Origin of the sequence: Pseudoalteromonas sp. APC 3358 (genome assembly GCF_030408075.1) — a bacterium.
GTDB classification, from domain to species: Bacteria; Pseudomonadota; Gammaproteobacteria; order Enterobacterales; family Alteromonadaceae; genus Pseudoalteromonas; species Pseudoalteromonas arctica.
Map to the genome: position 1 here is coordinate 1 of NZ_JASDCE010000008.1, position 57,671 is coordinate 57,671.

Sequence of the window (57,671 nt, forward strand, 5' to 3'; positions counted from 1 at the left end):
TTGAGTTTATGGCGCAAAGTGGGTTCGATACCTACATTGCGGATAACCAATTTAGAAAACGAAATCCGCTGTTTAAAGCCAGCGAAACATACGAAACTGAGCAAGAAAAGCGCCGACTAAAACGCAGCAAAGGCAAGCCTCGGTTATTTACCTCAGACGATTTTCATCATGATGAGGCAACGCAAACATGCCGCTGCCCTGCAGGCAATGCCATGTGGCGAAGCGGGGTCAATGTAAACAGCCATAACCAACAATACACGCGATTCTGTGGTTATTTAAGAGACTGTAAAACCTGCCCACTACAACAATGCATGCGAAAGCCACCCATTAAAACGGGGCGACAAGTACAGTTTATAAATAATAAATCACGCAAAAAGCTAAGCTATATCGACAAAATGAAAGTTAAAATAGACAGCCCAATCGGACGACGGTAGCTGTTTATTAAAGAATGGCAAACGACTCGGCTGTATCGAACCGGCTTTTCTTTAAATAAAAAGCGGAACATTACAGTGAACAAAGACATGAATAAACTGACTTTACGGAGTAAAACGAAAGTGAATACCTTTGGTTTACGGTGGGGCAACTGTATTACCTTGTTCATAATATAGAAAAGCTGCAAAACACGATGCATTAAGAAGGGTAAGCCCTCTTACTCTAAATAAAAGCCACTCAAACACCCGTAATCCCTTCCAAAACGCCAATTAAAACAATATCAAACACGTCTTTATATGCTGCGTAAAAATACAGTAATCGATTGAACCAAAATAGGAACTCAGCTATGGTTTGTTTATCAATAAAAAATTTAAAAACGAGTTAATCTACAGGCTCGTTAGGTTACTTGGAGGTGTATGAAAACTTGTAGACTTTGTCAAAATAGTAGTGACCTTAGAAAGTCACATATTTTCCCTAGATCGATCTATAAGGGTCTTAAAAAAGACAGTGGGCAACTGTTAAATTTAAGTGTTGATAAGCCGCTTGAAGCTAAATTATCCAATAGCAACCCGACAGAAATGTTGCTGTGTGGTGAGTGCGAACAATTTCTCAATCGTAACTACGAGGGTTATGGTACTCGCTTATTGAAAGACCATCAGAAATTTAAGAAAACTCCTGAAGGGTTGATTATTAAGAACTTCAAATTCAATAAATTCTACTTGTATTTGATTTCCATATTGTGGAGAGCATCTGAGTCGACATTGCATGTTTTCTCAAATGTTGAATTAGGTTCAAAGTTCAATGAGTATTTTCGTTGTTGTATTCTTAACCGTTCTACAAGACTGAATACTTCTTTAAAGTTGGAACATTTTTGTCGAATATCTATGGTGAAACTGGTAGATCCTAGCGGTGATATTCCTCCTGAAGTAATGAGGAAATTGCTTATGTATATCACAAAAGAATTAGGAACATCAGCTCAAGATCCTGTCTTATTTTACTTTGTTGTGGATGGTTTTTTGATTATATATTATCTTCGTATATTTGATGATATTCATGAGCAAAGAACTGAAATAATCGCGGCTCAATTGACCAACAACCATAGAGTATTTGTACCAAAAGTAGATTATCGTACATTCAAGTTTCTCAACCAGGCATTCGAAGCAATAAATGTATATCACGAGAAAAAGTAACTTAACAAGAGTTTTCAAGCCGGAAAACTTACCGCTGGCCATCGCTTCGCGATTATAGCCAACGTTAATTTTCCGCTTAAAACAGCGTTATATGCCTAGAGGTAGTTGGAGAGTAGTATGTTCATATATACAAGGAAGCAGCTTGATGATTCTAAAGTTACCATAGTGTTTAGCCCAAACTTTAAGTGGCTTTCTTTATTTTTTGCTTCCTCAGCGATATTTTTTTCATACTTTAATTATTATAGTATCGCAGTATTATTTTTTTGTTGCTTTAGTCTCTGGATATTTTTATTTTTGATGAAAACAAAGAGTGTTCGAAGAGAAATTAAAGAGTTTACAGTTTTAGATAAAGTTGAAACTTCGGGTTCCAATTGGAATTATAAAAATCCAATTACTTATACTATAAAGTGTTAGGGGATTGGCATATAACAAGCCCATCAAGCTGATTCGCAACGCTGTTGCAAAGAACAAAGGCGCAACAAATTGTGCCAGCACAGCTCACGGCTTATGGGAGCGTTAGCTATATTGTCGTACTGTTGTGATTATATAATGTTACAGATTTTCCGTTGCTCAAAAAATGTTCTTCACATATATTTAATTGATACTTAATTGTTTTAATAAGAGGGATTTATGAAAATATTACACAAATGGATAATTTTGGCGGGTTTATTATTAGCCGCTCTTATTTCGTATGGCTACGGATTTTCTCAAGGCATAGTTATCTTTGTTGTTTTAGGTGTGGCTTTGGAGCTTACATTTTGGTTTGGTGTTTTTGGTAAAAAGCAGCAATGTAACGAACACCCCCGCAACTAATCTACAGCTAACAACACGCCCTGAGGTGGACATCAAGCGCTAAAGCTCACTTTCCACCGCAAATTTTAACAGCGGTGATCCTTTACTTTTCAATGCAGTTAAGTAAGTTGATTCATCGTAGGGCGTATGCGTTTTCCAGCACCTAAATAGTATTCGTGTCCACTTAAACGTCAATGATTTGATGATGGTATTATGGGGCTTTCCTTTGGCTTCTTGCTGCCGATAATATGCTTTTGCCCAAAATGAATAGCGCACAGATAATCCTGCCCATTCCACAAACGTTTGCCTTAACAACTTAGTGCATGATTACCGCCAGTGTATCCATTCCTTTTTGCCACTGCGTTCGGTTACTGGAGCAATGCCTGCGTATTGTTGTATGTCAGCGACGGAAAATTAATTAGACACCCATCCTAACGGAAAATTAATTAGACACCCATCCTAAAATTACTGTCAATAAAGACATGAATAAACTGACCTTATGGGGTCAAACGAAAGTGAATACCTTTAGTTTACGCTGGGGCAACTGTATTGTCTTGTTCATAATATAGAAAAACTGCAAAACACGATGCATTAAGAAGGGGAAGCCCTTTTAACCTAAAATAAAGCATCTCAAACATCCGTAATCACTTCCAAAACGCCAGTTAAAACAATATCAAACACGTATTTATATGCTGCGTAAAAATACAGTAATCGATTGAACCAAAATAGGAACTCAGCTATGGTTTGTTTATCAATAAAAACAAATAAAAAACGAGTTAATCTACAGGCTCGTTATAAGGCATAATCGAGGTTATAGTGAATCCAGATGTTGCAAAAAAACTATCATTAATTTTAGAAAAAACAACTAAAGAAAGTAATGATTTTCATCTTGTAAATTCGATCGAACAGGGCGTTATCGAAGGTTTTCATACTTTTTCGAATGGTATGAATTCATTTGGTGGTTTTTTAATAAGTAATGGAAGTGAAACGCTCTGGGTTCTAATTATTGATTGGAAGGGTGATAATAATTATTACCTTGTTTTATATCCAGAAAATAATAATCTACCTCCCCTAGCTGAGCTTCATAAAGAAACCACATCACAAGATGGTACTGATTTGACTTGGAGTTATATTCCAAGGAAAAAAGACAAGAAGAATGAAATACGTAAAGAGTTATTTCAAAATGTTTTTGGGGCGCTTAAAGCCGTAGTATCACTTCCAAATGATGACGTGACGTTAGATGATACTCTCAACGACCTATTTCATATTGCTGCTTGTAGAGTTCTTGCTGATAATTTAGAAGAGAACTTGAATTCATTAACACCAGTGTCATTTTCTGAAGGTAAAAGGCTAGAAAAGAAGCATTATTCCAGAGAGCGTTCTCAGGCATTGGTAAATCGGGCTAAAAAAATTCACGCAAAGAAGCACAAGGGTGAATTACCCTGTGAAGTTTGTGAGTTTGATTTTAAGAAAAAATATGGTGAAAAAGGAGCTTTGTATATTGAAGCTCACCACAAGGTACCTTTGAATGAGCTGGATGAAAATGAATCTAGAGAAACTCTAGTTGAAGATCTTGCCATGGTGTGTGCTAATTGCCATAGAATGTTACATCGTAGCCCTTATCAAACTATCAAAGAGTTGAAACACTGCTTAAATGCCTTTTAACAGCAAGCGCTGAAGCTCACTTTCCACCACAAATTTTAATAGCGATGATCCCTTACTTTTCAATACAGTTAAGTAAGTTGGTTGATCGTAAGGCATATGTGTTTTCCAGCACCTAAATAGTATTCGTATCCACTTAAATGCGAGCTTTGATATCACGCGTAAACATTCAACAATCGATTGTACCCAGGTAGAAACCCGGCTATGGTTTGTTATCAAGATAAATAAACCAGCTAATTTACAGGTTCGTTATGTCTCACGGAGGTTTTATCGCTCTATGAATGTTTTTCTAATAATTGCAGGTACATTAAGTGCTGTTGTAGCAACTTTGCATTTGGGTTGTATCTATTTTGGAGGTTCTTGGTATCGGTTCTTCGGTGCAGGAGAGCAAATGGCATTACTTTCTGAGCAAGGAAGTATTAAACCAACTCTTATTACTAGTGTAATTGTTCTGATTCTATCAACTTGGTCATTGTATGCATTTTCAGCCGCAGGTGTTATTTTTAAACTTCCATTCATCCGCCTAGCTCTTGTATTAATAACTTTTATTTATTTAGCCCGAGGTGTTGCAGGGTTCTTTCTAATAAATAACCCTATGGGGCGTTCGCCTGAGTTTTGGGTTTGGAGTTCTATTATTTGTTTATCTTTTGGTATTGTTCATCTTATTGGTTTAAAACAACAATGGGCAAGCTTGTGAGTAAAGTGTAATCTAATAAAGAATCAAACAAGGGCTATTACAATTGGCTTTTGGTAAAGCATTATATTTATAGTTAACTACTGGCCGCCAATAATTGACGGAACAAGGAATATTAAAATGGATAAAATGTCAGTTCACATAACCTCTAAACCTTTAGAGACTTACCCGCAAAAACAAACTTTAAAGGTGGTAGCTGGTGAAGTAACCGAAAAAGCGACTATGCACAAAGCAGCGGTTCAAAGTGACCAAGTGGATATATCTGAAGAAGGAAAAGAAAAAAGTCTGGAAGATCAAAACCGAGAGGCGTTACGTAAATTATCCGGCAATGAAGATGCAAGTCAGGCATCACAATCAGAAGGTGACCCTATTGATGAACAGATTGCTGAAATACAAGAAAAGATAGAAAAACTACTACAGGAAACTGCATTATTACGCAGCAAAGAAGATGAAGAGTCGCAGGCTAAAGTGAAGGTACTAGAAGCCGAAATTACAGGGCTTAACACTCAACTTATTGAATTATTGAGACAGCAATTAGAATCGGGTAAATAACAAGCACAGTAAGTATATGCAAAGGTAATTGGAGACAAGAACGTTATTAATAACATAATGAAGACGCTCACCTTAATCTTAAAACTAAAGGGGTTAACCCCTGATCTTACTGATAAAATTACTTAATTAACCAAAGTGGCTTATTGAAAGCCGCTACTTACTTTTAAAGCGCAGCGGCTTTTATTTGCTTTATGAATTAGTTTGCTGTCATCAACATTAGCTTTGCCTCTTTACCGTCTGTTAATACCGCGACGTTACCTTTATCAGTTATAAACACATCTCTTAACCTGCCTGCCGCCTTGGGAAATACGTGAGACTGCGTAAATTCACCACTTACCAGGTTAACGCTGTAGAGCTTCTTATCGACTAGCGTTGTGATTAGCACATGTTGTTGTAATGAAGGAAAAGCTGCATGTTTAGAGCCGTAATACGCCATGCCTGATGGCGCTATTGATGGCGTCCAATTAACACTTGGCTTTTGCATGCCTTTATATTCGGTAAATGGTGAAATACGCGCTTGCGAGTAATCTTTGCCATAGGTGATTACGGGCCAGCCGTAATTAGTCCCAGCGGTTAAGTAGTTTAGCTCGTCACCGCCTGCAGGGCCGTGCTCGTGGCTAACAATTTGCTGCGTATCGTAATCATAAACTAAGCCTTGAGGGTTACGATGACCAAGTGAGTAAACAGCATGTGTATTTAGGTTTTTGTGATTAATAAATGGGTTATCTGTTGGAATGGTACCATCTAGGTTTATACGTAATATTTTACCAAGTTGGCTGGTGATAACTTGTGCTTGCTCTCTAAAGTCAAAACCATCGCCCGTTGAAATTAATAACGTATTGTCGGGTAGGGCAAGGGCGCGTCCTGCGTAATGTTGCGGTGTGTTTTTATCAGTCGCTACTTTATAAATAACGTTAGGCTTTGAAAAGTCAGTGCCATTAAACGTGGCTTTGGCAACAACCAGCCTGTTTGCGTTTGCATCACCTTGGGCATAAGTAAAAATAATTTCTTTGGAGTTGTTATAATCTGGTGATAATACAATGTCGAGTAAACCACCTTGGCCTGCTACGTATAAACCTGTTAGGTTTAATTTTACTCTTGATTGCACGTTGTTTTTAACTATAACTACGTGGCCATCACGTTCTGTAATTAACCATGTGCCGTTTGGTAGTTCAACCATGCTCCACGGAGACTGTAATTGCGTAGCCAGTGTTTTTGTACTGTATTGCTCCTTTGGTAACGTAGCATCTGCATTAACAGAAAACGAAAGAAGCGAAAGCAGAGTAAAAAAAGAGATACATTGTTTACGGGGCAAGCCTTTGCTAGCATGACTAGTATAAGAGAAAAGCTTTATTTTAAGTTGAGATAACCATGTCGTTTTTAACACGTATATTGCCTTCATTTTTAGTTTCTTGGTTACTTACATTCACACTTGCTAGCTTGTTTCATAGCCAATACGTTGTCAATCAATTAGTTAATGTAGGTGTAGTGGTGGGCTTTAGTGATCGTGCTAGTTTAACGCTTGATGATTGGTTAGGCCTATTACCTACCTACGGCGCTATTATTGCCGTAGCACTTGCCATCGCTTTTTTTGTTACCGCAAAGCTTAATAAAAAGGTTCAAAAATACAGTACTCAGCTATTTGTTATTGCTGGCATTGTGGCATTTGCTATTGTGTTAATTGCCATTGAATCAATTATGAATATTCATATTATAGCGGGCGCAAGAGGCTGGGGTTTTTATGCTCAACTGCTTGCAGGCGCGTTAGGTGGTTTGGCGTTTTCGCAATTAGTTAAGGCAACTAAAAACCAAAAATCGTGTTAGATGTGTGAACATAAATACGGCTTATACGTTATTTAGTGATTAATAAATAAAGGCCGCTGTTTATTGTAAACAGGGGCCTTTAAATATGACCTTTAGAATTTAATTAAAAAATTAAACTAATTAGTTTGTAGCTACTTAGCCCAAAAATTAGGATTAAAACGGGTAGGGTTACCAGGTTTAACACCAAAGAGTTAGTGTAGTTTCCCATAACCCCTTTTTGATTAACCAGCCATACAAGGTAGGTGCTAACAATAGGGAGTAATAACCCGTTAGCCGCTTGCGCGAATATAATTACCGCGACAGGGTCTAAACCGAGTGACGCCACCGCAGCACCAAACAATAAAATAACAATAGCGACGCCTTTAAAGCGCGTGTTACCCATATCGTTTGACCACCCTAACATGCCACACACAGCATAAGCACCCGCAAGTGGCGCTGTAATAGCACTTGTTAAACCTGCAGCAAATAAACCAATAGCAAAAAAGTAATGAGCGGCGTCACCAAGCAATGGCTCTAGCTGCACGGCCATGTTAGCCGCACTAATTTGCCCCGCATCGGTGCCATAAAATGCAACTGAAGCTGTAGATAAAATAGCTAAAGTGATCACACCGCCTAAAGTGATTGATAGACCTGTATCAACATTTGTTTGTTTAATCACTTTTTGCATGTCGCTGTTACTGTCGTGTCTAGCAGCGAGTACGCCGGAGTGCAAAAATAAGTTATACGGCACAATGGTAGTACCAACTAAAGCTAGTATGGTTGTAATCGAACCCTCAGGCATACTAGGAATAAAACCTGCAAATACATCACCCAGTGAAGGGGCTGCCATTACAAGTGTTGAGATAAACACTAAGCTCATTAAAATAACGAGTAAAATTAGCGCGTTTTCAACCACTTTATGTTTACCACTATACAGTAAAGCTGCACTTAAAAAAGCAATAAGTGGTGTCCATAGTTGGGAGTTAACTTGTGGGAATATTTCAATTAACCCCATGCTAGCGCCACTTAAGTTACCCGCTTCATAAGCTGCACTGCCCACACCAATGGCGCTAATGACTAAAAATATAGCTAAAGATTTAAATAAGGGCGTTTGAATATGTGCTCTGAGCGCTTGAGCTAAATCTTGCCCGGTAGCAACGCCAAGGCGCGCCGCCATAGATTGTAATAATATAGTGGCAACTACTGAAAACAGTAATGTCCATATAAGTGCAAAACCAAAGTTTGCACCTGCCACGCTGGCGGTAGTAATGGTCCCTGGTCCAATGAAGGCAGCGGTGACAAGTAGTCCTGGTCCTAATCGCATAATTGACCTTAATAGTGTTATTGCATGTTGCTATTTAAAGTTACATCTAACGTTTAAAACCAATATTTATACGCGATGCCTGTAGTGTTATTGCTGCCACTTTAATTAAGTGCCCTGCAGCGATAATCGCCCCTTGGCTGGTTCTTTTTTAATAAGTATAAGTTATACCAATCCGCAATAATACTTAATCAATTTGAGGGGTTAAATATGACGCTAACTGCGTTAAAAATTTCTGATATACGACTGCATGGATGCAGGAGGTAGAGCAATGCAGGAGCAATTAGTGATAACAACTAAATAACGAAATTTTGCCTGGTTATCGACACGATTTCCCCACCTCAGAATAGATCACTTAATTAAGCGAATTTCTATTAAAAAAGGTCGAGTAGGATACCAACTTGTATATAAATTTAAAGGGGATACAGTGCGTTTGCATAAATTTAAACGAATATATAAGCGAGTTAAATGAGTGATGCCAATATTAATATCGGCATCAGTATATTTACTTTATTAGGTTTTTAATCGCTTCTAAGCCTTTTTTTAGGGTATCTGCATCGGTAGCATAGTTAATACGAATACACTCGTGCTTGTGCGCCCAGCTGTCGTCAATGCCGATAAAAAAGTTGTGACCTGGGATCACATACACGTCTTGCTTTTTAAGCTTTTGATACAATGCCTCGCTTGTCATTTTTGCATCTTTAAACCACAGCCACATAAAAAATGCGCCTTCAACTTTGTGCAAATAAACAGGCAATTCGGCAAATACTTCATCAAACAACTCAATCGCTATGTGTGCTTTATTACGATAAAAGGGCAGTACAACGTTGCGGCACAGTGGGAGTAGTTCGTTGTCGTTAATTAAGCGTGTCACTAAGCTTGGACCAATACTATTTGGCGATAACACCATGCTGCCATTTACGCGGCCAATTGCTTTAATAATCTCATTGTTTGCAACCACAATACCGCTGCGTAAACCCGGTAGGCCAAGTTTTGAAAGTGACATACATAAAATAATGTTTGAGTTCCACGTTAGGTTTGCGTCTGTGTAAATACAACCTGGAAACGGATCGCCATATGCGTTATCAATAATGAGTGGAATACCATATTGCTTAGCGAGCAAATCAAGGTGTTTTACTTCATCATCAGTAATTACATTACCTGTTGGATTGGTAGGGCGTGATACGCACAGCGCGCTTATGCTGCTGTCGTTTGCTAGTACTTTTTCAACTGCTTTAAAATCAATGACGTATTTAAACTGTTTTGATGCGCTACCTGTATTTAAAATTTCGATATCAGGCTTTATGGCAACAAACATATCAGCCGATAAACCTTGATCGGCATAACCTATGTACTCTGGCGCAAGGGGAAATAAAATCTTTTTATGGCTGCCATCCGGCATCTCACCTGCCAACATATTAAACAGCACAAAAAAGTTAGCTTGGCTGCCATTACCAAGTGCTATGTTATCGGCGCTAATATCCCATGCATACTCTTTACTTAGCTGGCCTGCTAATGCCGCTCTAAACTCGTCGTTACCGGTTGGGCCGTCGTAAAGGCCAAATACCTGCGATACCTTGTTACTGGCAACGAGTTTTTGTAATTCACTTAAAAAAACCTCATTTACTTGTGGTACTAGTGCGGGATTACCGCCACCGAGCATAACAATATTAGGATTGTTGCTGTTTTTAGCACCACCTAAATCTTCCATTAACTGAGTAATGCCGTTGGGTTGTGTGAATTTAGTGCCAAAGTTTGAGTAGTTCATAATGCATAGCGTTTGTTAGTAATGGGGAGGGCAGTATAGCGTAAATAAAGGGCTTAAATTCGATGATGAGAATAATTCAATGCTTAGCTTTGTAGCTAGCTATAGTAATGTAATTTCTTATAAAAAAAGGCTAAGTTAAGGTTTTTTAACGCCGTATAAAAACTCTTCGCCGCAGTCCATATACAAATCAAATTTGGTCATAACTTTGGTAAACATGGGGGCGTGCAAAAACTCGTTTAACCATGCGCGTACATGCGTGTATTCACTTTGTAAGTACCAGTGTTTATCTACGCGGGCAAACTGCCTAATAAACGGAAGTAGTGCATAATCGGCTAGGCTTTTTTCATTGCCCATTAGGTACTTATGTGTGGTTAGTTTTGCTTCAAATTGCTTAATAAACTCTTCGCAGGCTTTTTGGTAATAAATTTGTGCCATGTCTTTTGTGCGAGCATAAAACTTATACTTTTCAAGCACTGGTTTAAATTTCGTGTCGTTTAGCTTAATTAATTCAAGCATGCGCTCAAGTGCTAATGGGTCTTGAGTATGCAGTAAATTATACGGATCGTTTTGCTTTAAAGCCCAGAGCATAATATCTAGGCTTTCATCTATAACTTGATTATTCGGCAATAATAAAACAGGCACTGTACCTTTTGGCGATATTTGCAAAAGATGCGGTGGCTTATTTTTAGTTTTTATAGCGCGTAGTAGCACGTGTTGCTCTGCCATTAAAATACCCATTCGTGCACGCATTGCGTATGGGCAGTGTTGTAATGAATATAATAATGGCAATGTCATTTTAATACTTACCTTAGCTGTTTAAGCCTTCAACATATTGCTGACGTGTTTTTACCTTTACCATGTGATTTAACTGATCAGCAGCGTGTGTTTGCCCGCTAATTAAATCCTGAAAATGCGCAAGTAACACGGCTTTATCGAGTTTTTCTTTATCGCCTGAGCCAATGTCGGTTAAATCAATCATAAACTCGTCAAACTTGTCGGCGTAATCGGTCACAATATCCATATTTAAAAATTGCTCGTGGTTATAAATGCTCGGGTAGCCGCCTTTTTGTTTATCAATAGCAAAGCTAATGCCTTTTACATTGGTAACGGTTGTTTCTTTTTTACAGCTCAACATACAGCTTGCGTCAATACGTGGTTTCTTACAGCCAACGGTTTGCTGGAAAAAACACTGACGGCTGGTCATCATTAGTATTGGATGATAAATGCTGTACATCATTTTAAAGTTGTTAGGGCGTTTAATACTACGCATTTGTGGTTTGTTTATTTCGTTTGAAATAAACGCGCCTTTTGCGTTTAAATCTTCTTGTAGTGTTAGTAACGCATAAGAGTTTGTAGTGTTTAATAATGGACCGGCAATCCAGTCAAGACCCATTTGCACTGCTTTAAATGCAACACCTGTGTTGTTACTAATAATAAGCTTAGGTTTTACAACCTCGAGTAAACGCACTGCTTCTTCAAAATCTTTACCAATTAACACCGCCGGAAACCACGGAATTAACTGCGGGTGCTCTAAAAATACGTTGATGTATTTATCGTTATCGGTTCTAAAGCTCTCAGGTAATTTAAAGTAAACATCGCCATTTGTTAAATCACATAGGTGAACGTCTTTTATGTCCGATATTAAAATGGAGAGTGTTGTTTTGTTTTTATCTGCTTTTTCGTGGTTTACTAGTTTTGGTAATTCAACAGGGGCGAGTACGTCTTTGCCTTCGTTTAATAAAAACGCGACTTGCTTTTTAATACGGGCGAGCTCTTTAAACGGAATGCTTAAGTTGTTGCCTAAGTTTGAGTAATCCATATTTTTAATTTCAAAATTGGCATTACTAAAGCTTTTAAAGCGTTTATCAATAGCAGCAATATCAACAACCGATTTATCGGCGGTTTGCATAGGCATTTGCGATTGAACTTCAAAGCGTAGAGGCTCTTTTTCGTTTTTATTCGAAAGCGTAATATCGTTTTTATCTTCAATAATTATGTTTACAGTGAATGGCTGATTTAATTGCCCTGAAAATTCTAATGTAAGCTCGCGCTTTGAAATATCTAAAAATTCAATTTTCTTTTTAACTAACGAATCAATTTCACTTTTTTGAGTGGAAAGCTCTTGCTGTGCATCGTAAATTTGCACGACCGAAATTGCGTTGTTTTTTTCGTTAGCGTGATCAAAACTATGGTCGCGCGGGTTATCGGTAAACATGTTTTTGGTCATGTCGCCGGTTAAAAACTTATTAGTAAAGTTACGGTTAAATACTTTGTATAAGCTTGAATCGTCTTCAATTAGGTTACCGGTTTGCACAAACGTGTCTATTTGTTTGCGCCAGCTATCAATCACTGTATGTACGTAGTTAGCGCCTTTAATGCGGCCTTCTACTTTTAACGAGTCAACACCTGCAGCTACAAGCTCTGGTAAATCAAAATAAGCTGAATTATCTTTTAAGTTTAACGGATGCTTGTTACCCATGGCCGTTGGCTCGTATTCGTCACGACATGCTTGCGAGCAACGACCACGGTTACCCGAGTTACCCACACTTACCGAGCTTGAGTAACATTGCCCTGAAAACGCAATACATAATGCGCCGTGCACAAATACTTCGGTTAATACGTCGCATTTATGCGCTACGTCGGTCAATATTTTAATTTCAGTTAAGTTAAGCTCGCGCGATAAATTTACACGCGTAGCGCCAATGCGCGCTAAAAATTCAACCTGTGATTCGTTATGCGTAGTTAACTGAGTTGATGCGTGAATATGCAAAGTAGGAAAGTGCTTTTTAACTATATTGAATAACCCTAAATCTTGCACAATAATACCGTCGAGCGTGGTATTTACTAGCTGATTTAATAGCTTAAATAGCGCACCCATTTCGTGCTCTAATATAACTACATTTAGCGTTAAAAAAATCTCACAGCCGTATTCATGGGCTAGGCGAAGTGCGCCGTTAAGCTCATCAAACGAAAGATTAGACGCTCGGTTACGTGCATTAAAGGTATCTAACCCACAATAAACCGCATTAGCACCGGCTACAATGGCGGCTTTTACCGCGTTTACATCACCGCCTGGGGCTAATAGTTCAATCTTTCTACTCATTACAATGTCGCTTCGCTCATATTTAATTGCCGCGAATTTTATATGGTTAAGCACGTTAATGCTATTTATTGAGAGATATAATAAGTAGTAAAATAAAAGAGTGTATAAAATTACAATTAAGCTGGCTGATTTATTACGTAAACATGTAATAAAATGATAGTTTATAAGCAAGCAACACTTTCAACTTTACTTAGGCGATACCCATCAGTAATCAAGATCTTAAACAGTTAGATACAGATTTAAACCGTGAAGAATCTGTAATTATTAACACCCAACTAAAAATAGCCACATTTAACCTGTTTAACTATCTTGAGCCACCCAATGCATACTATGAATTTGAGAAGATTTATACCGCGCAGCAGTGGGCTAAAAAGCAGCGTTGGATTGTTGATTACTTAACAGAGCATGCCCCTGATGTGATTGGTTTTCAGGAAGTGTTTAGTATTAACTCGTTAAAAGAGTTAGTGGGCGGGCAAGGCTATAATTACTTTGCGGTGGTAGATACACCAGAGGTGATTGATGATTTTATTTATAAGCGCCCCGTGGTAGCAATTGCCTCTAAATATCCCATAGTTGAGGTAGCAGCGGTTGAACACGATAGTGAGCTTGCAAGTACGCTTGGCCTTAATAGTGAGTTTACTTTTAGTCGTAGGGTATTGAGAGCGACCGTTACTTTACCGCATATAGGCAATACTGATTGTTATGTGGTGCATTTTAAATCTAAGCGCCCGATGATTAATGTTGATGAACACAATAAAGAGCTAGCGCCCGAGCAAAACATAATTGAGATTTTAAAAGCGAATGTAGCAGGAGGGTGGGGATCAACTATTCAGCGTGGCAGTGAAGCTACATTGCTAATGATACAAATGATTACTCGCCGCGAAGCTACGCAACAACCCATGCTATTAATGGGGGACTTCAATAATGAACTTGCGGATGGCGTATTAAGCCATTTACTGACGAGTACGCTACGCTTTGCACCTGCGTTTGATGCTAAAACCTACCTCGCTAAATATTGTCTAAATGATTCATGGGATTTGTTTGTTAAGTCGCAGCGAAGTAATGATGAGGTTTCTAGCGATGAAGCAATAACAAACGATGTACAAAGTGATTGTGATAGCAGTAACAGCGAGATTGTTGATTCAGCGGATAAAAGCCAAGTAAAAAATATAAATATAACAAAGACAGCACCGTTAAGGCCGCCAACACATTATTATGGCGCGAGCAGCTCTGTGCTTGATTACATTTTATTGTCGTGCGAGTTTGACGCTAGTTACGATGACAGCTTTTTTGAAGTAAGCGCTTATAACACTTACGACAGGCACTTAATAAACCCCGAGTATGAGCGTGATGATTTAACTACCGACCACGGTGTTGTATTGGTTACCCTTAAACTAAGAAGCTAGGTTTTCTCATTTAATAACTTACAGCGTACGATTAAGCTAAAAAAGAATTAAGCTGCAATATGCATAATTATGCTAAAATCATAAATTAACAATTACCCATATTGCAGCGAAACTTGACCTGCAGTCTTTATGTGTATATTTTATCGCCAGAATTTTTGCATTAAATCAATAACAAATCACTAAAATGGTAAATATGGAATTTTACACTTACTCGTATCACACGCGAAAGATGGACTTAAATTCGCAAGTACACACTTTCTTCGTAAATCGAATTTATAATTCTAAATTGTTAGTGAAAGCTTTGCTTTTTGCTTTGTTTATTAGTTTAAGTAGCGCTTACGCGCAAGAAACTACCTCATACAGTTTAATCAATGAATCTAATACAGGGCTGCTAAAAAGAGCCGAATTACTTATGGATACTGACGTTATAACAAGTATCGAACTAAGTAAGGCGTTGTTGTTACAAGCGCAAAGTGCTGATGACACGTTACTCAGCGCAAAATTACATAACTTATTAGGTAAAGCGAATAAAAAAAATAACAATATTAATGAATCGCTTCATCACTTTTCACAATCCTCGGCTTATTACAGTAAATTAAATGATCCACGCAACCAAATAAAGGCGTCTATTAATTATATAAAAATATTATCAGATGAAAAACGTTATGACGAACTTGCTAACCGCATTGAAACTTTATTACCAACAACGCTTGTGTATGGCGATGAGTTCTTTATAGCACAAGTACTCCTAACAAAGGGGGATTCGTTTTATGAACAAAAGAAATACAATGACGCGATCACGCAATATTCATCTGCTTTAAAATACCTTGTAAATAAAGACGAAAAAATACAAAAACAGTTAGGTGAAACGTATAAAAAATTAGCTCAGTCGTATAAGCGTCTTGAAAATAGAGAGCAAACGGCTCATTTTTATACCAAAGCTTTAGAGATATATACTAATTTAGATGATTTAAAGTTGATGGCGCGTACATTAAACACACTAGCAGAAGCGCAGCGCTATTTAGACAACTTAGTTTTAGCCCTTGATTACTCGACTCGTGCATTAGAAATACAGAAAGACATTGACGATCCTGTGGGCTTAGCTAAAGCATTATTAGGTGCTGGTATTATTTATCGCCATATCAACCTTTATGAAAAATCACTTAAGCATATAAATGAGGCATATTTATATTATAAAAAAGTAAATAACGTGCTTGGGATTGCTAAAACATCCAATCAAATGGGGCTGCTATACACTCGATTAAAGCAGTTTGATCAGGCCGAGATTTTCTATCAAATAACCATTGATTTACCAAAAGGTGTGGTCGAGGAAAAAACGCTCGCGTCGGCCTTAAGAGAAATGGCTGTTATTAACTATGAGTCTGGCGACTTAGAATCAGCGATGAAATTTGCTCAGAAAGCTTACGTAACTTATAAAACCAAAAATCTTACATCCTACATTTCTATAACGGCGCGTATTATTGCTAATATTTATCGTGCCCAAGGGAATAAAAACAAGGCTATAGAGTATTACAAAGAGTCGTTGTCGTTCGCCAGAGAAACAGGCAGTAAGCTTTATGAGATAAAGTCGCTAACAGCGCTTGCGGCGATTTTAATTGGTATTGATACAAATGAGGCGATTTCTTTACTAAAAAGGTCACTCGCTTTATCAACCGAAATAGATGATAAGTTACATATGCTATACGCTTATCGTGAAATTCGAATAGCAGAAAAACAGCGTGGACGAATAAATGAATCACTACGTTACGCGGAAGAAGAAATAGCCCTGACCGGAATCATTCAATACGAAAGAGACGAAAGTAAGCTTGCTCTTGAAAAAGCACATTTGCATTCTCACAAAATGGAAATAGAGCTGGAGACGTTAAGAGAAAAAGAAAAACTCCATCAACTTGAGCTTGAAAAGAAAAACAATGAAATTGAAATATCTGGCCAAGCTAGGGTTATATCAGAGCTAGAGCTTGCAAAAAACAAATACGCGAGTATTGCGCTCGCATTTTTATTAGCCGCTTGCTTAGCTATTGTTTTATTGGTTTATCGAAGCTTTATTGCCTCTAAAAAACGAAATGAAGAGTTAGACTATTTGGCCGCGCGAGACCCTTTAACAAATTGTTATAACCGCCGCATTTTATTTGAGATTATGAATCGCGACTTTTTGGATTTACCTCAAATTGAAGAATATTGTATTTTAATGGTCGATATTGACCATTTTAAAAGTGTTAACGATACTTATGGGCACAGTATTGGCGACACCGTACTTTGTGGTGTTGCCAGTCTTTTACAAGCCAATATACGTACGAGCGATAGCGTTGCCCGTTTTGGTGGCGAAGAATTTTGTATTATTTTACCCAATACGACTCAAGAGCAAGCAATACGTATTGCTGAGGCTATTCGTATTAAAGTAGAAAAAGCGATATTTGATGATATTCCTGTTACGTGTAGTTTTGGGGTTACGTCTATTAAATTTAAAGCCAGAACGCCTTCTGAGTTAATTGAACAGGCCGATTTAGCACTTTATGAGGCTAAGTCTTTGGGTCGTAATCAAGTTGTGTTGTGGGATTGTGCGTTTGAAGAGTTTAAGCTTTTTAGATCGGAGTAAACCCAGCAGTATACAGCTCAGTTTTGATGTTATTTTTAAAATCATAACAAGTAAATTTTATACAACGCCGTGAGTTACTTACATATGTAATTAGGCTTATTAAATTAACCCTTTAAATATCAGTGTATTAACTTAGGCTTTAAAATTGCATTCTAAACTAAGTTAAAAAACAAAATAAGGGATTTAGTAATGACTGAAGTTGCACTTTCGGCCTATTTGGCTTTTTACCTCTATTTAATTATGTTGCTTGTACAGTGGGCTGTGGCTACGTTTAGCAAAGCTAAAGAGCCAAATGCTGTACCAGGTAAAATTGACGAGGATTTATCGCACGATAGCTTTATATTTAGAGCGCATCGTACGTTTCATAATACGCTTGAAAACAGCGCATTATTTATAGGTACGGTGTTATTTGCGTTTGTAATTAATTATCAAAGCCCGATTTTTGCTATGTGTATTTGGGTGTACTTAATTGCGCGTTTAATTCACATGGCGCTGTACTACGCTATAGCAACAGAGAAAAACCCAAGCCCGCGTAGTTACTTTTTTTTAATTGGTGTGCTTGCTAATGTGGTTATGCTGATAATGATAGGGTTAAGACTAATCTTTTAATTTATAAAAAAGTTATAAACTCTATTTATAACTTTAAACAAAAAAGCGAAGAGCCTTTAAGGCATCTTCGCTTTTTTGTTTAGGTAGCAGCAGAATATAAACCACGTCTACAGTAAGGTAATATTAATGGCTAATCGACGCCTATAAACCCACCTGTTTGGTGTGTCCACAGGGCTGCGTAAATCCCGCCCTTAGCGATTAGTTCTTCATGAGTGCCTTGCTCAACTACGCCGCCGTCATCAAGTACAATTAATCTATCCATTTGTGCAATGGTTGAGAGCCTATGCGCTATGGCGATTACTGTTTTGCCTGTCATTAAATCATCAAGGCTTGCCTGAATTGCCGCTTCTACTTCAGAGTCGAGTGCGCTGGTGGCTTCGTCGAGTATAAGTATGGGTGCATTTTTAAGTAGCACACGTGCAATAGCAATACGTTGGCGCTGACCGCCCGAAAGAGTAACACCGCGTTCGCCCACTTGTGCATCAAAACCTTTGTTACCTTTGCTATCTACCAAGTCGTTTATAAACTCAAGCGCCTTAGCTTGTTTGGTCGCGTTAATCATCTCAGCTTGCGTTGCATCGGGGCGACCGTACAAAATGTTGTCTTTTACTGAGCGATGAAGCAGGGAAGTGTCTTGCGTAACCATCGCTATGTAGCGGCGTAGACTTTCTTGGCTTACGTCTGTGATGTTTTGCCCATCAATTTTTATTGTTCCTGAGTCAGTATCGTAAAAACGCAGTAACAAGTTAACAAGTGTTGATTTACCAGCGCCAGAGCGACCGACTAAGCCAATTTTTTCGCCAGGTTTAATGTTTAAGTTTAAACCATTCATTACTGGGCTGCGATTAGTCTCGTTTGCAGCTTTGCCGTAGTTAAAATGTACATTGTTAAACTCAATGGCACCTTGGCTTACGTTAAGTGTATCGGCATTTGGTTTATCGGCAACTTCAATAGGGTTAGACAGTGTTTTCATGCCATCGGCTACGGTGCCAATGTTTTCGAACAAGCTGCTTATTTCCCACATGATCCACTGCGCCATACCGTTTAATCTAAGCGCTAGACTAACAGCAACTGCAATGGCACCTGCGCTAATTGCACTAAGCGACCATAAATAAAGTGATACAGCGGTAACTGAAAATACTAATAAATAATTTAAGCTTTGAATAACAAAGTTTAGGCTGGTTACCAAGCGCATTTGTTTGTACACAGGCTGTAAAAATACATCCATGCTTTGTTTTGCGTATTGCTCTTCACGCTGGGTATACGAAAACAATTTAATAGTAGAAATATTTGTATAGCTATCAACAATTCGACCGGTCATTTCTGAGCGCGCATCAGCTTGTGAGCTGGCAATTTTTTTAAGGCGAGGTACAAAATAAAGCTGTACGCAAATGTATAAAACTAACCAAACCAGTAAAGGGATCATTAAGCGCCAATCAGCTTCGGCAACTAAAAAGACCATTGAGCCAAAATAAACCACTATGTACATTAATACATCGAGTAGTTTGGTCACTGTTTCGCGAACGGCTAAAGAGGTTTGTAATACTTTGGTGGCTATTCTTCCTGCAAACTCATTTTGATAAAAGCTCACACTTTGGCGCAGTAAATAACGATGCGCTAACCAGCGAATCGACATAGGGTAATTGCCCAGTAATGCTTGGTGCAAAATAGCAGAATGAAAAAATACGACTACGGGCAATACCAGTAAGAGCATAACAGCCATTTTGATAAGTTCTGATTTTTGCTCTACAAACAAGGTTTCGGGTGTGTAGGCCGTTAACCAATCAACAAGTTGGCCCATGTAGCTAAATAAAGAAACCTCTAAAATAGCGAGCATGGCGGCGCTGATTGACATTAGCACCAACGACAGTTCCATTCCTTTGGTGTAGTGACGGCAAAAAGCAAATAAAGTCGAAGGCGGCTGAGTAGGTTGATCCTCAGGAAATGCTTTTGTCATTTTTTCAAATAATCGATACATTTTAAAAACTTAAATGGCAAATAATGGTGGCTATTATACCATTTAAGTATTTTTAAATGCAGGTTTGTAAGGTATTAATTGTGAATATGCTAGAGCGTTATTAATATAAACTTATGTATAAAAGAACACTTAAAAAAACTTCACTGACTTTATAGCATTGGGTTATTTAGGTTTGTACCTTTGCTCATGTATAAATCGTCATATCTGAGACCACCATTTCCGTAAGGCTTTTTAATTGGGCCTGTATTACAGTTAGCTAAAAAATATATAAGAGGTTGTTCGCGCTTCATTCTAAATTGTGCATTTTTATACACCAGTGTTTGCTTGCTAAATTCACCCCCTTTTACGTAAACATCATATTGCTGACCTTGCTCTGAGGCTGCTGCGTTATTAACAACATACCATACGTCGTACCAGGTATTTGTTTGCAGAGGTTTAGCTGACTGTTTGGTAGTGTAGTTTTGAATGTTGCTATATCCGCCGTCGGTTTTAACCATTAAAGCGCCATCGTTTACAAGCCCGTTTGATTCTGTTTTATCGGTTACGCGAAGTGTTGGCTCAAACGCATCGTACGCATGTTTATTAATTAGCTCTGGCGTGAGGTTGCTTAATCCAAAAGCATGATTATTAGGAAACGCAGCGACGTTTATACGTATATAAAATGTGTAGGTGTCGCCAACTTCCACCGCTTGTGGAAGTTTTGTATAAGAAAGTGCTTTACGATTTCCTACAATGCCCTCAGCCGCAGGCTTTTTTAGTAAATAATGATTTGTTGATGCAGATGCTTGTTCTGGTTGTATAACTGTTATTTGTGGGTTTTTAACCTGTGGCTTAGTTTCATTTTGCGTATCGACACTTTGCCACTTGCTAAGTGAATTTTCAAAGTCATCAATAAGTAGCCAATCGCTTGACGTGTTTTTAGAAATGGTTGAACACGACGCTAACGCGCTTAACAAACATAAAAGTGACATGTGTTTAAAATGCATAATTGGCTCTCAGTAAGTTTAGGTTTTTTTGGTTAACCAATTATTGTTTTGGCTATAACTTTAAAGTAAAGGTTATGTAACCAATTTAATGTTTTTATGTCAATCATTAAAAAATAGGTAATGGCGTGGGAACTGCGAAGATACAAAAATTATTATTCCATTCAAAAAATTAACCAGTAAACTTATCCATTAAATCAACTCAGCAAATTTCAGCTGAGTTTAAAATAATTTAATAGTTAGGATGTTATATGTATACGGGTTCGTGTTTGTGCGGTGAGGTAAGCGTTGAAGTGTCGGGCAGTATAACCAGCATTATTCATTGTCATTGTTCACTGTGCAGAAAAAACAGCGGGACTGCATTTGCAACTAATGGCTTTGTAAATACAGATGACTTCACAATAACTAAAGGGCAGGCACTACTTAGCGAGTATAGTTTTAAAGTAGGGCGTACTCGTTACTTTTGTAAATGTTGTGGCTCGCCGGTTTATAGTCGCAATAATGATGACAAAAGTAGAATACGAATTCGTTTAGGAATATTTGATAGCGATATTACTGAGCAGGTTTTATCGCATAATTTTGTTACGTCTAAAGCTAACTGGGAGAAGTTAGAAACAAGCTTACCGTGCTATGAAAAACATGAACCTGGACGGTAACGCGTTTTACTCAATGTGGTAAATGCTGTTAATACTTTTATAAAGGTTTGGTGCAAAATTTATAAAAACAGGTGAGTTTTGTATTTCATCAACGTTTATGTGCATTAATGTTTGCTGGCTTAGTATGATCACTATATTTTTGTATTCGTTAAACTCTATTATCCCTAAGCACTTAAAATGTTGCCTTAAAAGTACTAAAAGCATTTGCAGCTCTTGGCCAGTTTGTGGGTTTAAATTAATGATTACTTGCGTATTTTGCTCACTGCAGCGATTTATATTTTGCCAAAAGCTATCGCTGGTTAAAAAAGACTGGTGATATTCACCACTAAAAATATCGATAGTGATTACGTTAAAGTGATCAGAGCATTGGGTAATATATTGCTCGGCGCATTGTAAATAGGTGCTGTGCTTAATTGGTAACTTAAAGTGCTGGGCAGCAATTAAGGCAATGCTTGGGTTTATTTCTACCGTGTTAAATGTATTGATGGTGTTTATGTAAGGCGTATTACTTTGTAAGTGATACATAATTCGCTCAAACCCTGCAGTGCCCAAGCCTAAATTTAATATATTTAGTGTATCTACCGGTTTAAGTAAAAATAACATCATACACTGGTTTACCGGTACTATTACTTGCTCTGGGTGTATAAGGTTCATAACGCCCTGAATTGTAATGTCTTCATTGGTTTTTTGTGCAAGCGTTAACCAACGATATTCTTTATTTTGATACACGCATACGGGGCCGTATGCACTTTGCTGCGACTCAATAAGGTTACTTTTAATTGTATCTTCTTTTAGCTGACGCATAACTTAAACTATTAATGTATACACAATGACAGTGTGCCACGAAAAACACATTTTTAAATAGATTATTGTGTAACAAGGTTTGTAATTTAACCTCTAAATATAATATTGTATTAGCTATTAATTAGTTAGACGTTATTCAAGGATTGAAAATGAGAACATTTATTTGCGCTGTTCATTTTGTGTGTGCTCAGTGGATGAAAAAATTAGACTCAAGAAATAAAAATACAGCCATCAATGCTGCAGCATTGTTAGCCATGATATCTACTGTATATAGTTTTCTTTTAGCTATGACGTTTGACATTCACTACTTAGATAAAATAATCAGTACCTTTAAGCAAAACCCTTTACTTATTGGTGCTCTATTTTACGCAATAGTAATTGGAATTGTGTTTTTAATTTTGGGTGATTTTAACGGTTATAGAAGTAGAGTTAGATCTTGTATAAATAAAGGGAGCTTTAAAAAATATATTTTAGGAATAAAGCTGTGGATGTTTGGGTTAATTCCTATGACCGGTATTATGTTGATTGTACGACTCAATTAACTCTCTAAGTATTACTATAACTGCGCTTTAGCGTGCTCCTTTCTACATCTACCTCAAATGTATTGCCATAAAATCTTAGTTAAGTAATGGTTACACTATAATAATTAGGAGCTAATAGATGCTTAAAACACCTTTGAAAGTCACAACAACGTTACTCAAATTTACTGCAATTGCAGGCGCTTGCACACTTGCATTATCAGCACATGGTGAAACGCAATTACAATATACCGACCAACAAAAGTTACACGATATAGCAAGTGAAGTGTCGGCTACCCGTATCGGTAGTGACATTCAAACGCTAGTTGATTTTGGTACTCGCCATACGCTTTCAGATACTAAATCGGATACGCGAGGTATTGGTGCGGCTAGGCGTTGGATAAAAAAAGAATTTGAAAAAATATCTGTGCAGTGTGGTGGTTGTCTGGAAATTATTGAAGTAAAGGACACTATATCGGGCGAAAAACGCATTCCTAATCCTGTTGAAGTGGTTAACATAGTGGCTATTCAACGTGGGTCGAGCGAGCCGAATCGCATGGTAATGATGTCGGGTGATATAGATTCACGTGTAAGTGATGTTATGGACTTTACGAGTGATTCACCGGGTGCTAACGATAACGCATCGGGCGTTGCAGGAGTAATAGAAGCAGCTCGTGTTTTAAGTAAATACAAATTTAATGGTTCGGTAGTTTACGCGGCGCTTTCGGGCGAAGAGCAAGGTTTGTTTGGCGGTAAAATATTAACGGCTTATGCACAAAAGCATAACTGGCAAGTTCATGGCGTTTTAAACAACGATATGATTGGCAATATTACCGGTATTAATGGGGTAACTAATAACACGACTGCACGTATATTTTCAGAAGGTACCCGTGTTGTAGAAACAAAAGAGCAAGCTAATACTCGGCGCTTTACAGGTGGTGAAGTCGATTCTGCGAGTCGTAATTTAGCTCGCTACATAGATACTATTGCTGACAGATACATTCCTAATTTAGATACAATGCTTGTATATCGATTAGATAGATTTGGCCGTGGTGGGCATCATCGTCCATTTAATGATGCAGGTTTTGCAGCGGTGCGTATTATGGAAACTAACGAGCACTACGATCGTCAGCATCAAGATTTACGCACTGAAAATGGTGTTGAGTATGGCGATACCATTGAAGGTGTTGATTTTGATTATACGGCTAAGTTAACTTCACTTAATGCGGTAACGATGGCGTCTATGGCGTGGGCACCCGCACCGCCAAAAGAAGTTAAAATAAAGGGCGCTGTTACAGCTGATACGTCGTTTTCTTGGCAAGAAAGCAGTGATGAAAATATTGCTGGCTATAAAATTTATTGGCGTTACACGAGCGAGCCGCAATGGCAGTTTAGTAAATACGTTGGTAAGGTTTCACAGTACACACTTAAAAACGTAGTGATTGATAATTATTACTTTGGTGTAGCCTCTGTTAGTAAAGACGGTATTGAGTCTCCAGTAGTTTTTCCGGGCGATGTAGGTTCGTTTGATCACAATATAAAATAGCAATTTGGCTAAAAACACAGCAAACAGAAGGCTTTAAAGTGCAAATGGCCGTTTTATACTTGCACCTTATTTACTAAGCCCTTAGAGTGTAAAAAAAGAAGTAAAAGGTTACTAAACATGGAACAACAAGAAAAAAAATCGTTAACAGCACAAGAGCAAGCCTTAGCAGATCAACAACGTGTTGTATGGCAACGCGAGTGTTTTCAAGCAGCACAAAAATATTTAGCCGAAAAAGGCATTATGCCAAAATCAGTAGTTGATAAAGACAGCCGATTTTTAGCACCACTTTGTGCAATGTGGAAATTTAAAGCCCAAAACGGTAAAACATATTGGGTAGTAACAGGGCGCTTACCTACAGATCATGCTGAAGTAAGTGCAGCTACAGATGCTCGCGATGCAATGCGTTATTTTTCTTTGCAGTGGCAATTAAAAGCGGATCAAATTATGAGTACAGGCGCGCGTGATAAAACGCAGGTAGATTTTGCTAACTTACTTATAAATAGAGCACATGGCTTGTACGAAATGTATGATAATGAACCACTATGGGCAAATGAACCAAAGTAACTACAGTTTGGGTTAAGTAAAAAAGTAGAGGGTGATAGCTTATTTATTGCCCTTTTCTTTATCTAATGGACAAGTGTGAAGGGAGTTGTATTAAACGCTGAAACAGGGCATTGCATACGTTGCCTAGGAATTCCCGCCTCCATAAAAACATTTCCTTGCTGAATAAAGCCATTTCGCTTAAAACGCTCTACCTCATTTAAAATACAATTAATGCTTACTTCTTCTATACCTTGGTTGGAAGCTAATTCAACAATAAAGTTGAGAAGCGATTTATATACTTTGCGATTACGGTGCTCGGGTAATACCGCTATTCTGCCTATTAAGCCATCTGTACACAGCCGACCTGTTGCAATAGGGCAGTTTGCATCGTCTGTAACAAGTACATGTAATGCAATTTTATCTAGGCTATCAAATTCGATGTGCTTGGGGATATGTAACTCGTAAACAAAAACTCGCTCTCGAATTTTTTGTAGCATATCTTTTTTTATATCCCATTCAACCTTATCAACCAGATAGCCCATTGCAAACTCCTATTGATAGCCAATTAAAATGAGTAAGCAATCACAGCAAAATTATTTAAGCCAATATCAGGTGAAAATTAAAATTTTTAACTAACCTGTATACATAATATTTTACGCTGCAAAATGCTCACCATTATTAATAAAATTGGTATTATTACTCTTAGTCTATATTAAACCAAAGCCCCTCATTAACAAGTGTAGTAAAAGTTTGAGTAAAAACTAAACTTGGGTTTGTTAAATTTAATGCTGAACTTTCAAATTCAGTATTATCGGTAAGTAGTTTTACCGCCGCTAAGTCAGTTAATGGCATAGCGTAATTTTCACCGTTTACACTTAATAACACTTCGGTATCGAGTTGCTGATAAATAGCACGCGTGCCACCTAAACGCTCAAACACAGTTTCTTCATCACTTAAATCATCGCTTATTTGCTCAGGTGTAAATGGAGGTTCTACTGGTGCTAAATCCATTTCATGTTTGGGCTGACTAAGCGTTGAGCCTAACCATTGTTTAAATAAATCGTCATTTTCTAAAAGTGCCGCCATCAGTGTTTTAACTTTATCAACTTCAAGGTTTGTAAGTTCACCTTTTGATTTTCTTAGTGTGATGTTGTGATCGGTATAACGTTTTTGTCCGCTTTCGGTATCAATAATATGATCGGCAAAGCTCGACAATAAATCTTGTTGATTTGGCGCTCTAAAACCAACTGAATAATTTAGTGCGTTTTCTACAGCGTAACCTTCGTGAGGGCACCCAGGTGGAATATACAAAATATCGCCTGGTTCTAATATGCAATCAATTACGGCTTCAAAAGGTTCAACTTGCAGTAACTTTTTGTTTTGAGCAAACTGCTTAAGTGTTGGGTCGGGTAAGCCTACACGCCAATGACGTTTACCTTCGCCTTGAATAATAAATACGTCGTATTGGTCTAAATGTGGACCAACACCACCATTAGGCGTTGAATAGCTGATCATTAAATCATCTATGCGCCAGTTGGGAATAAACCTAAATGGTTCTAGCAGTTGTGCAGCATCGCTATGCCAGTGATCAACTGCTTGCACGAGTAAAGTGGAGTGATCGTCGGTTAACTGCTCAAAGTCTTCAAATGGACCTTGGTGCGTTTGCCAATCATTTTTATGATTGGTGATAATACGCGACTCTATGCTTTCTTCCATTGCTAGGCCGGCAAGTTCATTAGCATCAAGCGGGTCTTGAAAATTAGCAAAACCTTGTTTGATTAAAAGCGGCTTTTTTTGCCAAAAATGGCTTAAAAACTCTTGCTCAGACAAATTATTTATTTTTAATTGATACATACATTATGCCTACTAGTTAGTGCAATGGGGTTAAAACAAAAAAAGCGAAAGGATGATCCTTTCGCTTTTTAAAAGAGCAATTTAGTTTTTAAACTAAATCATCAATAAACTCAACAGCACGACCAATGTAATTAGCAGGTGTTAGTTTTTTCATTTCTACTTTAGCGTGCTCAGGAAGGTCTAAACCATCGATGAAGTCAGCCATTATTTCTTGATTTACACGTTTGCCGCGTGTTAAATCTTTAAGTTTTTCGTATGGCTTTTCAATACCATATTTACGCATAACCGTTTGAATCGGCTCGGCTAGTAATTCCCAGTTTTGATCAAGCTCGTCAGCTAAACGTTGCTCGTTAACTTCAAGCTTACTTACACCTTTAAGTGTTGATTGGTATGCAATAATTGCATAACCCATACCTACACCTAGGTTACGTAATACGGTTGAATCAGTAAGGTCACGCTGCCAGCGAGAAACGGGTAATTTTTGTGCAAGATGAGCAAAAATAGCGTTTGCTAAACCTAAGTTACCTTCTGAGTTTTCAAAATCAATTGGGTTAACTTTATGTGGCATTGTTGATGAGCCAATTTCGCCTGCAATTGTTTTTTGCTTAAAGTGATTAAGGGCAATGTAACCCCACATGTCACGGTCAAAATCTAACAATATAGTGTTAAAACGTGCAATTGCGTCAAACAACTCTGCAATATAGTCATGCGGTTCAATTTGTGTAGTAAATGGGTTTAGTGTTAAGCCTAAACTTGATACAAATTTATCTGCATGTGTGTGCCAGTCGTAATCTGGGTATGCGCTAAGGTGTGCGTTGTAGTTACCTACAGCACCGTTAACTTTACCTAGCATCTCTACTTGTGCAATTTGCCCGCGTTGACGCTTTAAACGCATATATACGTTAGCAAACTCTTTACCCATAGTTGATGGTGTAGCTGGTTGTCCGTGCGTACGAGTCATCATTGGGATTGTTTTGTATTCAATTGCTTTAACTTTAATTGCGCTTAAAAGTTCATCGCAATAAGGAAGTAAAACATTTTTACGCGCTTCGCTTAGCATTAAACCATGAGATAGATTGTTAATATCTTCTGAAGTACAAGCAAAGTGAATAAATTCGTTTATTGCATGAAGCTCACTGTTATCGGCTACTTTTTCTTTTAGTAGGTATTCAACCGCTTTAACATCGTGATTTGTAGTGCGTTCTATATCTTTAACGCGTTGTGCATCAGCTTCACTGAAGTTATCTACAATGGCGTTTAGAAGTGCATTAGCTTCTTCGCTAAATGCAGGTACTTCTTTAATATCGCTTGCTGCAGCTAACGCTTGCAACCAACGCACTTCAACAATTACGCGGTATTTGATTAAGCCAAATTCGCTGAAAATACTGCGTAGTTCAGTGGTTTTGCTGCCGTAGCGACCATCCACTGGAGAGATAGCCGTTAACGCTGAAAGCTCCATAATAACTCCTAAATTTTAGTTTGAACGATAGTTAAATTTTTGTTTTAGCAATGGCGAGTATTTTTCTTTTTGCAAAGAAAAAGTGACGGCGTTTACCGCCCATTTGTCGCCATAATACTGCACTTCTAATGCCGGCGAGTAATAACGCACGGATTTTATTTTGAGTGAGCTGCTGTTTTAATAACTCGGGTTTACCATAAACCTGTATTCGGTGCCCAAGGGGGCTCAGCACCGACGAGTATATATCTGCTAAACCGGCAACAACGCTCTCATCGGTAATAGCAAAGTGGTCTAAACGACGATGAATATCATCAATTCGTTTACCTAATTCGTTTAAGCTTTTGTCGTTTGCACTTAGTGCTCGCTCAAGCTGCATTAAACCACCTACGTACTTTACAATTTCAACATCTTTTTGAGCGCCTGCGGTTAGCTGCGCCATTAATGTTTTGTAACCATCACGTAAGTTGTCAGTACCTTGGTAAACATCTTCTGGCGATGCCGGAGATGTTTGAATAATACTTGAAAGTAAGATTTCTAAATCATGTTCGTTATTGTTGCCGTACTGGGCAATTTTTTGAACTTGTTTAGCAGCCTGGCACATGGCGGCAAGCGCCATGACTTGGTGTTCATTCATTACTTAATCACCGAATCAATAATACCGCCACCTAAACAGATATCTTCTGCGTAAAATACGGCAGATTGACCAGGCGTCACTGCTTTTTGTGGCTCGTCGAACAATACGCGGGCCATGCCGTCTTCACCTACAAGTAGGGTACAGCTTAAGTCTTCTTGGCGGTAACGCGTTTTTACTGTGCAGCGAGTTGTGCCTTTAGGGCCAATACGGTCTACCCAGTGAAGTTGGTTTGCGTTAAGGCCGTTGCTGTATAGGCGAGGGTGATCTTTACCTTGGCCCACAATAAGTACATTTCGCTCAAGGTCTTTATCTACTACGTACCATGGTTCACCAGAACCTTCTTTCATACCACCAATTAACAAGCCTTTGCGTTGTCCAAGTGTGTGGTACATTAAGCCTTCGTGCTCACCTACGTTGTTACCGTCTGTGTCTTCGATAACGCCAGGTTGTGCTGGTAAGAACTTTTGTAAAAAGTCTTTAAATTTACGCTCACCAATAAAGCAGATACCTGTACTGTCTTTTTTATCGTGAGTGATTAGGTCTTGTTCTTCTGCTATGCGGCGTACTTCTGGTTTTTCGATATCGCCTACAGGGAATAACGTTTGGCCAATATGTTCATGGCTTAAAGTATATAAGAAGTAGCTTTGATCTTTATTGTTATCAAGTCCGCGACACATTACGTATTTGTCATCGCGAAGCTCACGGCGAACATAGTGACCCGTTGCAATAAAGTCAGCACCGAGTGCTTGAGCAGCAAATTCTAAAAAGGCTTTAAATTTAATTTCTTTGTTACACATTATATCTGGGTTAGGTGTACGACCTGCTTTGTACTCAGCTAAAAAGTACTCAAATACGTTGTCCCAGTATTCTGCTGCAAAGTTAACAGTGTGAAGCTCAATGCCTAACTTATCACACACTGCTTGTGCATCTTTTAAGTCATCAGCAGCAGCACAGTATTCATCATTGTCGTCTTCTTCCCAGTTCTTCATAAACAGGCCTTCTACTTGGTAGCCCTGTTGTTGTAATAAATATGCAGATACAGAAGAATCAACACCGCCGGACATGCCAACAATGACTTTAATGTGACTATTTTCGCTCATGAATAATTTCGCTTATACAGATTGCTGTTAACTTGGAAAGGCCGCGATTATAGCATGTATTTTGTTTGTGCTTAAAGAGACTAAGGGCGCAAAGAGGGGAATTAGTCAGTATTTTATTTATATAACAAATAGCAAACTAGACTTAAGCGCGTTATCAGGCTGTAACTTTAGTAATATTAAAGTGATCTTTACTAATAAATTAAGACTATAGAATAATTCATGTAGTTATTGAGTTTTATTAATAGTATTTTCTTTTAAAACTACTAGAGTAAATATACACTTAATAAAATAAAAATAGTGGTGAGTATATGAATGTAAACCACTTTAAGTCGCTTGATATATAGTTAATGGAATGAATATATGAATTACGCCTATCAAATAAACAAGATAAATTCTTTAGTTGAACACTACACAAACGAATCTGATTTTGTGGATAGTGAATTACTCTCCAGTAAAACGACAGAGTTTAAAAAGTCAGCCTATCACCTTTTTTATGAGTTAATAAAACTCAAAAACCCTCACATTTTCCAAGAACCAAATCATGTACATGAGTTATTTAGCTTAATTAAGGGCTCAACCGCTAAAAAGAACATTGAGCTAAAGGTGCTTGAGCGTGTAGAGCATTGGTGGCTTGAATGGTATTTTGCTTTAGAAATGGACGAAAAGCTTAGTATTGAAAAAAGTGATATGCCAATGAGTTACTTACCTCAAAGTACGCTCAACCCTATGCGCAAGCATGAGATAAGTCATTACGCTAGATTATTTACCGTTTTGCCAATGCCGGTATGTAATGTGTGTGCCAAAACGGGTGATATTTTAAAAGTTAATCAACGCTTTGTAGATGTTTTTGGTTATACGGTAGAGGATGTACCTAATCTTAAATCGTGGTGGGAAAAAGCGTATCCAGATCCGCAATATAGAGCACTTGTAAAAGATCTGTGGCAAGACTCACTTGAAAAGGCGCTAAATAATAATAACGATATACCCGCAAATAACTATCGAGTTTCTTGTCGTGATGGTTCACAAGTGATGATGGAAATTTCAGGAATTGATATAGGTGAAGAGTTTTTAGCTGTTTTTAATGATGCTACAGAGCGTTTAGAAGCAGAGGATATACTTAGGGATATGGCCTTTTTGGATGCATTAACCAAAATTGCAAATAGGCGTCGGTTTGATGAAAAACTAACGCATGAGTACGAACGAGCAAAAGAATGCGAAGGCATGCTATCGATGATTATTATCGATATTGACCATTTTAAACAATTTAATGACCGGTATGGGCATGTAGCGGGCGATACGTGTTTATATGATGTGGCTCAAACAATTGCTTCAACGGTTAGTCGCCCAGAAGATTTTGTTGCTCGCTATGGGGGAGAGGAATTTGTTGTTTTATTACCTCAAACCGATAGGCAAGGGGCGTTGTTTATAGCTGAGCAAATACAAAAAGCTGTAGAAAGCTTAGCTATTGCACACCAGGATAGCTTTACCGGATTTTTATCTATAAGTATGGGTATTAATACCATCAGTGACTATACAAATAGTGATGAAATCAGCTTTGTAAAAGCCGCTGATAACGCCCTGTATTATGCTAAAAAACAAGGGCGTAACTGTATAGCGCTAAGCTCAGAGTAAATAAAATAGAGTTAATTATTTTATTTAAGCTACTCCCCAATATAGCTAATTATAAATAGTTTCTAGGCTTAATACTGGTCGATTCAGGCTGTCGTTAATACACTTCAATACTAAAGGACTTCTAAGCGGTAGTGATTTTGTTTGCTCTAATGTGTACCAGTTAGCGCTGATAATGTCGGTATCTATTGGCGTTGGCGCTTTTATATTATCAGGCGCTTCAAATAAAAAGCAGAATCGTAAATAGTGCACTCCATTTTCGGCATGCAAATTATACACACCCAAAAAGCCGACTGGCTCAAGCGCTAAACCAGTTTCTTCAAGTAGTTCTCTGCTTGCAGCTTGTGCAAGCGTTTCGTTTTGCTCTAAATGACCCGCAGGTTGATTGTAACAAACCTGCTGTGTAAATTTATCGCGCTCTTTTACAAGTAAAAACTCATTTTGCTTTTTTACTATTGCCGCAACTGTTACATGCGGTTTATGCATCAACTACGCCCTTAATTACTTTGTATTCACCACAATTAATATCATCTAACGTATAGTTGCCAATACTGTAGCGAATAAGGCGAAGTGTAGGGTGGCCAATATGCGCGGTCATTCGACGAACCTGTCTGTTTTTACCTTCATTAATTGTAATACTTAGCCAAGTGGTAGGGATTGCTTTTCGCTCTCGTACAGGCGGATTACGCGTCCAAATTGTAGGTTCATCAATTATTTTAACGTTAGCGGGGAGTGTAAGCCCGTCTTTAAGTTCTACGCCATTGCATAAATCATTAATTGATTCACTTGTTGGTTCACCTTCAACTTGTGCCCAGTAGGTTTTATTCGTCTTTTTATCAGGTGCCGTTAGGGTATTTTGCAATTTTCCACAGTTTGTTAAAAGTAATAAACCTTCACTGTCTCTGTCTAATCTTCCTGCTGCGTAAACTTCTTTAATAGGTATAAACTCAGCGAGAGTTTTTCTGTCTGCGTCATCTGTAAATTGGCATAGCACATCAAATGGTTTATTGAATAACACAATTTTTCTGTCTTTAGATGCTATTTGCGGCTTTATTTCTCTTTTACCTGAAGGCGTTTTGTTAAGTGCACTGCGAGAATAAGTACGGCCTGTACTTCTTTTTGGCTTGGATTCAGTTACTTGATTATTGCCTGATTTAGATCTCATTATATGCACCTAGCTGGTTTTGGTAATCCGGCGATTTTTGTTGCTTGCTTAGCAGGGCCTTTAGGGAATAATTTATATAAATAAAGGCTGTTTCCTTTGTCTTCACCGAGTGCTTTAGCCATTGCTTTTACAAGCATCCGAATTGCTGGACTGGTGTTATATTCAATATAAAAATCACGAACAAAGTTAATGACTTCCCAGTGTTGAACGCTAAGGGTAATGTTTTCTTGGATAGCAATTACAGGTGCAAGCTCCTTTGACCACAAAGTATGGTCAAGCAAGTAGCCTTGTTTGTCGGTTTCAATCTGTTGGTTGTTAAATTCAAGCATGAGTTACCACGTAATTGATTGATTAGTTGATAAAGTGAGTGCTACAAAGTCTTCATAGCTAATGGCTTTATCGTTATCTGTTAATTTTATTGCACGTACTTGCGCGTCTTGTTCAAGTATTAACAGTGTATCTGCAAATTGCCTAAATTGTTTTTTTGCAAAGCAGGCATCACCAACAAGTAGCACGTTATCGTCTGATAAAATTAAGTTCTCTAGCTGATTTGCCGAATAATAGTTAAGCGGCTTAGAAAAAATATGTAATGTACTCATAAATTCACCACATGTTGCTGCGCTTTAATTAATGTTTGCTGTTGGCTAAAGTTAAGAGCTTTTGCCTCTATGAGTAGATCATGTTTATTTAAACCATAATCAAGCAATGATTTTTCACACACGAAAATGTTTTCAACATCATAAATTTCGAGTGTTTTAATATTTTTAAAAAAATCTTTTAATCCAATATTGTTTGGTTGTTGATGCTTTTTTAAAGCCAAAACGGCGGGGCCGCTAAACAACCAACTCACATTTTGGTCAACGGCAGCAAATATCAATGTCATATCAAGTGCATCACGAATATTTAAATCGTCAAATGGACTGCACTGACTCATTACTAATACGTTTATCATTTAAATTGCACCCATTTATCAGCGTCGCTTGCAAGCATTGCAAATTCAGCTAGCCCTGCGACTGCAAATACACCTGTGTTTTTAATATCTAACCCGCGTTTTTCAGCGGCGGTAACACACAGCATTAAATTTAGTTTTCGATCGGCGAGTTGCTGCCAAAGTGCTGAAATTTGAAGTTCGTCTGAGGATAAATCAAAGTGGGTAGATGCATGATAAATCCCTTGCTGGTATAAAAAAACAGCATCAATGGTGTGCCCTTGGGCTAAACATGCATTCGCAAACTTAACTAACCTTTGCGTTGTATCGTGATCGGATGGTGGTGTATGTAATGAAAGAACAAAACGTGACAAAACAATTCCAATAAAAAAGCCCCAATTAAGGGGCTATTTTAACAGAACTATTTAATTAGTCATCACTTGCGCCAAGTAGAGCAAGTAAAGACGTAAATAAGTTATATACGCTTAGGTATAAAGACACTGTTGCGCGAATGTAGTTGGTTTCGCCGCCATTAATGATTCGGCTTGTATCGAATAAAATCAAACCAGACATGATCAATACAACTGCCGCATTAAGCACCATAAACATAAGTGAACTGCCAACAAAAATATTAACGATGCTAGCTACAATCACAACGATTAAGCCAACCGTTAAAAAGCCACCCATAAATGAGAAGTCTTTTTTAGTGTTCAGTGCATAAGCAGATAAACCAAAAAAGATAAGCGCCGTAGAACCTAACGCTTGCATAATAAGCATTGGGCCATTAGGCATTGCAGCATAATGGTTAAGCAATGGACCTAAGCCTGCCCCCATTAAACCTGTGAAAGCAAACACCCAAAATACACCAGATGCTGTATCTGCTTTTTTATTTACAACAAATAATAAACCGAACGAAACAAGTGTAAACACAATTCCCATAAAGTAAGGTAATTGTAGTGCCATTGAAATACCGGCTGTAACAGCACTGAATGCAAGTGTCATAGCTAGTAAAAAGTAGGTGTTTTTAAGTACCTTGTTTGTTTCAATGGTAGACATTACCGGTTTCGCGGTATTGTACGATTGATTAAACGCCATTGTAGAGCTCCTTTAAGTGAAACGTGTGTGTTTCGATAATTTAACTAAAATTAGATTACCAACTCTTATATGTTTGGGCAAACCTTTGTAGATCAATAGAGTTAAATATTTAAATAAAAGAGTATTGACGGCTAAATTAAAAACACTTTGTTCTAACTTTAGACAAATTAATTGTTTTTTAAGCACTTAAACAATTAATTAAAAAAAAAGCTTCACAAAAGGGATGGGTTTCCCTATTATGCAGGCCGTGCGGAGAGATGGCAGAGTGGTCGAATGCACCGGTCTTGAAAACCGGCATGGGTTTATAGCCCATCTAGGGTTCAAATCCCTATCTCTCCACCACTTATTTAATAAGTGTGTGGTAATTAAAGTATCATTCATTTAAATAGTTATTAGTACACTCTTACTTTTAACTTAGCAGTATCGGAGAGATGGCAGAGTGGTCGAATGCACCGGTCTTGAAAACCGGCATGGGTTTATAGCCCATCTAGGGTTCAAATCCCTATCTCTCCACCATATAACAAAATAGCCCGCTAATTTAGCGGGCTTTTTTGTGTTTGGAATAAAATCAGTGCACTTATACCAATCCGCAATAATACTTAATCATTTTGCGGGGCTAAACGTGTCGCTCCCTGCGTTAAAAAATTCTCATTTAGAACAACTAATAGCGGATTTTTTGCCTAGCTATCAACACGTTTTTCCGCCTTAAAAATAGACCACTTAATTAAGTGAATTGGTATTACATGTTTTATCTCTCATTAGTAAAATCTTAAAAGCAGATAGAATTGCTCACACACCATCTTCTGCTGTTAAATAACGTTGATGTTCTCTTCCTTTTTTTGTTTTTAATAAAACTACCATCACAAAAAATTTTAAATGAGTTGGAATGCACATATTAATGTGTGCTATTTTTAAACATTGGTGGATTAAAGGTATGCAAAATAGGATGTTGTGGCTCAAAGATGATCTAGATTCGAGAAAGTTAGTTGTATATCGTGCCGTCATGTTTTCGTTTATAGCGCTTTTTGTACTTTTTGTATTTCAACCTTTTGGCACTTCAAGCGATACCGAGTCTTACAAGTTTCTGCGGCTTTTTGGCTATGGGTTAGTAACCTTTTGTGCTTTGCTATTGTCAGGATTCATAGAAATAGTGTTACTTAAGTTTAAGCTAAGTAAATTAAGCCGTTTAATTATTATTCCTGTCACATATATTTTAATTACTGCGTTATTCAATCATGGGTATTTTGTGGTTGCTGTACTTGGGTCTTGGCATTGGCAGAATCAATTACTTTTTGTAGGGTATATTTTTTGTATTGGTGTATTTCCTCTTATTTTTTTACTTGTGGTAAATAGGCATGTAATAGATTTAACTAAGCCAAGTACAGTTAGCGTCGTTCAAGAGCAGTTGAGAGAAGTTGAATTAAAGACAATTACTCTTAAAGGCGATAATAAAAACGACGAAATTAACACGGCTCATCACCATATTTTATTTATTAAATCTTCAGACAACTATTGTGAAATAACAATACTGGAAGGAGCTTCAACTTCACGTAAACTATTACGTGTATCTCTTAGCGGTTTATTAAAGCAGCTTCCAGAAAATACAATTATATTACGATGCCACCGTTCTTATGCGGTCAACCTGCAAAACATTCAGCACTACAGTGGTAATGCTGGAGGGTTGCAATTATCGCTGCATACAATTGATATTAAAATACCGGTGTCTCGTTCTTATGTAAAAGTAATAAAAGATGCTTTGTCATTAATCCCAAAAACATGTTAATCCCCCCTAAAACATGGGCTTTATACCTCGTCTTGTAATTGAGACCTAATAAGTCGCTTTGTATTTTTACTATTGCCAAGATTAAGTTGAAATTTACAACTTAACGAGGAAAGTAGATATGAAATACGCTATCAAGGCACTTGTAATAATTTCTATATTTGTATTTTGCCACTATGTAATGAGGCAGTTTTGGGGAGAAGGTTGGTCTAGCTGGTTGTCTGAACTTGATAATCTAACTGGCATTTTATTTACCCCCGCTAAATATACTTTTTTATATGGACCGTTAGTTATTGCGGCTATTATTTTGTTTAAACAAAGTGAGCCTTTTGAATCTATAGGGCTTAATTCTTCTGGTTTTATTAACTATGCACTCGCAGCAATTATTTGTTGTGCTCCTATGGCAATAGGTTATGGATTTTTGAGTGATGAACTTAACCTATCAATACCAGCAATAATCACCGGCTCAGTTTATGCGGGTTTTTTTGAAGAGCTAATTTTTAGGGCTGCATTGTTTGGTGTTTTATTTAAATATTGTAGATGGGGCTTTGTGCCTGCGGCATTAATTAGTTCAGTAATATTTGGCCTAGGCCATATTTATCAAGGTAATGATGCGATTTCTGCATTGATGGCGGTTGCTATCACTACTGTAGCAGGTACATGGTTTGCGTGGCTATATTGTGAATGTGGTTATCGTATTTGGTTTCCTATGTGGATGCATATTTTTATGAATGCAGCTTACGGAATATTTGGTATGTCGGGTGGCGCAGTAGGTGATCTACAAGGTAACTTGTTTAAAGCAACAGCCATTGTGTTAAGTATTGTGTATGTTGAGATGCTAATTCGACGAGGAAAGCAGCGCGAAGTTACATTATCAAAATTATTTCAATGCACTAAAAGTGGCCTTTATACGCAACAAGCTAACTTAAATTGATTGGGAAACGACCATGCTAGAACTATTTATTGTAATAACTATATTTAGCTCACCCTTTTTGATTCTTACTATTACTAAACGTTATTTCGCTTATAAAACTACAATAATGGCAGCGCAAGCAAAATTTAAAGGACTGAATAATAATAAGATAACAAAATTAGAGGAACAAACAGCGATGTTGAACAAAAGATTGGCAGTGCTAGAGGAAATAGTAACATCTCGCCACTTTGAGTTATCAAATAAAATAGCTCAGTTATAAGCACTTTGATAAGTATAACCCAAACGTATGAGCCTATTAATTTATTAATAGGCTCATACTGCAATAAAGTTTATTTTTAATCATAAATTACGACCATAGTCTCTATTTCTAAGCTTTAGATCTTGGTGCATGCTTAATACATTAAAATTTATACTCTGTATTAAGGATTATTAGATGAAACATCAACTCGCAAAAAGCGTCGCGCTTTCATTATTGTCCCCGGTAATTATTGGCAGCTTGTTAGGATTGTATTATGCACTAACGCTACAGGGTGATTTCTTATCCGTATTTTTTCAACTGTTGATGACTGCTATCTCAAATGCACATATTGTAGGCTTAACGATGGCGGCCTTTGTTGTGCCAGGGTATTTACTAATGTTTAAGTATTCTAAAGTTAATTATTCAGGTGTATTAACGCTTGGTTTGTTAGGTGGCGCTATATTTAGTTACTTATTAAGTGCCTCAACTGGCGAGATATTTTTGATTAATAGTGTTATGTCAGCATTTGCAGCCGGACTGTTTTTATTTGGTCTTCGCAAATCGGTAAAAAAATAATCGCAGCATTATTAACCAAGCACGCTGATAAACGGTGCGATTTCCTTTTTTTTACCTCCAAAAGGTTCCAATTTTTCACGACAAAGAGTACCTTTAGCTACTGTATGTTTAATAAGAAGTAGTTTGGTATGCAAAAGCACGATTTTTACCAGTCATTAGTTAAGCAAACTGAATCGCTGATAGCTGGTGAATCTAATGTAATTGCCAATTTGGCAAACATAAGCGCGCTGTTATTTACCTCTTTAGAAGATGTAAATTGGGCGGGCTTTTACTTTATGGATTCTCCTACTGAATTAGTACTTGGTCCGTTTCAAGGTAATCCTGCATGCATCCGTATTCCCGTTGGGAAAGGGGTATGTGGAACAGCTGTGGCAACCGCTGAAACACAATTAATTGAAGATGTTCACGCTTTTGACGGGCATATAGCCTGCGATGCAGCGTCTAACTCTGAAGTAGTTGTACCTATCATGAAACATGGTAAAGTATTCGCAGTACTAGACATTGATAGTCCAAGTATTGGCCGATTTGATGCTGATGATAAAGCTGGCCTTGAAGCATTAGTGAAATGCTTAGAGGCGAGCCTGTAATGAAAGATTTGCTAAATGTTCAAGACTACCTATTTGCTGTGCAAGATGTTGGCGACTGGGAAGGCGAAGAAGAGCATGTAGCGGAAACGCTCAATGATTTAATTCATATTGCATGGGATCGTCTTCCAGATGATTCAGAATGTGAATTTATTGATGAAACAATTAATGGTATTTGGGAACACCTTCGGGGTGATATGGCTGTAATAGAAGCCGATTTCGAAGAGTTGGTCGACTGGGTAACACACTACGTCGATTCGTCCCTTGATGAAAAGATGTGAAAAATAGGTTCTAAAATGGAAACCACAAACAAGCTAAAAGATATTAATGAAGTGTTGGAATTTTTATATCAAGAATTCCCACAATGTTTTAAACAAAAAGATGGCATCAAGCCGCTTAAAGTAGGTATTTTTAAAGATATTGCTGAGCGTATTGAAGGGTCTGAAAAAGTAAGTAAGACTCAAGTTCGTCAAGCGCTTAGAAAATACACGTCTAATTGGCGTTATTTAGAAGCTGTGACAAAGTCAGAGTTTCGTATTGATCTTGATGGTAATCAAGGTGAAAAAGTTGAGCAAGAGCATATCGACCATGCACAAAAAGCATTGGAAGAAAGCCGCGCTAAAATGGCAAAACGCAAAAAACAACAGCGTCCTCGCCAAGATTCTGATTCTAAATCTTTCAAGAAAAAACCAGCTCATGCTAGCAAAGCAGGCGATAAAAACGCACCTGCAGCTAACAAACCTGCTAAAGCAGCGCCAGTTAAACGTTCAGGAAAAATTGAACCTTTACCAGCAACTGAGGTCAAGGTTAATAATAAGGTTAAGGTTAAACTTGGCCAAGCACTTGTAAATGCAGTAATCACTGAAGTGAACAAAGATGACGTTCATGTTGAATTAGTGACAGGTATGCAAGTTAAAACCAAAGCTGACAGCTTATACATCGTTTAAGTTGTAAATAAATTAAGGAGTTGTGTATGAGTAAAAAGTTTACGCTCATTCCGTTAGTTGCTGCCCTGTTTTCAGGTTCATTATTTGCTGCTGTAGAAGCCGTTACAATTGACGATTTACCCCAGCTTAAGCAAGAGAGTCAACATGGTACTGCTAGCAAACGAGTGGCCAGCTTATTTGCTCGTTCACACTATACACCGGTTCGATTTAACGATGAGCTTTCTAGTAAAGTGTACGATCGTTATATCGAATCCCTTGATTTTAATAAAAGCGTTTTCTTAGCCAGCGATATCGCTTCTTTTGAGCAATATCGTGATGACTTTGATAACGCTATTACTACCGGTAAATTAGACTTTACGTTTGATATTTTTAACTTAAGTCTTAAACGCCGTTTTGAACGTTACGAGTATTCACTTACTTTACTTGAAAAAAAAATGACGTTTGATAAAGAAGATGAATACTTTTTTGACCGTGAAGATTCAGCATGGCCTGTGTCACAAGCTGAGCTTGATGAAATTTGGCGTGAGCGTGTAAAGTACGACGCACTGCGTTTAAAAATGACGGGTAAAGATTGGGAAGGCATTAAAGAAGTGCTGACCAAACGCTATAAAAATGCAGAAAAACGTTTAGTACAATCTAATTCAGAAGATGCTTTTCAAATTGTTATGAATTCGCTAGCACGTAGTATTGAGGCGCATACGTCTTATTTATCGCCACGTCGTGCAGAGCAATTCAAAATGGATATGGACTTAGAGCTTGAGGGCATTGGTGCCGTACTAAGCCCAGATGAAGACTACACTGTTATTCGCAGCTTAGTGCCGGGAGGCCCTGCAGATAAAACAGATCAAATTAAAGCTGATGACCGCATTATTGGTGTTGCCCAAGATGGCGAAGAATTTGTAGACGTAATTGGCTGGCGTTTAGATGACGTAGTTGATTTAATTAAAGGTCCTAAAGGGACTAAAGTACGTCTACAGTATTTAAAAGGTGTTGACGCTCACGGCGCACCTAAAGTTGTTGAAATCACGCGTGATAAAATTCGACTTGAAGATAGAGCGGCTAAATCAGAAGTATTTGAAGCCAAATACTCTGATTTAACAAGTAAAGTTGGCGTGATTGAAATTCCAGGCTTTTACAATAATCTTTCGAAAGATGTAAAAGTTGAGCTGGCTAAGCTTAAAGAAGAAAAAGTTGATGGTATTATTATCGACTTACGCCAAAATGGTGGTGGTTCTTTATATGAAGCAACACAACTGTCTGGTTTGTTTTTTGACCAAGGTCCAGTTGTTCAAATTCATACCTTAAATAACCGTATTGAAGAGCAAAAAGATCGTGATGGTATAACTTATTACGACGGTCCTTTAACTGTTTTAGTTGACCGTTACAGTGCCTCTGCTTCTGAAATATTTGCAGCAGCTATGCAAGATTATGGTCGTGCAGTTATTATTGGCGAGCAAACTTTTGGTAAAGGTACAGTACAGCAGCACAAAGGCTTAGGCCGCGCTTACGATTTATACGATAATGCGCTGGGTAGCGTACAATATACGATTGCTAAGTTTTATCGTATTAACGGTGGTAGTACGCAACATAAAGGTGTGATCCCTGATATTTCGTTTCCATCAGCAATCGATCCTGCAGAGTGGGGCGAAAGTAAGCAAGATAATGCACTTCCTTGGGACAGCATTGTTAAAGCGAAATACAAAAAATTAGGTAATTTAACACCTATTATTACGTACCTTGAGAAACAACACGAAGTACGAATTAAATCAGAACCAGAATTTGGTTATGTATTTAATGACATTACCTTATACAACGAAGAGAAAGACCGTAAAACTATCTCTTTAGTTGAAGCAGACCGTATTAAAGAAAAAGATGAAGGTGAAGCACGTGCACTTGTACGTACTAACGAACGTCTTAAGCGTTTAGGTAAAGATCCGGTAGAAAACTTAGACGATTTACCTGAAGTAATTGAAGAGCTTGACCCATTTTTGGAAGAAGCTGCATTAATTACTCAAGATTATATTAATTATGGTCGTATAGCTAAGAAGTAACAACTGGTTTTACCTCTATAAAAAAGGCGCATTAGCGCCTTTTTTACTACCTAAAATTTACTAAATTGTTATAATATTTGATTACATAAAGTTGAGCTAGATCAATCATGCTCAATTAATGCGCTTTACGTGCTAAAAATAATAATTAAACACACAGTAAGTGTGTCTAGGAGTCTCTACTTTGAAGCTATTGGATGACAAACCAATCAAGCCCGCCTCGTTTTTTGATGCATTAATTCCTATCTCTGTATTAATTTGTTTACTTGGTGCTGCAGTTTACTTATTTGGTGATAACTCTTCATCAGGCCCTAACCAAATTGCACTTTTATTTGCTACTTTTGCAGCGGCTTTAATTGGGCTTAAAAACGGTTATACATGGAAAAAATTAGAACAAGCTATGATCGAAGGTATAACGCTTTCACTTGGCGCTATCCTAATTTTACTTATGGTAGGTGCGTTAATTGGCACTTGGCTACTTTCTGGAACTGTACCAACTTTAATTTATTATGGCTTGCAAGTTATAAACCCAAGTTGGTTTTATGCAGCGAGTTGTTTAATTTGTGGCATTGTAGCTATGAGTATAGGTAGTTCTTGGACTACTGCCGCTACGATAGGTGTTGCTTTATTAGGCGTTGCAACGGGTCTTGGACTTGAACAAACAGTTACAGCAGGCGCTGTTATATCTGGCGCGTACTTTGGTGATAAGCTAAGCCCGCTGTCTGAAACAACCAATTTAGCGCCAGCAGTTGTAGGCGCTGATTTATTTGAGCATATTCAACATATGCTGTGGACGACAGTACCAAGTTTTGTAATTGCACTAATTATATTTATATTCATGGGCTTTAACGCAACTGCTTCAAGCGAAGCGGGGCGCATTGATGAAATAACGGCTATTTTACAGCAAAACTTTAATATTGGTTTTGAAATGCTAATCCCGCTAATTGTACTTTTAGTTTTAGCGATTAAAAAAATGCCAGCCTTTCCTGCTATCTCTATCGGTGCTGTTGTGGGCGCTGTTTGGGCCATGTTGTTTCAATCTGATTTAATTGCTAGCCAAATTGATGTTTCTCAAGGGCAGCTAGTTGGCTATTTTAAGCTTGTTTGGACGACGTTTTTTGATGGTTTTAGCATAAGTACAGGCGATGACAAAATGGACTCACTACTCAGTGGTGGCGGTATGTCCGGAATGCTTACAACCACATGGCTTATTATGACTGCACTGATGTTTGGTGCCATTATGGAAAAAACAGGCCTTTTAGATATTTTTGTTAAAAGCATACTTAAAATAGCTAAAAGTACGGGATCGTTAATTGCGGCAACAATAGCAACGTGTATTGGTACTAACGTGATAGCGGCCGATCAATATATTGCAATTGTTGTACCTGGTCGTATGTTTAAAGATGAATATGAAAAACGTGGTTTGAAGCCTGTTAACTTATCTCGTACATTGGAAGATGGCGGTACAATTACCAGCCCACTAATTCCATGGAACACGTGTGGCGCATATATGCAAAGCGTTTTACTAATAAATCCTTTTGATTATGCACTCTACGCTTTCTTTAACTTAATTAACCCTGTTTTAGCGGTGGTTTATGCCTACTTGGGCATTAAAATTTTACGTATTAAGCCAAAACAATCCGCCTAATTTTAAACAGCTCCTTTTAACTTAAAAGGAGCTGTTTTGGAGTATCTATGACTGAATCAAGTAAACCTCAAGCACAATATCTTAAAGACTATAAAGCTCCTGATTTTTTAATTGACCACACAGAGCTAACCTTTGACTTACAGCCATTATCAACCAAAGTAAGCTCTTTGCTAACGCTTACGCGTGTTGGTGATAAAAAAGCACCTTTAGTGCTTGATGGTATTGATTTACGCTTACTGTCTTTATCTATTGATACGGTTGATATAACTGATTATGAAATTATTGGCGAGCAGCTAATAATTAATAACCTACCGGATAGTTGCCAATTAAGTATTGTGACCGAGATATCGCCTGAGACGAATACTTCTTTAGAGGGTTTGTATTTATCTGGCGGTGCGTATTGTACACAGTGTGAAGCGCAGGGTTTTAGAAAGATCACCTATTACATGGATCGCCCTGATGTACTTGCCACGTTTGATGTAACTATTATTGCCGATAAAAAGTATCTACAACTTCTTTCTAATGGTAATCAAGTAGACAGTGGTGAAACACAAGATGGTCGTCATTTTGTGAAATGGCAAGACCCATTTAAAAAGCCGAGCTATTTATTTGCACTTGTAGCGGGCGATTTTGATGTTTTAAAAGATACGTACACGACTAAAAGCGGCAGAGATGTAGAATTAGCATTGTTTGTTGATAAAGGTAATTTATCTAAAACCCCCCATGCTATTGCCTCACTCAAAAAGGCAATGCAGTGGGATGAAGAACGCTTTAATTTAGAGTATGACCTTGATATTTATATGATTGTAGCCGTCGATTTTTTCAACATGGGCGCGATGGAAAATAAAGGGCTAAACGTTTTTAATAGTAAATGCGTATTAGCTAATCAAGAAACAGCCACAGACAAAGACTACCATACGATTGAATCCATTGTAGGGCATGAGTACTTTCATAACTGGACAGGTAACCGAGTTACTTGTAGAGATTGGTTTCAGTTATCGCTAAAAGAAGGGTTGACTGTATTTAGAGACCAAGAGTTCAGTAGTGATTTAGGCTCTCGTGCACTTAACCGAATTGATGCGGTCAAAGTTATGCGGACGCATCAGTTTAGCGAAGATGCAGGTCCTATGGCTCACCCAATTCGCCCTGAGAAAGTTATTGAAATGAATAACTTTTATACAGTAACTGTATACGATAAAGGTGCTGAAGTTATCCGTATGATGCACACATTACTGGGTGAAACTAACTTTCAAAAAGGGATGACGCTTTACTTTGAGCGCCACGATGGGCAAGCAGTTACATGTGATGACTTTGTAAGTGCAATGAGCGATGCATCAGGTGTTGATTTAGAGCAATTTAAACAATGGTACAGCCAATCAGGTACACCGCGTTTAAATGCAATTCAAGAATTTGATAGCAGCTCAAATACATACACTTTGACAATCGAGCAAACAGCACCGGCTAATCAGCCAGAGAATAAAAAGCTTCATATACCTTTTGCTATTGAACTACTTGATGCCAATGGGCAAAGTATTGCTCTGCAATATAAAGGTAAAAAGCTAGATCATGTACTTGATGTAACAAATACGACTCAAACATTTAGCTTTGACAATATTTTAGAAAAGCCTGTTGCGGTTTTACTCGAAGACCTTTCTGCGCCTTGTATTTTAAATCAGCAAACAACAGAGCCCGAACTATTGCATATTATGCGTTTTGCGCGCAGTGATTTTTCACGTTGGGATGCACAACAGCAGCTATTCATTAAGGCGATTAAATCTCAAATCACCGATGCAACGAATAGTGTATTGAGCAGCGAAATTATAAATGCGCTACGTGTACTTATAAACACCAAAGAGGGCGATTTAGCTTTAATTGCAGAGCTGTTTAAATTGCCGAGTTTTGACACGTTAGCTGCTGAATTTGATGTAATACCTGTAGATGACATTATTGAAATAACAGAAAAATTTGAGCAACAAATTGCTGATGAACTTGCTGATGAGCTGCTTAGTTGTTACGGATCTCTTGAAGATGATGGCAGTATAAGTGCAAGCGCTGTTGCGAATCGTGCTTTAAAGCAAATATGTCTGCACTACCTTGCTAAAACACAAAGTCCAGAAGCTGTAACCTTTATTAAAGAAGCTGCAAGCTCGACTAATATGACTAATGTACTTGGTGCCCTAAGCGCTGTGGTAAAAGCTTCACACCCTGTTAGAGATGAGCTTTTGAGTCATTTTGATAGTCAGTGGCGTCATGATGTTTTAGTCATGGATAAGTGGTTTGCACTGCAAGCTATGCAATCAGGCAGTACTGCTATAGATGATATTAAGGCACTATACGAACACCCGTGTTTTGATTTTTCAAATCCTAACCGTGTACGTGCACTTGTAGGAAGTTTTAGCCACTTTAATACAGCACAATTTCATCGAGCAGATGCTCAAGGCTATGCGTTATTAGGTGATTTATTAATAAAACTTAATGCAATTAATCCACAAAATGCATCTCGTATGTTAACACCGTTTATGTCGTGGAAGCGTTACGATGATGTACGTTCACAAGCAATGAAACTGCAATTACAACGCTTAGCCAATTTAGATGGCCTAAGTGCTGACTTGTATGAAAAGGTTGAAAAAGCGCTCGCATAAATGATTGAGTATTATTTTACCTTAAGATTGAGCTATAACGAGTGCATGGATTACTACCATGGCCGTTTTAGCTCTTTACAAGTTGTAGAGGATGGCGGTAAAACAATTCGTTTTGCTGCTACGCATTTGAGGCCCTTCATTTCGAGCTTGGGTGTACGTGGCCGTTTTAGACTCTTATTAACCCCCGAAAACAAGTTCATCCGCCTAGAGCGAGTGGCCTGACGCTCGGTTTTTATGTTATATATACATAAAAATATTGTATTTTTGTTAATTTCAATTTGTCCTATTGTTAAATTACGTGTATAAATTATCTGGTACGACGTCTTACCAATACGTAAGCGTTAACCAGAATAAGAAGTATATGACAGATTAGAGCGAGTATTTGTAATTTTACTGATTCGCTTCTATCGTTATGATTACACTAAAAACAATAACTTGATCACACAAAATGACCCGCGACAGGGGGGAACCAAAATGATAAGAAGATCGCTTTTTGTTAAAAATAGAATCGCTATAGGTTTAGCAGCCGCTAGTTTAGGTTTATCTGCAGCAAGTACTCAAGCTGTAACATTTGAAGCTGGAGGTTTTGATATTACCTTCGATTCAACCTTTTCATATGGGCAAAGTGTTCGTGTAGAAGACAGAGACTTTAACCTAATTGGCAAAAGTAATAACCCAGCATTTGATTGGACAGGATACAACCCAGCGCTAAGTAATACTATTTACTCATCACAAGATGTATGGGCACAACCGGGCTCTTACTCAAACAATGGTGATGCGGGTAATTTAAATTTTGATAGTGGTGACTCCTTCTCAAAACTATTGAAGGGCACACACGACCTTTCAATAAATAAAGATAACTACGGTTTGTTCACTCGCTTCATGTATTTTTATGACTTTGCGTTGATGGATGGCAATCATGCATATTCAAATCCTACATCAGGGCAGGGTGTTGATCCATGTGACGATAAAGACACCAAAGCACAAAGTTGTGCCGACATACGTTTATTAGACGCGTTTGTATGGGCCGATTTTGATTTAAATGATGGTAATAACCCTTTATCTGTCCGTTTAGGCCAGCAAGTAGTTAACTGGGGTGAAAGTACGCTTATATCTCATGGTATTAACGTAAACCCAGTTGATATAGATCGATTAAAAGCACCTGGCGCTGAGCTAAAAGAAGCATTTATACCAATCGGTATGCTTTGGGCATCGCTCGGAATTACTGAGAATATTACGCTTGAAGGTTTCTACCAATATCAATGGCAAGAAACACGTTTACCAGCAGCAGGTACATACTTTTCTACTAATGACTTTGCAGCAGAAAATGGTTATCAGCAGAATGTTCAATTAGGCTTTACGTCTAATCCTGATATTGATGTTGCTTTTTTAACGGATAGTTTAAATAACCTAACATCTGATTTTGCATTAGCAGCAGCTGCTCAAGGTATTGATCCTTCAAGTGCTGAAGGAAGCGCTTTATTAGCCCAAATGTATCTTGCTTACCCAACTAAGGTTGCATTAAAAGGCAAAGGGGATAATGGTAAAACAGAACCTGAAGATGGCGGCCAGTATGGTTTACGTTTAGGTATATTTTTACCTGAATTTAATGATACTGAAATTGCACTCTATCATGTGAATTACCATAGCCGTCGTCCGCTTATATCTGGTCGTGTATCAAACTTTTCGCAGGCAGCAATTGCTCAAGATTTAGCGATGATCATGACAACAGAAATTACGTCAGATAATGTTGCTGATTTAACCGCTTTTTCTAAAGCTGAAAACGACTACCCAGAAGATATTAAACTATATGGTTTAAGTTTTAACACAACTATTGGTGAAACAGCCTTTGCGGGTGAGTTTGCGTTTCGTCAAGATGAACCACTGCAAATTGATGACGTAGAGTTACTTTATACAGCTATGCCTGAGCAGTTAGCTCTTGCAGGTCTTCGTCCTGATTTTGCAGGTATTTCGCAAATGAGTTTTGGCGATGATATTAGTTCTGTTGGTGCGGGTGAAGTTGCTCAAGGCTATATTGAACGTGATACATCACAAATTCAATTCACGGCTACTCACTTATTTGGACCTTCATTAGGTGCTGATAGTTGGGCTGTAGTTGGTGAAGTGGGTGCAGTAAAAATTCATAACATGCCAGAATATGACGAAATGCGTTTAAATGTATCCGGTACTGGCCGTAGTGGCACAATTACAGGCCCAGGTACTACTGATTATTCAACATTGCAACTTGGTTTATCAAATGGCGCTGAAGAAAAATCATTCGCCACAGCATCTTCTTGGGGTTACCGCTTAATTGCTAAAGGTGATTATTTTAACCTTTACAAAGGTATTAACTTCTCTCCACGTTTTGTATTTTCTCATGACGTAAATGGTAATACACCAGACCCTATGTTCTTATTTATTGAAGACCGTAAATCTTTGGGTGCAACCATGAACTTTAACTACCAAAATGCGTGGTCACTTGATGTGAGCTATAACTCGTTTTGGGGCGGCGGCGATATTAATACTTTCTCAGATCGCGATTACGTTTCTTTTAACTTAAAATATTCTATTTAGGGGTAACATTATTATGATTAAAAAACCTACCCTCATCGCTACAGCTTTTTGTAGCTTGTTTGCAAGCAGCGCAGCTTTAGCTAAATTAAACGCTGATGAAGTTGCTCAATTAGGTCAAAACTTAACGCCAATGGGCGCAGAAAAAACAGCTAATGCTGATGGCTCTATTCCAGCATGGAATAATGGCATTACTTCTGCACCAGCAGGTTATGAAGCTGGTATGCATCACCTTGACCCATTTACAGCTGATAAAGTGCTTTTCACTATTGATAAAAGTAATATTGAAAAGTACAAAGCCAATTTAAGTCCGGGTCAAATTGCTTTATTTGAAGCATACCCAGACACATTTAAAATGCCAGTGTATGAAACTCGCCGTTCTGCGTCTTACCCTCAGTTTGTGTATGATGCTACTAAAAAGTTTGCACCGACTGCTGAATTAATAGAAGGCGGTAACGGTATTAAAAATACGGCGATTGGTATTCCTTTCCCTATTCCTAAAACGGGTTTAGAGGCAATTTGGAATCACTTATTACGTTACCGTGGCCAGTCTATTGAGCGTTTTGGTGGTCAAGCTGCACCGACTGCATCTGGTTCTTATAACTATGTTGGCTTTGATGAGCAGTTATTAGTTAAATACTCAGACCCTAGTGCAACACCAGCAGAGCTACAAGACTCAAATATTTTGTTTAAGTTTAAACAAAGCGTTACAGAACCAGCTCGTTTAGCGGGTACTGCATTATTAGTTCATGAAACAATGGATCAAATATTAACGCCGCGCCAAGCATGGACTTATAACTCGGGACAACGTCGTGTTCGTCGTGCACCTAATGTTGCATATGATGCACCAGGCACAGCTGCAGATAGCCTGCGTACTACCGATGATTTTGATATGTTTAATGGCTCGCCAAATCGTTACAACTGGACACTAAAAGGTAAGCAAGAGTTATATATACCTTATAACAGCTATAAACTTCATAGTGATAAGCTAGAGTACGATGATATTTTAATGCCTGGCCATATTAACCCAGAACATACACGTTACGAAAAACACCGTGTTTGGGTTGTTGAAGCAAACTTAAAAGATGATACACGTCATATCTATAAAAAACGTGTGTTTTACATCGATGAGGATAGCTGGCAAGTACAGGTTACTGATATTTATGATAACCGCGACCAACTTTACCGTGTAGCAATGGCTTATGGCCTTAACTACTACGAAGTACCTACACAGTGGAGTACGCTTGAGGTTTATCATGATTTGAATTCTCGTCGTTATTTAGCAATTGGTTTAGATAATCAAGAAAAAATGTACGATTTTTCACAGTCATTTAACGATAACGAATTTACTTCAAGCGCTTTACGTCGCGCAGGTAGATAGTATTAAACTAGGCACTTAACAATTTGTTAAGTGCCTTTTCCTTTCTCATCGCGTTTGTCTTACAGCGCGCAACGCTTTCCCCAGTAAAAAGACAAACAACTCTCTCGTACAAGGCGATTAAAATTTATGAAGTATTTGGTATATGCCAGCCTGATAATAAGCGGTGCGAGTGTTGCACAAGAAGCCCCTAACAATGCAATCAGTGCAACAAATGCAGCTAAAACCTTACTCACCGACATAACCAACACAGGCAATGGTCTAATTGCAGTAGGTAAACACGGTACTGTTATTAAAAGTATCTCGGGTGATAAATGGCAACAAGCTGAGCTAGTCCCAACTCAAGTGCTATTAACTGCCGTTGATTTTAGTAATGAAAATAATGGATGGGCGTGTGGCCACGATGCAACAATAATAAATACTACTGACGGTGGTGTTAATTGGCAACTACAACAAGCACAACCCAAATTAGACAAACCATGTTTAGATATTCTATTTGAAGATGATTTAAAAGGTTTTGCAGTGGGCGCATATGGCATGTTTTATCAAACCACCGATGGTGGTAAACATTGGCAAAAACGCTTTTTAGATTCGCTATTATTTAGTGATGATCGTGATTACTTGAACGATTTAAAAGAAAATGACCCCGAAGGATACGAAGCCGAAACTGCTTCAATTTTACCGCACTTTAATCGAATCGAAAAAACAGATAATGGTTTAATGCTGGTTGGTGAGATGGGCTTGATGGCCAGAAGCATTGATGATGGTCAAACTTGGCAAAGGATAGAAGAAATTTATCCTGGCTCATTCTTTGCAGTTGCATCAGATAGCACACAAGAAATTGTGGCAGGACTTCGAGGTAATGTTTTTGCAAAGCAAAATGGTGAACAGCAGTGGCAGCATTTCGAAAATGTTAAAACAGCGACGATCAACAACATCATTAATTATAATAACAAACAATGGCTTATGCTTGCCAACAGTGGCGTTATTTTTCATCTTCAAGATGGGTTACTCACCCATGAGCAGCTTGCTGACGGTAAAGCGATTCTTGATGGTGTAATTTTAGATAACAGGCTGATCATGGCTACAGAAGATGGCATTAAAGTGAAGGAGTTAACCCCTTAATGCATAAACTACTCGATTTTATTGAAAAGGCGATTTTTAGACATCGCTTAATTATGCTTATAAGTTTTGCACTTATAACCTGTTTACTTGTATTCAAAGCGACTCAAATTCAATTAGATGCATCGTTTAATAAAAATATCCCGTTAAACCACGATTATATGAAAGTGTATACCAAGCATGAAAAGCAGTTTGGTGGTGCAAACAGTATTTTGATTTCAGTGTGTGATGACAGTGGTGATATATTTAATCCAGAGTTTTTTACTCAATTAAAAGCGGTTCACGATCAGCTTTATTTCATTCCTGGCGTAAATCGTCCATTAGTTAACTCAATATTTTCACCCAGTGCTCGTTTTGTTGAAGTAGTGGAGGATGGCTTTGCCGGTGGCCCAATTATTCCTGCTAACTTTAAAGCAGATAAGCGTGGTTTAGGTGTAGTAAAGGAAAACATTGAAAAAGCAAAAGTTGTAGGACGTATGATTGCCAGCGATTATTCGTGTGCAATGGTAACTGCTCAACTTTTAGAAACTGATCCTCAAACACAACAAAAATTAGACACATTAGCTTTTGCACAAAAGCTAGAAAGTGATTTAAGAGAGCCTTTAAGTACGGACAAAGTAAGTATTCATATTATTGGCTTTGCAAAAATGGCTGGTGATATAGCGGAAGGTGCAAAAGGGGTGGTTGTATTTTTTGCCATTGCTATCGCTTTTACCTTTATTATGGTCTGGCTATTTTGTGGCAGTTTAAAGCTGACTATTTTGCCTATCGCATGTTCCATTATTGCTGTTATTTGGCAATTAGGCCTGCTTTCAAGTTTAGGTTTTGGCCTTGATCCTATGTCTATTTTGGTACCGTTTTTAGTATTTGCTATTGGTGTAAGCCATGGTGTGCAGATGATAAATGCGATTGGTAAAAAAGTAGGTGAAGGTAAAACAACACGTATTTGTTGTCAGTCAAGTTTTAGGGCTTTATTAGTGCCAGGCGGTATTGCACTGCTTTCAGACACCGTAGGCTTCTTAACATTACTTACCATCGATATTGGTATTATCCGTGAACTTGCAATTACAGCGAGTTTAGGTGTAGCAGTAATTATATTTACTAATTTAATCTTATTGCCAGTTTGGGCTTCGTACATGAACTTTGAAAACAGTGTACATATTCAATCTGGTGATGCAGCAAAACCAAACATGCTTGATAAAATCCGCGACTTACTTGTTAAAGCGACTGATCCTAAAGTAGCTAAAATGATTATTGGTTTTACACTTGTTCTATTTGCTTTAGGTTACTGGCAAGCAGATAAAATGCGTATAGGTGACTTACATGCAGGTGCTCCATCACTGCATCAAGATGCCCGTTATAATCAAGACACGTTTTTAATATCAGACAAGTACACTATCTCGTCTGATATCTTAAAGGTAATTGTAGAAGCGTATCCTGCAGCATGTACTGAGCATGATGTGATGGAGCGTATAAGCCGTTTTCAATACAAAGTAGAGAATGTAGCAGGTGTGCAGTCTGCTGTAAGTTTGAGCTCTGTAGCTCAATCGGTTAACGCAGGCTACAACGAAGGCAATTTGAAATGGCAAAGCTTGCCACGAAATTCAGCAAGTTTAGTGCAGTCAACGTCTCGAGTTGAAACTAGTACAGGTTTACTTAACGGTGATTGTTCAGTTATGCCAGTGATTATATTTTTAGATGATCATAAAGCACAAACTATCGATACTGTAATTAAGAGTGTTAAGCAATTTGCGCAAGAAGAGGGCACTGATAAATTAGCATTTAAGTTAGCGTCAGGACCTGTTGGTGTAATGGCAGCCACTAATGAATCAGTTGCAGAAGCGCAAATACCAATGATGCTTTATGTTTATGGTGCCGTTATCATCTTATGTTTAATGAGCTTTAGAAGCGTAAAAGCAACGATTGCTGTGGTATTGCCCCTTTATATCGTATCAACACTTGCACAAGCACTTATGGTGCAATTAGAAATAGGCTTAACCGTTTCTACTTTGCCAGTTATTGCTCTAGGAGTGGGTATTGGGGTCGATTACGGCATTTATATACTGTCGTCGATGATGGGGCAGCTTAAGCAAAATGTACCATTAAGTGTTGCTTATCGAAATGCGCTTGTTGAACGTGGAAGTGCGGTTCTATTTACCGGTATTACACTTGCGATTGGTGTGAGTACGTGGATATTCTCAGATCTTAAATTCCAAGTTGATATGGGTATACTGTTAACCTTCATGTTTTTAGTAAATATGTTAGGTGCAGTGTTGTTATTACCCGCTATTGGTAGCCTTCTCTGGACTGACCAGAAAAAATAATGTGAATAATTTTGCTCCTAAATGGCCTGTAAAGGCCATTTATATCTACAATTTGTGAATAGATGACCAAATAGCTGAAATGCTTAAAATGTTTTCATCGAAAAGGCTGTTTATTAGCTGTAAAAGGGTTAGAATTTAATTGACTCCACGCTAATGAATAGCTGTACAAATTCCTGCTCCTGAGCAGTAATAGATTAAGGAACATACAATGACACGAAATGAAGGCCAAGCCTCGGTTATCCTAGATAATGTCTGTAAGCTGATCCAGAAAAAAGTTCGCGCTGATAATGTGTTACTCGTTGAGAAATTCGCCAAAGCCTTGTACAGCAATATGTCTAAAGAGGATTTGGCAAACCGCAACGATAGTGACCTATATGGCGCAGCATTAAGCCTTTGGAACTCGCTAGAAAAAAATACTACCGACGACGCTGTTATCCGCGTTTTCAACCCTGAAGTGGCAAAAGATGGCTGGCAGTCATCACATACAATCGTAGAGATTATTACTAAAGACATGCCGTTTTTAGTTGATTCTGTTCGTATGGCCATGACTCGTGAAAATATCGCCTCTCACTTATTACTTCACTGCCCATTAAAAATTAAGCGTGATGAAAACGCTAAAATTTCTGGATTATCAAATTTAAAAGCAGAGCAAGAATCCTCATCTACTAAAACAGTATTTTTTATTGAAATTGACCGTCAAACAGATTCTTCTGTGATTGAGTCTTTCAAGAAAGAGTTAGAGTCGGTTCTTGTTGATGTGTCAGTTGCTGTTGATGATTGGCAGCCAATTCGTAAAAAATTGATTGCAGTAACCAAAGAGTTACCTAAACGTCATCATAATAAAACGACAGAAGAAGTTTCAGAAACAACTGAGTTTTTAGATTGGTTAGCGAAAGATAACTTTACCCTAATGGGTTACCGTGAATATGAGCTAAGCCCAGTTCAAGGTGATTACCAATTAAAAGGTAAAATGGAATCAAGCCTTGGCTTGATGAAAAACTCTACTGAAGAACACACACGATTATTATCAGAATTACCAGAAGTTGCTCGCCAAGAAGCACGCAGCAGCAACCTACTGATCTTGACAAAAACTAACTCTGTTTCTCGCGTTCACCGTCCAGCCTATATTGATTACGTAGGCATTAAGCGTTTTGACGATGAAGGCAATGTAATTGGTGAAGACCGCTTTATTGGTTTGTTCTCATCAAGCTTTTACAATAATAGTGCTACTGATGTGCCTGTTTTAAAAAGTAAAATTAACCGCATTATGGAAATGTGTGATTTTGCTAAAGGTACACACGCTTACAAAGCTGTTTTAAATATTTTAGAAACCTACCCACGTGATGAGCTAGTTCAAGCGCGCGAAAGTGAGCTACTTGAAGTTGCTATGGGTGTTTTACAAGTACAAGAGCGCGATATGTGTCGCTTGTTTGTACGTAAAGATGCGTATGGTCGCTTTTTATCTTGCATGGTTTATGTTCCTCGCGAACGCTATAACACGGCTCTTCGTCGTGAAACGCAAGATATATTAGCTAATGCATTTAATTCTGACGATAAAGTCGAATTTACTACTTATTTCTCTGAGTCAACACTGGCGCGTACTCATTACACCGTTCGTGTGACCGACAACAAGATCGAATATAACGTGAAAGACATCGAAAACAATTTAGTAGAAGCTGCACGTACGTGGGAAGATAAACTTCAATCTGCACTTTTAGAGTCTGCGGGTGAAGCACGTGGTAACGATTTAAATCGTAAATACTGTAATGCGTTTGCACGCTCATACAAAGACGAGGTGCTTCCAAGTGCTGCGGTTGTTGATATCGAAAAGTTAGAACTACTTAGCGATGAAAACAAGCTAGAAATGCTGTTCTACCGTCCTCAAGAAGAAGCAAACAGTAATATTGTACGATTGAGCTTATTCCATAAAGATGAGCCAATTCACTTATCTGATGTTATGCCAATGCTTGAAAACTTTGGTCTGCGCGTTGTTGGTGAAACACCATATTCAGTTAAAACTAGCGATGGTCGTATTAACTGGATCATGGACTTCTCGATGCTTATTGACAGCAAAGGGATGGCAGACTTTGATAAAATTTCAGCACGTTTTCGCGCTGCATTAACAAATGTGTGGGGCAACCGCCTTGAAAATGATGGTTTTAACCGTTTAGTGTTAATGGGTGGCTTAACTGGCCGCGAAGCCTCTATTTTACGTGCTTACGCTAAGTATATGCGTCAAATTGGTGTAACGTTCTCACAAAGTTACATTGAAAGCACATTTGCAAATTATCCAAACATTGCAGCGCAAATTGTTAATTTATTTGCTAAAAAGTTCTCAGTTAAGAGCCCAGCAAGTGCTAAAACACTTGAAAAGTTAAGTACGCAAATTTACTTAGAACTTGAAAATGTAGCAAACCTTGATGATGACCGCATTATACGTTTATATGTAGATATGATTGTTGCGACGCTACGTACTAACTATTTCCAAAAAGATGATGCAGGTCAGTTTAAGTCTTATGTCTCGTTTAAAATACAGCCTAGCTTAATTCCTGATGTACCGCTTCCTCTTCCTGCGTTTGAGATTTTTGTATACTCTCCGCGCGTTGAAGGTGTGCATTTACGTTACGGTAAAGTAGCGCGTGGTGGTCTGCGTTGGTCTGACCGTCGTGAAGATTTCCGTACTGAAGTACTTGGCTTAGTTAAAGCTCAACAAGTTAAAAATACAGTAATAGTACCTGTTGGTTCTAAAGGTGGTTTTGTATGTAAACAATTACCTAGTGAGCGCGAAGCGTTTATAAAAGAAGGCCAAGAGTGTTACAAAATCTTTATCCGTGGTCTTCTAGATATTACAGATAACATAGAGCGCGGTGAAGTAGTGCCAGCTCGCGATGTTGTTCGCCACGATGAAGATGATGCTTACTTAGTTGTTGCAGCCGACAAAGGTACAGCTACTTTCTCTGATATCGCAAACGGCATAGCTAATGAATACAATTTCTGGCTAGGCGATGCATTCGCATCAGGTGGCTCGGTTGGTTACGATCATAAGAAAATGGGTATTACAGCTAAAGGCGCATGGGAGTCAGTTAAACGACATTTCCGTGAAATGGATATCGATTGTCAAACGACTGACTTTACAGTGGTAGCTATAGGCGATATGGCTGGTGATGTATTTGGTAATGGTATGTTGTTATCTAAGCATATTCGTTTACAAGTTGCCTTTAACCATATGCACATTTTTGTTGATCCTAACCCAGATGCTGCTACTTCTTACCCAGAGCGCGAACGTTTATTTAATATGCCGCGTTCATCGTGGGAAGATTACAATAAAGAGTTAATTTCTGCCGGTGGTGGTGTTTTCTCTCGTGCTGCTAAATCAATTACGCTTAGCCCAGAAATGAAAAAAATGTTGGGCACTAAAAAAGCAAGTATGACCCCAAATGAGTTAATGAAAGCTTCATTGACGATGGAGTTCGATTTACTGTGGAATGGCGGTATTGGTACATACATTAAAAACTCTAAAGAAACTGATGCAGATGTAGGGGATCGTGCAAACGATGCACTACGTATCAATGGTAGAGATTTAGGCGCTAAAATAATTGGTGAGGGCGGTAACTTAGGTGCAACTCAATTAGGTCGTGTTGAATTTGCAGCTAAGGGTGGTCGTGTTAATACTGACTTTATTGATAACGTAGGAGGCGTTGCCTGTTCAGATAACGAAGTTAACATTAAGATTTTACTTAATGGCTTGGTTGCTGAAGGTGACTTAACACGTAAACAACGTGATGAGCTACTTTACTCAATGACAGATGAAGTATCTGAATTAGTATTAAAAGACTGTTACCGTCAAACACATACTATTTCAATTACGCAGTCTAAAGGTACTTCAACGCTTAAAGAAAAGATTCGCTTTATTCATGCACTTGAAAAAGATGGTAAGTTAAACCGTGCTATTGAGTTTATTCCAAGTGATGAAGAATTGGCAGAACGTGCAGCCGCAGGTAAAGACTTAACTCGCCCTGAGCTTTCAGTGCTAGTTTC

At 38.1% G+C, this 57,671-nt stretch carries 51 protein-coding genes, 2 tRNA genes and 1 pseudogene (1 of these 54 running past the window's edge); 33 read left to right on the forward strand and 21 right to left on the reverse strand.

All coding sequences use genetic code 11. The annotated features are described in order from the left end of the window. The 3 genes from QL995_RS13035 to QL995_RS13045 form a co-directional block, all read left to right on the forward strand. Positions 1-434 (forward strand): transposase (locus tag QL995_RS13035; RefSeq protein ID WP_290294344.1); only part of this gene is annotated, 434 nt, incomplete at its 5' end. Positions 435-848: 414 nt separating this feature from the next. Then, on the forward strand, positions 849-1,622 hold the full coding sequence (locus tag QL995_RS13040) for a hypothetical protein (protein ID WP_290294345.1): 774 nt from the start codon (positions 849-851) through the stop codon (positions 1,620-1,622). Between the two features lie 630 nt (positions 1,623-2,252). Next, positions 2,253-2,435 carry a hypothetical protein gene (locus QL995_RS13045; RefSeq protein WP_010552629.1) on the forward strand — a complete coding sequence of 61 codons (183 nt, stop codon included), beginning with the start codon at positions 2,253-2,255 and terminating at the stop codon, positions 2,433-2,435. Between the two features lie 39 nt (positions 2,436-2,474). Here QL995_RS13045 and QL995_RS13050 read toward each other — a convergent pair. Continuing rightward, positions 2,475-2,816, reverse strand: a pseudogene (locus tag QL995_RS13050) (transposase); the annotation flags it as partial. Positions 2,817-3,230: 414 nt separating this feature from the next. On the opposite strand from QL995_RS13050, the gene QL995_RS13055 reads away from it, so the two are divergent. From QL995_RS13055 to QL995_RS13065, 3 genes are all read left to right on the forward strand, one after another. Next, positions 3,231-4,079: an HNH endonuclease gene (locus QL995_RS13055; protein WP_169043748.1), complete on the forward strand. Its 849-nt coding sequence runs from the start codon at positions 3,231-3,233 to the stop codon at positions 4,077-4,079. 274 nt (positions 4,080-4,353) lie between these two features. Next, positions 4,354-4,773 carry a hypothetical protein gene (locus QL995_RS13060; protein WP_165726160.1) on the forward strand — a complete coding sequence of 140 codons (420 nt, stop codon included), beginning with the start codon at positions 4,354-4,356 and terminating at the stop codon, positions 4,771-4,773. Between the two features lie 126 nt (positions 4,774-4,899). Beyond that, on the forward strand, positions 4,900-5,322 hold the full coding sequence (locus QL995_RS13065) for a hypothetical protein (RefSeq protein WP_282114592.1): 423 nt from the start codon (positions 4,900-4,902) through the stop codon (positions 5,320-5,322). A gap of 196 nt (positions 5,323-5,518) precedes the next feature. Here QL995_RS13065 and QL995_RS13070 read toward each other — a convergent pair whose 3' ends face one another. Further along, positions 5,519-6,709, reverse strand: coding sequence for a PQQ-dependent sugar dehydrogenase (locus QL995_RS13070; protein WP_282114593.1), 1,191 nt, complete (start codon positions 6,707-6,709; stop codon positions 5,519-5,521). On the opposite strand from QL995_RS13070, the gene QL995_RS13075 reads away from it, so the two are divergent. Then, on the forward strand, positions 6,694-7,146 hold the full coding sequence (locus QL995_RS13075; RefSeq protein ID WP_282114594.1) for a hypothetical protein: 453 nt from the start codon (positions 6,694-6,696) through the stop codon (positions 7,144-7,146). The genes QL995_RS13070 and QL995_RS13075 overlap by 16 nt on opposite strands. 103 nt (positions 7,147-7,249) lie before the next feature. Here QL995_RS13075 and QL995_RS13080 read toward each other — a convergent pair whose 3' ends face one another. The 4 genes from QL995_RS13080 to QL995_RS13095 all read right to left on the reverse strand — a co-directional run bounded on the left by QL995_RS13080 (position 7,250) and on the right by QL995_RS13095 (position 13,317). Beyond that, on the reverse strand, positions 7,250-8,449 hold the full coding sequence (locus tag QL995_RS13080) for an Nramp family divalent metal transporter (RefSeq protein ID WP_282114595.1): 1,200 nt from the start codon (positions 8,447-8,449) through the stop codon (positions 7,250-7,252). A 502-nt stretch (positions 8,450-8,951) separates the two neighbouring features. Then, positions 8,952-10,214, reverse strand: coding sequence for a valine--pyruvate transaminase (locus QL995_RS13085; protein WP_282114596.1), 1,263 nt, complete (start codon positions 10,212-10,214; stop codon positions 8,952-8,954). A gap of 135 nt (positions 10,215-10,349) precedes the next feature. Continuing rightward, complete coding sequence (locus QL995_RS13090) at positions 10,350-11,009, reverse strand: glutathione S-transferase (RefSeq protein WP_290294346.1); 660 nt, start codon at positions 11,007-11,009, stop codon at positions 10,350-10,352. A 13-nt stretch (positions 11,010-11,022) separates the two neighbouring features. Further along, positions 11,023-13,317: a peptidase U32 family protein gene (locus QL995_RS13095; protein ID WP_197150969.1), complete on the reverse strand. Its 2,295-nt coding sequence runs from the start codon at positions 13,315-13,317 to the stop codon at positions 11,023-11,025. A gap of 296 nt (positions 13,318-13,613) precedes the next feature. On the opposite strand from QL995_RS13095, the gene QL995_RS13100 reads away from it, so the two are divergent. The 3 genes from QL995_RS13100 (at position 13,614) to QL995_RS13110 (ending at position 17,949) form a co-directional block, all read left to right on the forward strand. Then, complete coding sequence (locus QL995_RS13100; RefSeq protein ID WP_290294435.1) at positions 13,614-14,723, forward strand: endonuclease/exonuclease/phosphatase family protein; 1,110 nt, start codon at positions 13,614-13,616, stop codon at positions 14,721-14,723. A 292-nt stretch (positions 14,724-15,015) separates the two neighbouring features. Continuing rightward, complete coding sequence (locus tag QL995_RS13105) at positions 15,016-17,340, forward strand: GGDEF domain-containing protein (protein ID WP_290294348.1); 2,325 nt, start codon at positions 15,016-15,018, stop codon at positions 17,338-17,340. A gap of 189 nt (positions 17,341-17,529) precedes the next feature. Continuing rightward, entirely contained in the window at positions 17,530-17,949 is a 420-nt protein-coding gene (locus QL995_RS13110) for an MAPEG family protein (protein WP_024589162.1), read from the forward strand. Between the two features lie 130 nt (positions 17,950-18,079). Here the strand turns inward: QL995_RS13110 and QL995_RS13115 are convergent, their stop codons facing one another. Beyond that, positions 18,080-19,927, reverse strand: coding sequence for an ABC transporter ATP-binding protein (locus QL995_RS13115; protein WP_101163795.1), 1,848 nt, complete (start codon positions 19,925-19,927; stop codon positions 18,080-18,082). A gap of 149 nt (positions 19,928-20,076) precedes the next feature. Beyond that, positions 20,077-20,913 carry a hypothetical protein gene (locus QL995_RS13120; protein WP_282114601.1) on the reverse strand — a complete coding sequence of 279 codons (837 nt, stop codon included), beginning with the start codon at positions 20,911-20,913 and terminating at the stop codon, positions 20,077-20,079. Positions 20,914-21,161: 248 nt separating this feature from the next. On the opposite strand from QL995_RS13120, the gene QL995_RS13125 reads away from it, so the two are divergent. Further along, a complete protein-coding gene (locus QL995_RS13125) occupies positions 21,162-21,566 on the forward strand; it encodes a GFA family protein (RefSeq protein WP_290294349.1) in 405 nt (134 codons plus the stop codon). A gap of 6 nt (positions 21,567-21,572) precedes the next feature. Here the strand turns inward: QL995_RS13125 and QL995_RS13130 are convergent, their stop codons facing one another. Beyond that, positions 21,573-22,370, reverse strand: a complete 798-nt coding sequence (locus QL995_RS13130; protein ID WP_290294350.1) for a hypothetical protein — start codon at positions 22,368-22,370, stop codon at positions 21,573-21,575. Between the two features lie 149 nt (positions 22,371-22,519). On the opposite strand from QL995_RS13130, the gene QL995_RS13135 reads away from it, so the two are divergent. From QL995_RS13135 to QL995_RS13145, 3 genes are all read left to right on the forward strand, one after another. Beyond that, positions 22,520-22,912, forward strand: coding sequence for a hypothetical protein (locus QL995_RS13135; RefSeq protein WP_024589167.1), 393 nt, complete (start codon positions 22,520-22,522; stop codon positions 22,910-22,912). Positions 22,913-23,030: 118 nt separating this feature from the next. Further along, entirely contained in the window at positions 23,031-24,434 is a 1,404-nt protein-coding gene (locus QL995_RS13140; protein WP_290294351.1) for a M28 family metallopeptidase, read from the forward strand. A 117-nt stretch (positions 24,435-24,551) separates the two neighbouring features. Continuing rightward, a complete protein-coding gene (locus QL995_RS13145) occupies positions 24,552-24,998 on the forward strand; it encodes a DUF4826 family protein (protein ID WP_197173773.1) in 447 nt (148 codons plus the stop codon). Positions 24,999-25,060: 62 nt separating this feature from the next. Here QL995_RS13145 and QL995_RS13150 read toward each other — a convergent pair whose 3' ends face one another. The 5 genes from QL995_RS13150 to mnmA form a co-directional block, all read right to left on the reverse strand. Further along, positions 25,061-25,519, reverse strand: a complete 459-nt coding sequence (locus QL995_RS13150; RefSeq protein WP_169060878.1) for a GNAT family N-acetyltransferase — start codon at positions 25,517-25,519, stop codon at positions 25,061-25,063. 160 nt (positions 25,520-25,679) lie between these two features. Then, on the reverse strand, positions 25,680-26,831 hold the full coding sequence (locus QL995_RS13155) for a cupin domain-containing protein (protein ID WP_169043730.1): 1,152 nt from the start codon (positions 26,829-26,831) through the stop codon (positions 25,680-25,682). 88 nt (positions 26,832-26,919) lie between these two features. Further along, the gene (purB, locus tag QL995_RS13160; RefSeq protein ID WP_290294352.1) at positions 26,920-28,290 is read right to left on the reverse strand and encodes an adenylosuccinate lyase; all 1,371 of its coding nucleotides are present in this window, start codon (positions 28,288-28,290) and stop codon (positions 26,920-26,922) included. A 31-nt stretch (positions 28,291-28,321) separates the two neighbouring features. Then, positions 28,322-28,924 carry a high frequency lysogenization protein HflD gene (gene hflD, locus QL995_RS13165; RefSeq protein WP_024589171.1) on the reverse strand — a complete coding sequence of 201 codons (603 nt, stop codon included), beginning with the start codon at positions 28,922-28,924 and terminating at the stop codon, positions 28,322-28,324. After that, positions 28,924-30,024: a tRNA 2-thiouridine(34) synthase MnmA gene (gene mnmA, locus QL995_RS13170; protein WP_007580201.1), complete on the reverse strand. Its 1,101-nt coding sequence runs from the start codon at positions 30,022-30,024 to the stop codon at positions 28,924-28,926. The genes hflD and mnmA overlap by 1 nt, the downstream gene beginning before the upstream one ends. Before the next feature lie 360 nt (positions 30,025-30,384). Between mnmA and QL995_RS13175 the strand changes: the two genes are divergently transcribed. Next, positions 30,385-31,656 (forward strand): sensor domain-containing diguanylate cyclase, encoded by a 1,272-nt coding sequence (locus QL995_RS13175; RefSeq protein WP_169043728.1) that lies wholly within the window; start codon positions 30,385-30,387, stop codon positions 31,654-31,656. 45 nt (positions 31,657-31,701) lie between these two features. On the opposite strand, the gene QL995_RS13180 is transcribed toward QL995_RS13175, so the two are convergent. Genes QL995_RS13180 through QL995_RS13210 form a run of 7 tightly spaced genes read right to left on the reverse strand, consistent with a single transcriptional unit; the run spans position 31,702 to position 34,841 of the window. Beyond that, the gene (locus QL995_RS13180) at positions 31,702-32,139 is read right to left on the reverse strand and encodes an NUDIX domain-containing protein (RefSeq protein ID WP_007580203.1); all 438 of its coding nucleotides are present in this window, start codon (positions 32,137-32,139) and stop codon (positions 31,702-31,704) included. Beyond that, on the reverse strand, positions 32,132-32,818 hold the full coding sequence (locus QL995_RS13185; RefSeq protein ID WP_007580204.1) for a pseudouridine synthase: 687 nt from the start codon (positions 32,816-32,818) through the stop codon (positions 32,132-32,134). The genes QL995_RS13180 and QL995_RS13185 overlap by 8 nt, the downstream gene beginning before the upstream one ends. After that, positions 32,818-33,147 (reverse strand): TusE/DsrC/DsvC family sulfur relay protein, encoded by a 330-nt coding sequence (locus QL995_RS13190; protein ID WP_007580207.1) that lies wholly within the window; start codon positions 33,145-33,147, stop codon positions 32,818-32,820. The genes QL995_RS13185 and QL995_RS13190 overlap by 1 nt, the downstream gene beginning before the upstream one ends. Before the next feature lie 3 nt (positions 33,148-33,150). Continuing rightward, the gene (locus QL995_RS13195; RefSeq protein ID WP_007580209.1) at positions 33,151-33,417 is read right to left on the reverse strand and encodes a DsrH/TusB family sulfur metabolism protein; all 267 of its coding nucleotides are present in this window, start codon (positions 33,415-33,417) and stop codon (positions 33,151-33,153) included. Then, on the reverse strand, positions 33,414-33,770 hold the full coding sequence (gene tusC / locus QL995_RS13200; RefSeq protein ID WP_002962696.1) for a sulfurtransferase complex subunit TusC: 357 nt from the start codon (positions 33,768-33,770) through the stop codon (positions 33,414-33,416). Before tusC ends, QL995_RS13195 begins: the two co-directional genes overlap by 4 nt. Then, positions 33,767-34,120 (reverse strand): sulfurtransferase complex subunit TusD, encoded by a 354-nt coding sequence (gene tusD, locus QL995_RS13205; RefSeq protein WP_165735216.1) that lies wholly within the window; start codon positions 34,118-34,120, stop codon positions 33,767-33,769. Before tusD ends, tusC begins: the two co-directional genes overlap by 4 nt. A 55-nt stretch (positions 34,121-34,175) precedes the next feature. Then, complete coding sequence (locus QL995_RS13210) at positions 34,176-34,841, reverse strand: Bax inhibitor-1/YccA family protein (protein ID WP_007580214.1); 666 nt, start codon at positions 34,839-34,841, stop codon at positions 34,176-34,178. 251 nt (positions 34,842-35,092) lie between these two features. On the opposite strand from QL995_RS13210, the gene QL995_RS13215 reads away from it, so the two are divergent. The 18 genes from QL995_RS13215 to QL995_RS13300 form a co-directional block, all read left to right on the forward strand. After that, a tRNA-Ser gene (locus QL995_RS13215) sits at positions 35,093-35,183 on the forward strand. Positions 35,184-35,266: 83 nt separating this feature from the next. Then, positions 35,267-35,357: transfer RNA gene (locus tag QL995_RS13220), tRNA-Ser, on the forward strand. A 370-nt stretch (positions 35,358-35,727) separates the two neighbouring features. After that, positions 35,728-36,624: a LytTR family DNA-binding domain-containing protein gene (locus QL995_RS13225; protein WP_232783783.1), complete on the forward strand. Its 897-nt coding sequence runs from the start codon at positions 35,728-35,730 to the stop codon at positions 36,622-36,624. Between the two features lie 118 nt (positions 36,625-36,742). Further along, the gene (locus QL995_RS13230) at positions 36,743-37,555 is read left to right on the forward strand and encodes a CPBP family intramembrane glutamic endopeptidase (protein WP_007586924.1); all 813 of its coding nucleotides are present in this window, start codon (positions 36,743-36,745) and stop codon (positions 37,553-37,555) included. 13 nt (positions 37,556-37,568) lie between these two features. Then, positions 37,569-37,814 carry a hypothetical protein gene (locus tag QL995_RS13235; RefSeq protein ID WP_165735214.1) on the forward strand — a complete coding sequence of 82 codons (246 nt, stop codon included), beginning with the start codon at positions 37,569-37,571 and terminating at the stop codon, positions 37,812-37,814. 174 nt (positions 37,815-37,988) lie between these two features. Beyond that, positions 37,989-38,369, forward strand: coding sequence for a hypothetical protein (locus QL995_RS13240; protein WP_007586920.1), 381 nt, complete (start codon positions 37,989-37,991; stop codon positions 38,367-38,369). Positions 38,370-38,497: 128 nt separating this feature from the next. Further along, positions 38,498-38,956, forward strand: coding sequence for a GAF domain-containing protein (locus QL995_RS13245; protein ID WP_290294356.1), 459 nt, complete (start codon positions 38,498-38,500; stop codon positions 38,954-38,956). Beyond that, complete coding sequence (locus QL995_RS13250) at positions 38,956-39,234, forward strand: hypothetical protein (RefSeq protein ID WP_002961910.1); 279 nt, start codon at positions 38,956-38,958, stop codon at positions 39,232-39,234. The genes QL995_RS13245 and QL995_RS13250 overlap by 1 nt, the downstream gene beginning before the upstream one ends. A 15-nt stretch (positions 39,235-39,249) precedes the next feature. After that, a complete protein-coding gene (proQ, locus tag QL995_RS13255) occupies positions 39,250-39,900 on the forward strand; it encodes an RNA chaperone ProQ (RefSeq protein ID WP_007586916.1) in 651 nt (216 codons plus the stop codon). Positions 39,901-39,926: 26 nt separating this feature from the next. Continuing rightward, entirely contained in the window at positions 39,927-41,951 is a 2,025-nt protein-coding gene (gene prc / locus QL995_RS13260) for a carboxy terminal-processing peptidase (protein ID WP_290294357.1), read from the forward strand. A gap of 181 nt (positions 41,952-42,132) precedes the next feature. After that, complete coding sequence (gene nhaC, locus QL995_RS13265) at positions 42,133-43,596, forward strand: Na+/H+ antiporter NhaC (RefSeq protein WP_007586912.1); 1,464 nt, start codon at positions 42,133-42,135, stop codon at positions 43,594-43,596. A gap of 47 nt (positions 43,597-43,643) precedes the next feature. Next, positions 43,644-46,238 (forward strand): aminopeptidase N, encoded by a 2,595-nt coding sequence (gene pepN / locus QL995_RS13270; RefSeq protein ID WP_290294358.1) that lies wholly within the window; start codon positions 43,644-43,646, stop codon positions 46,236-46,238. Then, positions 46,239-46,460, forward strand: coding sequence for a DUF2835 family protein (locus QL995_RS13275; protein WP_010552655.1), 222 nt, complete (start codon positions 46,239-46,241; stop codon positions 46,458-46,460). A gap of 252 nt (positions 46,461-46,712) precedes the next feature. Continuing rightward, complete coding sequence (locus QL995_RS13280; protein ID WP_165727870.1) at positions 46,713-48,812, forward strand: DUF1302 domain-containing protein; 2,100 nt, start codon at positions 46,713-46,715, stop codon at positions 48,810-48,812. 13 nt (positions 48,813-48,825) lie between these two features. Then, positions 48,826-50,190, forward strand: coding sequence for a DUF1329 domain-containing protein (locus QL995_RS13285; RefSeq protein WP_290294359.1), 1,365 nt, complete (start codon positions 48,826-48,828; stop codon positions 50,188-50,190). A gap of 126 nt (positions 50,191-50,316) precedes the next feature. Further along, on the forward strand, positions 50,317-51,312 hold the full coding sequence (locus QL995_RS13290; protein ID WP_007586906.1) for a YCF48-related protein: 996 nt from the start codon (positions 50,317-50,319) through the stop codon (positions 51,310-51,312). Beyond that, on the forward strand, positions 51,312-53,633 hold the full coding sequence (locus QL995_RS13295; protein ID WP_007586903.1) for an MMPL family transporter: 2,322 nt from the start codon (positions 51,312-51,314) through the stop codon (positions 53,631-53,633). Before QL995_RS13290 ends, QL995_RS13295 begins: the two co-directional genes overlap by 1 nt. A 208-nt stretch (positions 53,634-53,841) precedes the next feature. Beyond that, positions 53,842-57,671: the 5' portion of an NAD-glutamate dehydrogenase gene (locus QL995_RS13300; protein ID WP_290294360.1), read on the forward strand. It continues 1,012 nt past the right edge of the window; the window shows 3,830 of its 4,842 coding nt (coding positions 1-3,830); it begins with the start codon at positions 53,842-53,844; its stop codon lies beyond the right edge, outside the window.

Bases quoted from the DNA above. Each gene is read 5' to 3' on its own strand.
- QL995_RS13115 (WP_101163795.1), bottom strand. From the start codon at position 19,927: ATGTATCGATTATTTGAAAAAATGACAAAAGCATTTCCTGAGGATCAA.
- hflD (WP_024589171.1), bottom strand. From the start codon at position 28,924: ATGAATGAACACCAAGTCATGGCGCTTGCCGCCATGTGCCAGGCTGCT.
- QL995_RS13130 (WP_290294350.1), bottom strand. From the start codon at position 22,370: ATGCGTCAGCTAAAAGAAGATACAATTAAAAGTAACCTTATTGAGTCG.
- prc (WP_290294357.1), top strand. From the start codon at position 39,927: ATGAGTAAAAAGTTTACGCTCATTCCGTTAGTTGCTGCCCTGTTTTCA.
- QL995_RS13240 (WP_007586920.1), top strand. From the start codon at position 37,989: ATGAAACATCAACTCGCAAAAAGCGTCGCGCTTTCATTATTGTCCCCG.
- mnmA (WP_007580201.1), bottom strand. From the start codon at position 30,024: ATGAGCGAAAATAGTCACATTAAAGTCATTGTTGGCATGTCCGGCGGT.
- QL995_RS13180 (WP_007580203.1), bottom strand. From the start codon at position 32,139: ATGCATAAACCGCATGTAACAGTTGCGGCAATAGTAAAAAAGCAAAAT.
- QL995_RS13230 (WP_007586924.1), top strand. From the start codon at position 36,743: ATGAAATACGCTATCAAGGCACTTGTAATAATTTCTATATTTGTATTT.
- QL995_RS13120 (WP_282114601.1), bottom strand. From the start codon at position 20,913: ATGCATTTTAAACACATGTCACTTTTATGTTTGTTAAGCGCGTTAGCG.
- QL995_RS13140 (WP_290294351.1), top strand. From the start codon at position 23,031: ATGCTTAAAACACCTTTGAAAGTCACAACAACGTTACTCAAATTTACT.
- QL995_RS13045 (WP_010552629.1), top strand. From the start codon at position 2,253: ATGAAAATATTACACAAATGGATAATTTTGGCGGGTTTATTATTAGCC.
- QL995_RS13190 (WP_007580207.1), bottom strand. From the start codon at position 33,147: ATGCTTGAATTTAACAACCAACAGATTGAAACCGACAAACAAGGCTAC.
- QL995_RS13075 (WP_282114594.1), top strand. From the start codon at position 6,694: ATGTCGTTTTTAACACGTATATTGCCTTCATTTTTAGTTTCTTGGTTA.
- proQ (WP_007586916.1), top strand. From the start codon at position 39,250: ATGGAAACCACAAACAAGCTAAAAGATATTAATGAAGTGTTGGAATTT.
- QL995_RS13295 (WP_007586903.1), top strand. From the start codon at position 51,312: ATGCATAAACTACTCGATTTTATTGAAAAGGCGATTTTTAGACATCGC.
- QL995_RS13080 (WP_282114595.1), bottom strand. From the start codon at position 8,449: ATGCGATTAGGACCAGGACTACTTGTCACCGCTGCCTTCATTGGACCA.
- QL995_RS13290 (WP_007586906.1), top strand. From the start codon at position 50,317: ATGAAGTATTTGGTATATGCCAGCCTGATAATAAGCGGTGCGAGTGTT.
- QL995_RS13285 (WP_290294359.1), top strand. From the start codon at position 48,826: ATGATTAAAAAACCTACCCTCATCGCTACAGCTTTTTGTAGCTTGTTT.
- QL995_RS13085 (WP_282114596.1), bottom strand. From the start codon at position 10,214: ATGAACTACTCAAACTTTGGCACTAAATTCACACAACCCAACGGCATT.
- QL995_RS13040 (WP_290294345.1), top strand. From the start codon at position 849: ATGAAAACTTGTAGACTTTGTCAAAATAGTAGTGACCTTAGAAAGTCA.
- QL995_RS13060 (WP_165726160.1), top strand. From the start codon at position 4,354: ATGAATGTTTTTCTAATAATTGCAGGTACATTAAGTGCTGTTGTAGCA.
- QL995_RS13185 (WP_007580204.1), bottom strand. From the start codon at position 32,818: ATGAGATCTAAATCAGGCAATAATCAAGTAACTGAATCCAAGCCAAAA.
- QL995_RS13235 (WP_165735214.1), top strand. From the start codon at position 37,569: ATGCTAGAACTATTTATTGTAATAACTATATTTAGCTCACCCTTTTTG.
- QL995_RS13210 (WP_007580214.1), bottom strand. From the start codon at position 34,841: ATGGCGTTTAATCAATCGTACAATACCGCGAAACCGGTAATGTCTACC.
- QL995_RS13110 (WP_024589162.1), top strand. From the start codon at position 17,530: ATGACTGAAGTTGCACTTTCGGCCTATTTGGCTTTTTACCTCTATTTA.
- QL995_RS13125 (WP_290294349.1), top strand. From the start codon at position 21,162: ATGTATACGGGTTCGTGTTTGTGCGGTGAGGTAAGCGTTGAAGTGTCG.
- QL995_RS13195 (WP_007580209.1), bottom strand. From the start codon at position 33,417: ATGAGTACATTACATATTTTTTCTAAGCCGCTTAACTATTATTCGGCA.
- QL995_RS13245 (WP_290294356.1), top strand. From the start codon at position 38,498: ATGCAAAAGCACGATTTTTACCAGTCATTAGTTAAGCAAACTGAATCG.
- QL995_RS13155 (WP_169043730.1), bottom strand. From the start codon at position 26,831: ATGTATCAATTAAAAATAAATAATTTGTCTGAGCAAGAGTTTTTAAGC.
- QL995_RS13175 (WP_169043728.1), top strand. From the start codon at position 30,385: ATGAATTACGCCTATCAAATAAACAAGATAAATTCTTTAGTTGAACAC.
- QL995_RS13150 (WP_169060878.1), bottom strand. From the start codon at position 25,519: ATGGGCTATCTGGTTGATAAGGTTGAATGGGATATAAAAAAAGATATG.
- QL995_RS13090 (WP_290294346.1), bottom strand. From the start codon at position 11,009: ATGACATTGCCATTATTATATTCATTACAACACTGCCCATACGCAATG.
- QL995_RS13250 (WP_002961910.1), top strand. From the start codon at position 38,956: ATGAAAGATTTGCTAAATGTTCAAGACTACCTATTTGCTGTGCAAGAT.
- QL995_RS13145 (WP_197173773.1), top strand. From the start codon at position 24,552: ATGGAACAACAAGAAAAAAAATCGTTAACAGCACAAGAGCAAGCCTTA.
- QL995_RS13095 (WP_197150969.1), bottom strand. From the start codon at position 13,317: ATGAGTAGAAAGATTGAACTATTAGCCCCAGGCGGTGATGTAAACGCG.
- QL995_RS13135 (WP_024589167.1), top strand. From the start codon at position 22,520: ATGAGAACATTTATTTGCGCTGTTCATTTTGTGTGTGCTCAGTGGATG.
- pepN (WP_290294358.1), top strand. From the start codon at position 43,644: ATGACTGAATCAAGTAAACCTCAAGCACAATATCTTAAAGACTATAAA.
- QL995_RS13225 (WP_232783783.1), top strand. From the start codon at position 35,728: ATGCACATATTAATGTGTGCTATTTTTAAACATTGGTGGATTAAAGGT.
- tusC (WP_002962696.1), bottom strand. From the start codon at position 33,770: ATGATAAACGTATTAGTAATGAGTCAGTGCAGTCCATTTGACGATTTA.
- purB (WP_290294352.1), bottom strand. From the start codon at position 28,290: ATGGAGCTTTCAGCGTTAACGGCTATCTCTCCAGTGGATGGTCGCTAC.
- QL995_RS13280 (WP_165727870.1), top strand. From the start codon at position 46,713: ATGATAAGAAGATCGCTTTTTGTTAAAAATAGAATCGCTATAGGTTTA.
- QL995_RS13065 (WP_282114592.1), top strand. From the start codon at position 4,900: ATGTCAGTTCACATAACCTCTAAACCTTTAGAGACTTACCCGCAAAAA.
- QL995_RS13275 (WP_010552655.1), top strand. From the start codon at position 46,239: ATGATTGAGTATTATTTTACCTTAAGATTGAGCTATAACGAGTGCATG.